Origin of the sequence: Hyphococcus luteus (genome assembly GCF_002943565.1) — a bacterium.
GTDB classification, from domain to species: domain Bacteria; phylum Pseudomonadota; class Alphaproteobacteria; order Caulobacterales; family Parvularculaceae; genus Hyphococcus; species Hyphococcus luteus.
The window spans coordinates 1-55,493 of record NZ_PJCH01000009.1 but is presented as its reverse complement, the minus strand read 5'-3'; the positions used below and the strand labels follow the sequence as shown (position 1 = coordinate 55,493).

Annotated in this window: 56 protein-coding genes (1 of these 56 running past the window's edge); 14 read left to right on the top strand and 42 right to left on the bottom strand. The window is 63.0% G+C overall.

The features are described 5' to 3' along the window. The 4 genes from CW354_RS12670 to CW354_RS12655 form a co-directional block, all read left to right on the top strand. Positions 1-180: the 3' portion of a hypothetical protein gene (locus CW354_RS12670; RefSeq protein WP_104830468.1), read on the top strand. Its footprint begins 102 nt before the window's first position; 180 of the gene's 282 nt are visible here — the last part of the coding sequence; its start codon lies off the left edge, out of view; its stop codon occupies positions 178-180. A 236-nt stretch (positions 181-416) separates the two neighbouring features. Beyond that, on the top strand, positions 417-1,778 hold the full coding sequence (locus CW354_RS12665) for a class II 3-deoxy-7-phosphoheptulonate synthase (RefSeq protein ID WP_104830467.1): 1,362 nt from the start codon (positions 417-419) through the stop codon (positions 1,776-1,778). 199 nt (positions 1,779-1,977) lie between these two features. Beyond that, entirely contained in the window at positions 1,978-2,925 is a 948-nt protein-coding gene (locus tag CW354_RS12660; RefSeq protein ID WP_165793690.1) for a Gfo/Idh/MocA family protein, read from the top strand. Continuing rightward, complete coding sequence (locus CW354_RS12655; RefSeq protein WP_104830465.1) at positions 2,922-4,094, top strand: DegT/DnrJ/EryC1/StrS family aminotransferase; 1,173 nt, start codon at positions 2,922-2,924, stop codon at positions 4,092-4,094. Before CW354_RS12660 ends, CW354_RS12655 begins: the two co-directional genes overlap by 4 nt. 59 nt (positions 4,095-4,153) lie before the next feature. On the opposite strand, the gene CW354_RS12650 is transcribed toward CW354_RS12655, so the two are convergent. The 7 genes from CW354_RS12650 to CW354_RS12620 all read right to left on the bottom strand — a co-directional run bounded on the left by CW354_RS12650 (position 4,154) and on the right by CW354_RS12620 (position 11,073). Continuing rightward, a complete protein-coding gene (locus CW354_RS12650; protein ID WP_104830464.1) occupies positions 4,154-5,908 on the bottom strand; it encodes a monovalent cation:proton antiporter-2 (CPA2) family protein in 1,755 nt (584 codons plus the stop codon). Between the two features lie 54 nt (positions 5,909-5,962). Further along, the gene (argC, locus tag CW354_RS12645) at positions 5,963-6,910 is read right to left on the bottom strand and encodes an N-acetyl-gamma-glutamyl-phosphate reductase (protein ID WP_104830463.1); all 948 of its coding nucleotides are present in this window, start codon (positions 6,908-6,910) and stop codon (positions 5,963-5,965) included. Continuing rightward, the gene (locus CW354_RS12640; RefSeq protein WP_104830462.1) at positions 6,907-8,235 is read right to left on the bottom strand and encodes an acetylglutamate kinase; all 1,329 of its coding nucleotides are present in this window, start codon (positions 8,233-8,235) and stop codon (positions 6,907-6,909) included. The genes argC and CW354_RS12640 overlap by 4 nt, the downstream gene beginning before the upstream one ends. Positions 8,236-8,341: 106 nt before the next feature. Further along, positions 8,342-8,821 carry a GNAT family N-acetyltransferase gene (locus CW354_RS12635; protein ID WP_104830461.1) on the bottom strand — a complete coding sequence of 160 codons (480 nt, stop codon included), beginning with the start codon at positions 8,819-8,821 and terminating at the stop codon, positions 8,342-8,344. Positions 8,822-9,080: 259 nt separating this feature from the next. Beyond that, positions 9,081-9,416 carry a GIY-YIG nuclease family protein gene (locus CW354_RS12630; RefSeq protein WP_104830460.1) on the bottom strand — a complete coding sequence of 112 codons (336 nt, stop codon included), beginning with the start codon at positions 9,414-9,416 and terminating at the stop codon, positions 9,081-9,083. 108 nt (positions 9,417-9,524) lie between these two features. Beyond that, entirely contained in the window at positions 9,525-10,037 is a 513-nt protein-coding gene (locus CW354_RS12625; protein WP_133162300.1) for an STM3941 family protein, read from the bottom strand. Between the two features lie 25 nt (positions 10,038-10,062). Then, positions 10,063-11,073, bottom strand: coding sequence for an N-acetylornithine carbamoyltransferase (locus CW354_RS12620; RefSeq protein WP_104830458.1), 1,011 nt, complete (start codon positions 11,071-11,073; stop codon positions 10,063-10,065). 264 nt (positions 11,074-11,337) lie between these two features. Between CW354_RS12620 and CW354_RS12615 the strand changes: the two genes are divergently transcribed. Next, positions 11,338-13,578, top strand: a complete 2,241-nt coding sequence (locus CW354_RS12615; protein ID WP_104830457.1) for a histidine kinase dimerization/phospho-acceptor domain-containing protein — start codon at positions 11,338-11,340, stop codon at positions 13,576-13,578. 3 nt (positions 13,579-13,581) lie between these two features. Here the strand turns inward: CW354_RS12615 and CW354_RS12610 are convergent, their stop codons facing one another. After that, positions 13,582-15,021, bottom strand: a complete 1,440-nt coding sequence (locus tag CW354_RS12610) for an amidohydrolase family protein (protein WP_104830456.1) — start codon at positions 15,019-15,021, stop codon at positions 13,582-13,584. 175 nt (positions 15,022-15,196) lie between these two features. Here CW354_RS12610 and CW354_RS12605 point away from each other — a divergent pair, with 175 nt between their 5' ends. Further along, the gene (locus CW354_RS12605; RefSeq protein WP_104830455.1) at positions 15,197-16,492 is read left to right on the top strand and encodes a gallate dioxygenase; all 1,296 of its coding nucleotides are present in this window, start codon (positions 15,197-15,199) and stop codon (positions 16,490-16,492) included. 9 nt (positions 16,493-16,501) lie between these two features. Here the strand turns inward: CW354_RS12605 and CW354_RS12600 are convergent, their stop codons facing one another. The 15 genes from CW354_RS12600 to CW354_RS12530 form a co-directional block, all read right to left on the bottom strand. Further along, positions 16,502-17,074: a periplasmic heavy metal sensor gene (locus tag CW354_RS12600; RefSeq protein ID WP_104830454.1), complete on the bottom strand. Its 573-nt coding sequence runs from the start codon at positions 17,072-17,074 to the stop codon at positions 16,502-16,504. Continuing rightward, a complete protein-coding gene (locus tag CW354_RS12595; protein ID WP_133162299.1) occupies positions 17,059-17,523 on the bottom strand; it encodes a hypothetical protein in 465 nt (154 codons plus the stop codon). Before CW354_RS12595 ends, CW354_RS12600 begins: the two co-directional genes overlap by 16 nt. Beyond that, a complete protein-coding gene (locus CW354_RS12590) occupies positions 17,507-18,103 on the bottom strand; it encodes an RNA polymerase sigma factor (RefSeq protein WP_104830550.1) in 597 nt (198 codons plus the stop codon). The genes CW354_RS12595 and CW354_RS12590 overlap by 17 nt, the downstream gene beginning before the upstream one ends. 82 nt (positions 18,104-18,185) lie before the next feature. Continuing rightward, positions 18,186-18,641, bottom strand: coding sequence for an EF-hand domain-containing protein (locus CW354_RS12585; RefSeq protein WP_104830452.1), 456 nt, complete (start codon positions 18,639-18,641; stop codon positions 18,186-18,188). 44 nt (positions 18,642-18,685) lie between these two features. Beyond that, positions 18,686-19,846, bottom strand: coding sequence for a glycine cleavage T C-terminal barrel domain-containing protein (locus tag CW354_RS12580; RefSeq protein WP_104830451.1), 1,161 nt, complete (start codon positions 19,844-19,846; stop codon positions 18,686-18,688). Next, complete coding sequence (locus CW354_RS12575; RefSeq protein WP_104830450.1) at positions 19,843-21,459, bottom strand: phytoene desaturase family protein; 1,617 nt, start codon at positions 21,457-21,459, stop codon at positions 19,843-19,845. The genes CW354_RS12580 and CW354_RS12575 overlap by 4 nt, the downstream gene beginning before the upstream one ends. After that, positions 21,452-22,783: a phytoene desaturase family protein gene (locus tag CW354_RS12570; protein ID WP_104830449.1), complete on the bottom strand. Its 1,332-nt coding sequence runs from the start codon at positions 22,781-22,783 to the stop codon at positions 21,452-21,454. The genes CW354_RS12575 and CW354_RS12570 overlap by 8 nt, the downstream gene beginning before the upstream one ends. Before the next feature lie 35 nt (positions 22,784-22,818). Further along, positions 22,819-25,683 carry a bifunctional [glutamine synthetase] adenylyltransferase/[glutamine synthetase]-adenylyl-L-tyrosine phosphorylase gene (locus CW354_RS12565; protein ID WP_104830448.1) on the bottom strand — a complete coding sequence of 955 codons (2,865 nt, stop codon included), beginning with the start codon at positions 25,681-25,683 and terminating at the stop codon, positions 22,819-22,821. A gap of 55 nt (positions 25,684-25,738) precedes the next feature. After that, entirely contained in the window at positions 25,739-26,023 is a 285-nt protein-coding gene (locus tag CW354_RS12560; RefSeq protein ID WP_104830447.1) for an HU family DNA-binding protein, read from the bottom strand. A 118-nt stretch (positions 26,024-26,141) separates the two neighbouring features. Continuing rightward, a complete protein-coding gene (locus CW354_RS12555) occupies positions 26,142-27,566 on the bottom strand; it encodes a sensor histidine kinase (RefSeq protein WP_104830446.1) in 1,425 nt (474 codons plus the stop codon). Positions 27,567-27,575: 9 nt separating this feature from the next. Then, complete coding sequence (locus CW354_RS12550; RefSeq protein ID WP_104830445.1) at positions 27,576-28,262, bottom strand: response regulator transcription factor; 687 nt, start codon at positions 28,260-28,262, stop codon at positions 27,576-27,578. Between the two features lie 96 nt (positions 28,263-28,358). Then, positions 28,359-29,870 (bottom strand): Do family serine endopeptidase, encoded by a 1,512-nt coding sequence (locus tag CW354_RS12545; protein WP_104830444.1) that lies wholly within the window; start codon positions 29,868-29,870, stop codon positions 28,359-28,361. Positions 29,871-29,974: 104 nt separating this feature from the next. Further along, a complete protein-coding gene (locus CW354_RS12540; protein WP_104830443.1) occupies positions 29,975-31,210 on the bottom strand; it encodes a bifunctional alpha/beta hydrolase/OsmC family protein in 1,236 nt (411 codons plus the stop codon). A gap of 152 nt (positions 31,211-31,362) precedes the next feature. Beyond that, positions 31,363-32,781, bottom strand: coding sequence for a hypothetical protein (locus tag CW354_RS12535; protein ID WP_104830442.1), 1,419 nt, complete (start codon positions 32,779-32,781; stop codon positions 31,363-31,365). Between the two features lie 80 nt (positions 32,782-32,861). Next, on the bottom strand, positions 32,862-33,806 hold the full coding sequence (locus CW354_RS12530) for a DnaJ C-terminal domain-containing protein (RefSeq protein ID WP_104830441.1): 945 nt from the start codon (positions 33,804-33,806) through the stop codon (positions 32,862-32,864). Between the two features lie 234 nt (positions 33,807-34,040). On the opposite strand from CW354_RS12530, the gene CW354_RS12525 reads away from it, so the two are divergent. Then, complete coding sequence (locus CW354_RS12525) at positions 34,041-34,400, top strand: hypothetical protein (RefSeq protein ID WP_104830440.1); 360 nt, start codon at positions 34,041-34,043, stop codon at positions 34,398-34,400. A gap of 310 nt (positions 34,401-34,710) precedes the next feature. Here the strand turns inward: CW354_RS12525 and CW354_RS23100 are convergent, their stop codons facing one another. The 3 genes from CW354_RS23100 to CW354_RS12505 all read right to left on the bottom strand — a co-directional run bounded on the left by CW354_RS23100 (position 34,711) and on the right by CW354_RS12505 (position 39,953). Continuing rightward, positions 34,711-35,250: a hypothetical protein gene (locus tag CW354_RS23100; protein ID WP_133162298.1), complete on the bottom strand. Its 540-nt coding sequence runs from the start codon at positions 35,248-35,250 to the stop codon at positions 34,711-34,713. A 201-nt stretch (positions 35,251-35,451) separates the two neighbouring features. Next, entirely contained in the window at positions 35,452-39,306 is a 3,855-nt protein-coding gene (locus CW354_RS12515) for a baseplate multidomain protein megatron (RefSeq protein ID WP_104830438.1), read from the bottom strand. 179 nt (positions 39,307-39,485) lie between these two features. Then, the gene (locus CW354_RS12505) at positions 39,486-39,953 is read right to left on the bottom strand and encodes an NlpC/P60 family protein (protein ID WP_104830436.1); all 468 of its coding nucleotides are present in this window, start codon (positions 39,951-39,953) and stop codon (positions 39,486-39,488) included. Positions 39,954-40,045: 92 nt separating this feature from the next. On the opposite strand from CW354_RS12505, the gene CW354_RS12500 reads away from it, so the two are divergent. After that, complete coding sequence (locus CW354_RS12500) at positions 40,046-40,363, top strand: hypothetical protein (RefSeq protein ID WP_104830435.1); 318 nt, start codon at positions 40,046-40,048, stop codon at positions 40,361-40,363. Positions 40,364-40,398: 35 nt separating this feature from the next. On the opposite strand, the gene CW354_RS12495 is transcribed toward CW354_RS12500, so the two are convergent. The 14 genes from CW354_RS12495 to CW354_RS12430 form a co-directional block, all read right to left on the bottom strand. After that, positions 40,399-41,277, bottom strand: a complete 879-nt coding sequence (locus tag CW354_RS12495; RefSeq protein ID WP_104830434.1) for a phage/gene transfer agent baseplate hub protein — start codon at positions 41,275-41,277, stop codon at positions 40,399-40,401. A 183-nt stretch (positions 41,278-41,460) separates the two neighbouring features. Next, the gene (locus CW354_RS12490) at positions 41,461-42,093 is read right to left on the bottom strand and encodes a DUF2460 domain-containing protein (RefSeq protein WP_104830433.1); all 633 of its coding nucleotides are present in this window, start codon (positions 42,091-42,093) and stop codon (positions 41,461-41,463) included. 203 nt (positions 42,094-42,296) lie between these two features. Next, positions 42,297-42,830, bottom strand: coding sequence for a phage tail tape measure protein (locus tag CW354_RS12485; RefSeq protein ID WP_165793689.1), 534 nt, complete (start codon positions 42,828-42,830; stop codon positions 42,297-42,299). Next, complete coding sequence (locus CW354_RS12480) at positions 42,823-42,987, bottom strand: phage tail assembly chaperone (RefSeq protein ID WP_104830431.1); 165 nt, start codon at positions 42,985-42,987, stop codon at positions 42,823-42,825. Before CW354_RS12480 ends, CW354_RS12485 begins: the two co-directional genes overlap by 8 nt. Then, positions 42,984-43,334: a gene transfer agent family protein gene (locus CW354_RS12475; RefSeq protein WP_104830430.1), complete on the bottom strand. Its 351-nt coding sequence runs from the start codon at positions 43,332-43,334 to the stop codon at positions 42,984-42,986. The genes CW354_RS12480 and CW354_RS12475 overlap by 4 nt, the downstream gene beginning before the upstream one ends. Before the next feature lie 233 nt (positions 43,335-43,567). After that, positions 43,568-43,987 carry a phage major tail protein, TP901-1 family gene (locus CW354_RS12470; protein ID WP_104830429.1) on the bottom strand — a complete coding sequence of 140 codons (420 nt, stop codon included), beginning with the start codon at positions 43,985-43,987 and terminating at the stop codon, positions 43,568-43,570. Positions 43,988-44,163: 176 nt separating this feature from the next. After that, entirely contained in the window at positions 44,164-44,571 is a 408-nt protein-coding gene (locus tag CW354_RS12465) for a DUF3168 domain-containing protein (protein ID WP_104830428.1), read from the bottom strand. Continuing rightward, the gene (locus CW354_RS12460) at positions 44,568-44,885 is read right to left on the bottom strand and encodes a head-tail adaptor protein (protein ID WP_104830427.1); all 318 of its coding nucleotides are present in this window, start codon (positions 44,883-44,885) and stop codon (positions 44,568-44,570) included. Before CW354_RS12460 ends, CW354_RS12465 begins: the two co-directional genes overlap by 4 nt. Next, positions 44,882-45,442: a head-tail connector protein gene (locus CW354_RS12455; RefSeq protein ID WP_104830426.1), complete on the bottom strand. Its 561-nt coding sequence runs from the start codon at positions 45,440-45,442 to the stop codon at positions 44,882-44,884. The genes CW354_RS12460 and CW354_RS12455 overlap by 4 nt, the downstream gene beginning before the upstream one ends. A gap of 133 nt (positions 45,443-45,575) precedes the next feature. After that, positions 45,576-46,811 (bottom strand): phage major capsid protein, encoded by a 1,236-nt coding sequence (locus CW354_RS12450; RefSeq protein WP_104830425.1) that lies wholly within the window; start codon positions 46,809-46,811, stop codon positions 45,576-45,578. A 32-nt stretch (positions 46,812-46,843) separates the two neighbouring features. Continuing rightward, the gene (locus CW354_RS12445; protein ID WP_104830424.1) at positions 46,844-47,446 is read right to left on the bottom strand and encodes an HK97 family phage prohead protease; all 603 of its coding nucleotides are present in this window, start codon (positions 47,444-47,446) and stop codon (positions 46,844-46,846) included. 121 nt (positions 47,447-47,567) lie between these two features. Next, positions 47,568-47,840: a hypothetical protein gene (locus CW354_RS12440; protein WP_207764788.1), complete on the bottom strand. Its 273-nt coding sequence runs from the start codon at positions 47,838-47,840 to the stop codon at positions 47,568-47,570. Next, complete coding sequence (locus CW354_RS12435; RefSeq protein WP_104830423.1) at positions 47,833-49,002, bottom strand: phage portal protein; 1,170 nt, start codon at positions 49,000-49,002, stop codon at positions 47,833-47,835. Before CW354_RS12435 ends, CW354_RS12440 begins: the two co-directional genes overlap by 8 nt. Positions 49,003-49,151: 149 nt before the next feature. After that, positions 49,152-50,564: a DNA-packaging protein gene (locus CW354_RS12430; protein WP_104830422.1), complete on the bottom strand. Its 1,413-nt coding sequence runs from the start codon at positions 50,562-50,564 to the stop codon at positions 49,152-49,154. Between CW354_RS12430 and CW354_RS12425 the strand changes: the two genes are divergently transcribed. Together CW354_RS12425 and CW354_RS12420 are read left to right on the top strand one after the other, a co-directional pair. Next, entirely contained in the window at positions 50,563-50,763 is a 201-nt protein-coding gene (locus CW354_RS12425) for a hypothetical protein (RefSeq protein ID WP_104830421.1), read from the top strand. The two genes, CW354_RS12430 and CW354_RS12425, sit on opposite strands and share 2 nt — an antisense overlap. A gap of 212 nt (positions 50,764-50,975) precedes the next feature. Beyond that, the gene (locus CW354_RS12420; RefSeq protein ID WP_104830420.1) at positions 50,976-51,398 is read left to right on the top strand and encodes a universal stress protein; all 423 of its coding nucleotides are present in this window, start codon (positions 50,976-50,978) and stop codon (positions 51,396-51,398) included. Here CW354_RS12420 and CW354_RS12415 read toward each other — a convergent pair. Further along, positions 51,395-51,844 carry a YcgN family cysteine cluster protein gene (locus CW354_RS12415; protein WP_104830419.1) on the bottom strand — a complete coding sequence of 150 codons (450 nt, stop codon included), beginning with the start codon at positions 51,842-51,844 and terminating at the stop codon, positions 51,395-51,397. The two genes, CW354_RS12420 and CW354_RS12415, sit on opposite strands and share 4 nt — an antisense overlap. Positions 51,845-51,953: 109 nt before the next feature. Between CW354_RS12415 and CW354_RS12410 the strand changes: the two genes are divergently transcribed. Together CW354_RS12410 and CW354_RS12405 are read left to right on the top strand one after the other, a co-directional pair. Beyond that, the gene (locus CW354_RS12410; protein ID WP_104830418.1) at positions 51,954-52,439 is read left to right on the top strand and encodes a DUF2165 family protein; all 486 of its coding nucleotides are present in this window, start codon (positions 51,954-51,956) and stop codon (positions 52,437-52,439) included. Beyond that, the gene (locus CW354_RS12405; protein ID WP_104830417.1) at positions 52,439-53,128 is read left to right on the top strand and encodes a hypothetical protein; all 690 of its coding nucleotides are present in this window, start codon (positions 52,439-52,441) and stop codon (positions 53,126-53,128) included. The genes CW354_RS12410 and CW354_RS12405 overlap by 1 nt, the downstream gene beginning before the upstream one ends. Here CW354_RS12405 and CW354_RS12400 read toward each other — a convergent pair. Then, positions 53,104-53,817, bottom strand: a complete 714-nt coding sequence (locus CW354_RS12400) for a helix-turn-helix transcriptional regulator (RefSeq protein ID WP_108723959.1) — start codon at positions 53,815-53,817, stop codon at positions 53,104-53,106. The genes CW354_RS12405 and CW354_RS12400 overlap by 25 nt on opposite strands. A gap of 81 nt (positions 53,818-53,898) precedes the next feature. Here CW354_RS12400 and CW354_RS12395 point away from each other — a divergent pair, with 81 nt between their 5' ends. Together CW354_RS12395 and CW354_RS12390 are read left to right on the top strand one after the other, a co-directional pair. Then, positions 53,899-54,381, top strand: a complete 483-nt coding sequence (locus CW354_RS12395) for a VOC family protein (protein ID WP_104830416.1) — start codon at positions 53,899-53,901, stop codon at positions 54,379-54,381. A gap of 99 nt (positions 54,382-54,480) precedes the next feature. Continuing rightward, the gene (locus tag CW354_RS12390) at positions 54,481-55,032 is read left to right on the top strand and encodes a flavodoxin family protein (RefSeq protein ID WP_104830415.1); all 552 of its coding nucleotides are present in this window, start codon (positions 54,481-54,483) and stop codon (positions 55,030-55,032) included. Positions 55,033-55,493 lie beyond the last annotated feature (461 nt).

Genomic DNA, 55,493 nt, shown 5'->3' with positions numbered 1-55,493 from the left:
GCCGCCGCGGAAGCGGAAGGCCTCGTGACCGCCGGCGCCTATCGCGCGAAATTCGTCAACGGCTCCGGCGCGGCGACCAAAACCGTCGCCATCGAGCTGATCCCCGACGCCGGCGAGGCCATCACCGCCGTGTGCAAGATCCGCCGCGGCGAAGTCACCGAATTCACGGTCAAGGCCTGAAACCAGGCTCTTAAAGACCGCGAAGACCCCGCGGCGGAAGGCGTTCCCTTGTATCCACCCGTCCGCCGCCGCGGATAACGACCCCTAAATTAACCCTGAAAACTGGCGCCCTTGTACACGGGCGCCGTTTTTTTATCCGGCGCTCTCCAACGCAGGCGCCGCCGGCGCGGCCGGTTGCGTGTTGCGGGGGCGGACCCTGCGGGCTAAAGGGTGGCGCGTACGGAGTTTTTTAGACGATGACAGACTGGACGCCTCAAAGCTGGCGCAAGAAAAACGCGCTTCACATCCCGACGGACTATCCCGATCCGGACGCCCTCGCCGCCGTGGAAGCGGAGCTCGCAAATTACCCGCCGCTGGTTTTCGCCGGCGAAGCGCGGACCTTGCGCGAGTCGCTGGCGAAGGTCTCGCGGGGCGAGGCGTTTCTTCTGCAGGGCGGCGATTGCGCCGAAAGCTTCAAGGAGTTCCACCCGAACAATATCCGCGACACGTTCCGCGTCCTGTTGCAGATGGCGGTGATCCTCACCTTCGGCGCGTCCATGCCGGTGATCAAGGTGGGGCGTATCGCCGGCCAGTTCGCCAAACCGCGCTCTTCGCCTGTCGAAACCATCGAGGGCGAGACCCTGCCGAGCTATCGCGGCGACAATATCAACTCCATGGAGTTCACGCCGGAAGGCCGCGCGCCGGACCCGCAGCGGCTCCTGCGCGCCTATGGCCAGGCGGCCGCGACGCTGAACCTCCTGCGCGCTTTCGCCTATGGCGGCTATGCGGATCTCAGAAACGTGCAGAAGTGGAATCTCGAATTCGTCACCGGCAACCCCCAGGAAGACCGCTACCGCGCCATCGCCGACAAGATCTCGGAAGCCATGGCTTTCATGGACGCCATCGGCATTGACGGCTCGAGCGTGCGCGCCATCCACGAAACCGATTTCTTCACCAGCCATGAAGCCCTGCTGCTCGGTTTCGAAAGCGCCATGACGCGCGTCGATTCCACCACCGACAAATGGTACGACACCTCGGCCCATATGGTCTGGATCGGCGACCGCACGCGCCAGCCCGACGGCGCCCATGTGGAGTTCTGCCGCGGCATTGAAAATCCGATCGGCATGAAATGCGGGCCCAGCCTGGAGCCGGACGAGCTTCTGGAACTGCTCGACATTCTAAATCCGAATAACGAGGCGGGGCGCATCGTGCTGATCGCCCGCTTCGGCGCGGACAAAGTCGAGGAAGGACTGCCGAGGCTCCTCCAGGCGGTGAAGCGGGAAGGCCGCAACGTCGTCTGGTCGAGCGATCCGATGCACGGCAACATCATGAAGACCGACAATGGCTACAAGACCCGGCGCGTCGACGCGATCCTGTCCGAAGTCGGCTCCTTCTTCGACGTCTGCAGGGCGGAGGGCGCCAATCCCGGCGGCGTGCATTTCGAGATGACCGGCCAGAATGTCACCGAGTGCCTCGGCGGGTCGCGGGAGATCTCCGAGGCGGACCTTCACTCGCGCTACCACACTCATTGCGACCCCCGGCTGAACGCCAGCCAGGCGCTGGATCTGGCCTTTATTCTGGCCGACCGTTTCAAGGCCAAACGCGCCGGCGGGGCCTGACGACCCGCCGCCGGTGATATTTTTGTAATAAAATTCAGATTTCCGCTTGGAGAAACAGGTGGAAATATAGTGTGATTGTCCTAATAGTTTGCAGAAGGTTTTTCTTTAGAGAACGCAGGCTAGAATAGGTTTTTTCGGGGGCGGCATCTCAGGGGGGCCGTTCCTGCCGGTGTGGGGCGCAACTGGCGGAGTGCATATTGTGACAAAGCCCATTCGAGTCGGCGTTGCTGGCGCCGGCGTTTTCGGCGGCCACCACAGCGCAAAAATCGCGGCGCACGATCAGGCGTCGCTTGCCGGCGTTTTTGACGTCGACCCGGCCCGCGCCGAGGCCATGGCCGACCGCTTCAAGGTTTCCTGCTTCACCGATTACGCCGCGCTCATCGAGGCTGTCGACGCGATCATCGTCGCCGCGCCCGCAAGCGTCCATTACGATCTCGCCTATGAAGCGCTGGCCGCCGGCCGGCACGTCTTCATCGAAAAACCGATTGCGCTCGAAACCGCCGACGCCGACGCCCTGATCCTCCTGGCGCGCGGCAATGGCGCCGTTTTGCAGATCGGCCATCAGGAACGCTATGTCGCCGAAGCGGCGGGCCTTCTTTCCATCGGCAAGTCGCCGGTCAAAATCGACTGCGTGCGCCGCACCGGCGCCTCCGGACGCTGCGAAGATGTTTCCGTCGTGCTCGATCTCATGGTGCACGACCTCGATCTCGTCCGTAAGCTGACGAATGCGGATATTGAAAGCGTGACGGCGAACGGCGACGCGCATGATGCGAAAGCCGAGCTGACGCTGACCAACGGCGCGCTCGTGAACCTTGAGGCGAGCCGCCGGGCCGATGCGCCCGAACGGCGCATGACGCTGGTCTATGACGACGGGATCATCGAGTTCGATTTCGTCAACCGCACGGCCGCCAACACGACCGGCGCGGCCCTTCACGCCGATTTCGACGCGGACGAAGCGCCGCCGGCCTTCCGCGATCCGCTCGGCTTCGGCGCAAGCGCCTTTATCGACGCCGTTATGCACCTGCGAGAGCCCATCGTCACCGGCGAAGACGGACGCGACGCCCTCGACTGGGCGCGGCGCATCGAGAACGCAGCGGGGATCGGACTTGCGGAAGAATTCGAAACAACGGAAAGATTGCGGGCATGAACAGCGTCGTGAACCTTTCCATCGCGGGCAAATCTCCTGTCGGGGAGATTTCCTTCATTGACCTCAAAGCCCAACAGCAGCGCATTCGCCCGGCGATTGAAAAGCGCCTCAACAAGGTTCTCGATCATGGCCGCTACATCGCCGGCCCGGAGATTGACGAGCTTGAAGAACAGCTCGCCGAACGCACCGGCGCCACGACGGTCATCGCCTGCGCCAGCGGCACGGCGGCGCTGATCATTCCGCTCCTCGCCCGCGGCGTCGGACCGGGCGACGCGGTGTTCGCGCCGGCTTTCACCTACAACGCCACGGCGAACGCCATCCTTCTCGCCGGCGCCACGCCGGTCTTCGTCGATATCGACCCCAACACATTCAATATCGATCCGGCGGATCTCGAACGGCGCATCGCCGCCGTGCGCGCCGAAGGCAAGCTTAAGCCGCGCGCGGTGATCCCTGTCGACCTGTTCGGCTCTCCGGCGGATTATCGCACGATCACCGCAATCGCCGCCCGTGAAGAGCTGTTTCTTCTGTCCGACGGCGCGCAGAGCTTCGGCGGCGAACTTGACGGGCAGGAAGTCGGCGCGCTCGCGCCGGCCACCGCCTCCAGCTTCTTTCCGGGCAAGGCGCTCGGCGCTTATGGCGACGCCGGCGCCATCTTCAGCCGGAACTCTCTCGATAAGGAGCGCTGGGCCTCGATCCGCTGGCACGGCACGGACGAAACCCGCAAGGAATCGGTGCGCGTCGGCTTCAACGGCCGCATGGACAGTTTTCAGGCGGCGGTGCTCCTGGAAAAACTCTCGATCTTCGATGAAGAGCGCGCCGCGCGCCGGCGCATCGCCGCCGAATATGACGCGCGTCTTTCGGAAGTCGCAAAACCCCAGGCGCATATCGCCGGCGCGCAGTCAGGCTGCGCTTATTACTCCTTGTGCGTCGACAATCGCGACCAGATGGTGGCGAGGCTGAAAAAACTCGGCATTCCGACGGCGATTTACTACACCACGCCGCTGCATCTGATGCCGGCTTTCGCGGATTATGCGCCGGTGAACGGGCTTCCGGTGACGGAGCAGACAGCCTCGGAGATCTTCTCCCTGCCCATGCACCCTTATCTCACGCCGGATCAGGTCGACTTCATCTGCGAGGCGGTCGTCGAATCCGCGGCGCCGGCCGACTAGAGCCTTGCTTCGTCGCGGCTTCGAGGCGCAGAACCGCACGCGCATCTGTTGAGAACGCGCTAGCGCGCTTTTTCCTTATCGCTGGTTATGTAGCGCTGGTGCAGGAGATGCTGGCCGGCTTCAGGCCCTGCATCGATTTGCGCCAACAGGCGTTCGCGGTCGAGCTTTCTGAATTGCTGAATGTAATCTTCTATGACGCCGCCATCGAAGCCCATGCGCGACAACGCCTCGCGCGCCATCAAGATGCTCGATTCCAGCGTTTCGCGAACGATCACGTCGGGCCCGAGCTTGCGCAACTCGATTTCATGCAGCCGGTCATGGGCGCAGGCGATGATCGTGGCGTTAGGCAGCTTTTCGCGCAGGATCGTCACCGCCCGGTTCACCGAAGCCGGGTCGTCCATGCACAAAACGATCGCGCGCGCATCGGCGGCGCCGGCGTTCATCAGCATGTCGAGCCGGGCGCCGTCGCCGTAATAGACCTTGAAGCCGAGCCGTTCGGCGTTGCGGATGTGGCCGGGATTGCGGTCGATGGCGACAATCTCGACGCCTGAATTCATCAGCACCTGGGAGACGATCTGGCCCATGCGCCCGAAACCGACAATCAGCGCATGATCGCGCCCGCCATCGGGTTCTTCGAGGCCGTCCGCGCTTTCGCCGGGCTCGCGCGCCATCCTCGCCGCCATCATCGCCATGGGCGGCGTCATCATCATCGACAGGGTGACGATGGCCGACATGACGCTCGCCTGACCGTTCGTGAACAGCGCCGCGCCGACCCCGAGCGTAAAGACGACGAAGGAGAATTCTCCGCCTTGCGACAGCGTCGCCGCGGTTTTGAGAGCTTTTGCATGGGGCGCGCGCATGAGCCGCGCCAGCCCGTAAAGAATAGCCGATTTCACCGCGACAAGCCCGACGGCGCCGCCGATCACCACCGGCCAGTATTTGACGATGAGCGTCAGGTCGAGGCGCATGCCGATGGAGATGAAGAAGAGGCCGAGCAGCAGTCCGCGAAACGGTTCGATGTCAGTCTCGATCTGATGCTTGAAGGAGGATTCGGCGAGCAAGACGCCGGCGAGAAACGCGCCCAGCGCCATGGAAAGTCCGGCCCAGCCGACCGCGAGCGAAACAAGCGCCACGATGAAAAGCGCCGTCGCCGCAAACGCCTCGCGCGAGCCGGCCGAGGCGACCATGAGAAACAGCCGGTCGAGGCCGAACTTGCCGATCAGGATGATGGCCCCAACCACGCTTGCGGCCCTGGCGAGGGCGGGCCAGTCGATCCCCTCCCCGCCGGCGCCGGCGATGATCGGCACCGCGGCGAGCAGCGGAATGACGGCGAGATCCTGGAACAGGAGCACCGAAAAGGACTGGCGGCCATGGCCTGTCGACAGCTCGCCGCGATCCTTCATCCATTGCAGGGCGAAGGCGGTCGAGGAAAAGGCCAGTGAAAAGCCGGCGATGGCGGCGGCGGGCGCAGGCATCACGCCCGCTGTCACGAAGATGAAAGCGATGGCGCCGCCGGTCACGGCCATCTGCGCGAGGCCGAGGCCGAAAATCTGCTTGCGCATGGACCACAGCCGCGACAGCGACAATTCGAGCCCGATGACGAAGAGGAAAAGAACGACGCCGAGCTCGGCGATGTGAAACACGCCTTCGGGCTGGTGCAGGAGATTGAGGCCGGAGGGGCCGACGGCGACGCCGGCGGCGAGATAACCAAGGATCGATCCGAGCTTTAAACGGTTGAAAACCGGAACAGCGACAGCCGCAGCGCCAAGATAAGTTGCAGCCTGTATGAGAAAGTCGCTTTCCGCCGCCGCCATAGACCCGTTTCACATCCTTTCGTTAGACATTGTTTCCGCTAGACGATGCTTTCGTTAGATGACGCCCTTCAGCTCATCGAGGCCGAGCGCGAGATTGACGTTCTGGATCGCCTGCACCGCCGCGCCCTTGAGGAGGTTGTCCTCGGCTGCGACGATGACCGCGTGCCCGCCGTCCGCGCTGACTGCAAAACCGCCGATGATCACGCCCTTGCGGCCTGTACCATCCTTAAGTTCAGGCGCGGCGTTGCGCAAGGCGATAAGCGGCTCATCGCGGTATTTTTCCTCGAAAAGCGCCATTAAATCGCCTTCGGAAATTTTCTCCGCAAGCGGAATATGTGCGGTGACGAGGATGCCGCGGAAGGCGGGGTGGACATGCGGAGTGAAGCGGATCTTGGTTCCGAGATGGCGCGTCGCCTCGCGTTCGTGATTATGGCCGGTCAACGCGTAAGACATGAGGTTGTCTTTAAGCCGTTCGGGATCGTTTTTCGGGGACGGCTTGGTCCCGGCGCCGGAATAGCCGGAGACGCCGAAGACCGACGGAACGCCGCCGAGCTTCGGCAGAAGCGGCGCGACAGCAAGCTGCAGCGCCGTCGCGTAACAACCGGGATTGGCGATGCGGGACTTGCCGGCGATGTTCGCCCGGTTGAGCTCCGGCAGGCCGTATGCCCAGGCGTCGTTAAACCGGTAATCCGCAGACAGATCGACAATGATGCGGCCCGGCGCATGGCGCTCGATCTCGGCCACATAGTCGCCCGCGGCGCCGTCGGGCGCGGCGAGGATGACCACGTCGGCCCGGCGCTTAGCGACTTCTTCGGGGTTTAGCGCCTCGAAGACGCATTCGTCCTTGTCTTCCGGCGCGATGTCGGCGACCGGCCGGCCGGCGAATTCCCGGCTCACCGCATAGGCGAGCATCAGTTCCGGATGGCCGGCGATCAGACGGATAAGCTCGCGGCCCGTATGCCCCCGAGCGCCCACGAGACCGACAAGAAAGGGCGTCGTCATGATGCGTCATCCCCCACAAAGGACGCCGGCATGGCGGCGACCCGCTCGGCGATGCGGGCGATCCGGGACCAGTCCTGTTCGCCTTTCCAGAAAACCGTCCACGGCCCCGCTTTCACCGAGCCGTCGGCATTGTCGTGATAAAAGGCGTTGAAGCCGTTATTCGTGCGCGAGCGCCAGAAGAACGCCGGGTTTTCCTTCACAAAGCCGCGCCAGACCGTGCGCGACAGACCTTCGCCGCGGGCGTCGTCCACCACCGCGAATTTATCGAGATAGATGAAGTCGTCGATTTTGCTGAGGATCGCCCCCGCGCGATAGCTCGCCGACATGTGGACCTCGTGGATGTCGAGGCCGTCCCACCATGAGTCTTTCAGCTTGCGGCCGAAAGCGTTTTCGACGAGCGCCTCGGTGCGTGCGCGGTCGAGTTCGGCCTTGTCCGTCACCGTCCTGATGGTCTCGCCCATCCTGACCAGCGTGCCCGAGCCGCCATGGGTGAAGAGCTCGCGGATCAGCCCTTGCGGCGTCGTAATCGAAACGGATGTCGAAAGCGGCGAGGCTTCGAGGAGGCGCTTGATCTCGTTCAGCTTCAGGCGCATGCCGCCTTCGACCCAGCTCGCATTCATCAGCTTGTCGAAATCGGACGCAAGGTTGATCGAATGCATGACTTGCCCATGCTTGTCCAAAAGCCCGCCGACGCCGGTCAAAAAGACGATCTTCATGGGCTGCAGCGCCTCGACGAGGGCGCGGGTCGCGCTATCGCCGTTGACATTGACGAACTGGCCGCCCGGCGCGATGCCGAGACAGGTGAGGATCGGCATGGCGCCGGAGCGCACCACGGAATTGATCAGCCCCTGACGGATCGTCGACGGCTCGCCGACGAAACCGAATTTCTCCCGGTCGATATAATCCGCCTCGATGACGCCGGCGATAAGGCCCTCGGCCTCGACGCCCTGACGGCGCACGGCCTCCACGAGCTTGATGTTCTCGCCGATGAAGACGTCCCGGGCGACGTCGAGCGTGTCGGCGTCGGTGACCCGAAGCCCGTCATGTTTTTTGGATTCAACGCCCCGCGCCGCGAGCGCCGCATCGAGCTGCGGCCCGCCGCCATGAAGCACGATGGGCGTCAGCCCCACCGTATGGAGGAAGGCGAGCGCCGAAGCGGTCTCCTCGAGCTGTTCGGAGAGGATCGCGCCGCCGATCTTGATGACCGCGAATCGCGACTGGTCGACCTCGGAGAAGCGCTGGAGATAAGCGCGAATCTCCTTGCCGTCGCTCATATTGGAGAGCAACTGGACGATGGTCTGGCGCGTGAAGGCGGTCTGGGTCATTGGCTTTGCACGGATTACGAATATTGGCGTTTTCCTGCGCAGATAAACGCCGCTTGTAAAGGGCCGGGCCCCGGCTGGGCCCGATTTTTCCTTGGATTACGGGGCGCTAGAGCGGTTTCGACAGAATCTGTCCATAAGGGAGAAACCCTGACTTCCCGTAAAAGCGCCGGGCGCGCCCGTTCCCCTCGAGGACATTGAGGCGCATCTCGGAGAGGCCGAGGGCCCGGAAGCGGGCCTCGCTCCGGGCGAGGAGCGCGCCGGCGAGGCCTCCCCCACGCGCTTGCGGCGCGACGAATATATCCGTGAGGAAACCGAAACGACGGTGCTCAGGCAGGACATAGGCGCCCTCTTCCGTCTCCACGAGGCCGATGGCGAAACCGAGCGCTTCGCCGTCACGCCGCCCGATCAGCGCGAAGCCGCCCTGCTCTTTCACGCAAGTCATCAGATAACGGACATGCTCGAGCGCCGCTGCGTCCGTGACATCGCGGTTCGGAACGAGTTCATTCTCCGCTTCATTGAGGCCGCGCATCATCGCCGCGAGCGCGGGCTCGTCTTCGGGGGATGCGTCGGCGATGGTGATGTTCATACAAAACCGGTTCTTGCGGCGCTCATTCCTTCACCCTTCGAGACGGCGCTTCGCGCCTCCTCAGGATGAAGGAATGGGAGCCTGCAGAATATCTGAAATCTTCCCGACTTGTTATCTTCTATTTCACGGCATCGGAAAAACCAGCGAAATCTCCTTCATCCCAAGCCCGGCCGAGAATATGCTTCGAGATGCAAAAAATCCTTCATCCTGAGGAGGGCCTTCAGGCCCGTCTCGAAGGACATGAAGGATTTTTTGCGCCTCAGGATGAAGGAAATTTCTTTTCCATCTTGGACGGACGCACGCCCCGCTTTGACAGCTTCTGAAGGCCACCCCAATCTCCCCGGATGAGCGCCTCTTTTTTGGCCCGGCTCCACCCCTTGATTTGCCGTTCGAAAGCGACGGCTGCGTCATAACGCGAAAACCATTCCGACCAGACAAGCGCCACCGGCAACCGTTTGGACGTGTAGCTGTTAGAATATTGCCTGTTGTTATGCTCAGAGATGCGCGTTTCGAGATCGTCCCCCTGATATTTGCCGACATAATATGAACCGTCGGCGCATCGCAGCATGTAAACCCAGACGGTGACCTGTTCCATGCCCGTCCATGCCTCTTAACTCGAAATCCCTTCGTCCTTCGAGACGCCCAGCCCCTTCATCCTGAGGAGGTGCGAAGCACCGTCTCGAAGGGTAAGGGGCTGGGCTCCTCAGGATGAAGGGATTTTCTGCGCTGCCGCATACGCCTGCAACGCTTCCCATAAATCTTTATGGCGAACATTCAGACCCACAGCAGTAATGCACAGCCCATCAATACCGAGAAGTTTGTTTGGCGCCCGCGACCACTTAGCCGCTTTCGTCATCGACAGGCTCTGTTCAAGTTCAGGCCTTACAGTAAACACGATGAACTTATTATTACGCATCCTGACCTCTGAAATGCGCTGAATATCGGACCATGCAATAAGCTCATGGGCAATTCTGAAATCACGCACGCCCGCCTCGCTTAGTGAAAGAACGGCCCCCTGCGAAGTCGCCAGTCTCCAGATGATCAACCCCAAACATGCGCCAAAAAACACCACTCCGATCACACCAATCAGAACAGGAGAGTCTTCCCAATTCAGACCAAACAATCTTGGCGCAGCCACCATCAGGCTTGCCACTGCCATAATGAAGCCGAGGACAGCCAGCCAAGTTAATTGAAATTTTGAATAGGAAAATTCCACTTATCCGCCTACCGGATTCGTTGTGTCACCCCGCCAGCGCCTTCATGATCGCCTTTTGAACGTGCAGGCGGTTTTCCGCTTCCTCATAGGCGATGCAATTGGCGCTGTCGAAAACGCCGTCGGTCATCTTCACATTGCGGCGCATCGGGAGGCAGTGGGAGACGAGCGCGTTGTCGGTCTTCGCCATCTTTTCTTCGTCGACGATGAAATGGCGATAGAGATCGCGGATCGGTTTTTCCTCTTGCCAGTTTCCGAAATAGGGAATGGCGCCCCAGCTTTTCGCATAGACGACTTCCGCGCCGTCATAGGCTTCGTTAATGTCATGGGTGACATGGATTTTGCGGCCGTTTGCTTTCGCGTCATGGGCCGCCTGATTCATGTAGCGAATGTCGAGGATATATTCCTCGGTCGGCGTCAGAAGCGTCACGTCCATGCCGAACTTGGCGGCGATCATCAGCGCGGAATTCGCGACCGCGGTGTTCAAGGGCTTTGGATGATAGGTCCAGGTGAGGACGAATTTCTTGCCGTCCAGCGCCCCGCGGCCGTCTTTTTCGAACCGCTCCTGCAGCGCCATGACATGCGCCATCTCCTGACAGGGATGGGTGATGGTCTCCATATTGATGACCGGCACGTCGGCGTATTTGGCGAAGGCGGTGAGGATCTTGTCCTTGCGGTCCTCCTGCCAGTCCTGGAATTTCGGAAAGGCGCGGATGCCGATCATGTCGCAATAGCGCGAGAGGACCTTGACGGCCTCCTTCACATGCTCTTCCGCCTCGCCGTCCATGACGACGCCGTCCTCGAATTCGAGCGGCCACATGCCCCCCGACGGCGAGAGAACCACCGCATGGCCGCCGAGCTGGTGCGCGCCCACATCGAAGGAGGTGCGCGTCCTCAGGGAATTATTGAGGAAGAGGAGCGCCACGGTCTTGCCTTTCAGCGCCTCGCCATAAGGAGAGGCCTTCATCGCCCGGGCGTCGTCGATCAGGGCTTGCAGGTCGGGGCGGGTCCAGTCCGCGGTGTTCAGGAAATGTTTCATCAGGGCTGTTTAACGGCCGGATCGGCCAATTCCAAGCCGCCTCCCGCCAAGCGCCCGCTTTCGCTGGGGAAAATCCTGCTATCGGAAGGGCGCGATTCAGAGGTGACAGTTTCGAGCGAAACAGAATAGTTTCCAAAACGTTAACTCGTAAACCGATTGGCGGCGCGGCCGCCGCAATGGTAGTTTTTTGCGTCCCCGAAAACCCGGCCCCCGCGGGCATGCCCCCGCCGGCGCCTGCCCTGGACTCTGGATGGCGGCTTCTTGATGGCGGAAGAACATCGGCAAATGGACGGCGAAAAGCTGGCGGCGCGCATTGACGCGCTCTCGCCCCGCCGTCTCGCCATTCTGACGGGGGCCTTTCTGATCGCGCTGTCGGCGCTGTTCATTTTCGAAATGAACGAGAAGGCCAAGCTCCGCCAGACCGAAACCGAGCTCAGGCTGGCGCAGGCGGCGAGCGACGGCGCGGCGGCCTTGAACATCGCCATCATGACCGGCTCGCCGGTGCGCGAGACCATGGAGAGCCTCCGGCCCGGCGGCTACACGGCGCAGTTCCATCTTTCTTCGTCCGGCGACATTCTGACGGCGGACGGGCGCACCGATCTCATCGACATTCCCGCCGGCGCCATTCGCGCGCTCGATATTGACGGCGAAACCCGCGCCCGGCTCGACCTGCCCGGCGGCGATGTCGCGCTGTCCTGGCGCCGTCTCGATAATGGCGACGCATTTCTTGTCGCCGCGCCGGCGCGCGACATGTTCGACCGCTCGCGGGTCTGGGTGCTTTACGCCGTCATCATGGGCGCGATCACCCTCGTCATCGCCTCGCTCATGGCCGCCTTCATCCGCCAATCGCGCGCGGCGCAAAGCGCGGCCCATGCGCTTTCGACGCTGACCGATTTCAACGCGGCGCTGTCGGGCGGGCGCTGCTCGCCCTGGTTCTACGACAAGAAGGACCGCACGGTGCATTTGACCAAGGCGTTCCTGCAGCCGCTGGGGCTTTCCTCGCGCGACCGCAAATTCACCATGCGCGAGATTTCCGCGCTGGTGCATCCGCAGGATCTGCGCACTGCGCTGGCCGTCATTTCCGGCGAGCCGTCGGGCGTCGCGGAAGGCGTCGTGCGCGTGCGCGAGCCCGGCGGCGGCTGGTCGCGCAGCTATTTCCGCACCGCGCCGGACGCGACGCGGTTTTCCCGCGCCGGCGTCGCCTTCGATCTCGTGGGCGCGCCGCATCTCGCCCCAGGCGCGGCGATCGCCGAGACGAGATTGCGCGACGCCATCGAGAGCATTCCCGAAGCCTTCGTGTTGTGGGACGCCCATGGCAAGCTCGCCATCTGGAACAAGCGCTTTGCGGCGATTTTCAAAATTTCCGCGAAAGTTTTAAAGCCCGGCCTTGAGATCGACGACGTCGTCACCTGCGCCGGCGTTGCGGGCGACGTGCTCGCCGCGCATTTCGGCCCGCTTGAAGACAAGCAGGAAGAAAATGTCGAGGTCGCCCTGCCCGGCACGCGCTGGGCGCATGTCTCGCGCCGCCGCACGGCCGAAGGCGGCTATGTGGTGGTCGCCACCAATGTCACGGACCTCAAACGCCGCGCCTGGGCGCAGAAGAAAAAAGAACGCGAGCTTCAGCACACGGTCGAGGATCTCGAAAAATCGCGCAAGGAGCTCTCCGAAGCCCTGCGCAAATACGAATACGAAAAATACCGCGCCGAGGAGGCAAGCCGCTCGAAGTCGGAATTCCTCGCCAATATGAGCCATGAACTGAGAACGCCCCTGAACGCCATCAACGGTTTTTCCGAACTCATGCAGTCGGAGCTTTACGGGCCGCTCGGCGACGACAAGTACAAGGAATATGTCACCGACATTCTCTCGAGCGGGCGCCACCTCCTCGAACTCATCGACGACATTCTCGACATGTCGAAGATCGAGGCCGGCCGGCTGAAGCTCGAACCCGGGCGCATCGAGCTTGAGAAAATCCTCAATGAATGCGTGCGCCTTGTGGCGAAACGCGCCGCCGACGCCGGCGTCAAACTCACCGCCTCCATCGGCCACGCCCCGGCGGTCTGGGCCGATCAGCGCGCGGTGAAACAGGTCGTTTTGAACGTCCTCTCAAACGCCTTGAAATTCACGCCCAAAGGCGGGGAAGTGACGCTCACCGCCGAGGCCGATCTCGACGGCGTCACGGTGATCGTCGCGGATTCGGGAACCGGCATCGAGCGCTCGAAACTCATAAAGCTCGGCGCGCCTTTCGAGCTTTCCGACAGCCAGTTCGCGCGCTCCGGCGGCGGATCGGGCATTGGCCTCGCGCTTTCGAAAGCGCTGATGGACATGCAAGGCGGCATCCTGGCGCTGGCCTCGCAGCCCGGCAAGGGCACCGTCGCCTGCGCCACCTTCCCGCGCCGCAAGGAGGCGAAAGTCCGCCTGCCGCAATTCGTGCGCAAGGAAGCCCACGTCCTCACCGGCCGCGACAAAGCCCCGGCCCAGATCGTCGCGACGCAAGCCGCGGAGTAAGCCTCAGAGCGCCATCAGGGTCGCAATCACCCGCCGGGCCGAGCGCGGGACGGATGTTTGCCGGGCGCCCTTGCGCAAGTCTCCGAGTTTGTCCGCATCGAGATAAATCCCGCGGACAATCACCGCATCCGGGTTTTCGACAAGGCTGACATTCTCTAAAGGATCGCCGCCCACAAGGATGAGGTTTGCGCGAAAGCCGGGCGCGATCTGGCCCGTCTTTTCAAAACCGAGTGCGCCCGCCGCATTGACGGTCGCGGTCTCAAGCGCCTCATAAGGCGTCAGTCCCGCCTCGACCAGCAGTTCAAGCTCGCGCGTCAGGGCCGAGCCCGGAATATTGGTGAAGATGCCGGCGTCCGTCCCGGCGACCAGCGTCACGCCCGCCTCATGCAGCATCTTTGTCGCTTTGAGGTGAAAGGCGCGATGCGGCAGGCCGTACTCCGTCACGTCGCGGCTCGACCAGAAATCGTAGGCCCCCGCATCGATCATGCGCAGGACCGGGTTGACGGTTTCCGCGTCCGGGCGGTTCAGATAGTCGCCCTTCGATTGCGCGACGCGCATCAGATTGTCATGGGCGATGAGGGTCGGCGTCACCGCGTCGCCTGACGCCGCGATCTTTTCAGCCAGCGCGCGCATTTTTTCTTCGTCGAGATCGTCGCGAAGCCCGTGCCAGACGATCGATTCCACATGTTCGATGGTCTGGAGCCCGCGTCCCAGCGACTCCTCGAACGCAATGCTGAATGGCTTTTCATAAGGCATGCCTTCTTCGCGCGCGCCCTCGGGCGTATGGCCGGTCACTTTCATGCCGCGCTTTTGCGCCTCGTCGAGCACGGCTTCGTATGGCGCGCGATAAAAGTTCGAATAGACCTTGATGAGGCGATAGCCGTCTTCATATTGTTCGGCGACGGCGGCGCGCGCCTCTTCCGCGGTTACGACAAGCAGGTGGTTCGCCTGTGCGTTGGCGCCGGGACTGTTGAGAATCGGCCCCGTCGTAATCATGTCAGGCCCGAGCATGCGTCCCGCCTCGATGCGCTCGATCAGCGGCAGGTGGAACGGCATGCCCGACATGTTCCGGACGCCGGTCACGCCGTGGGCGAGATAACCCGCAAGCTCCGCCTCGTCCCAGATATGGACATGCGCATCGATCAGCCCGGGCATGAGCGTTCGCCCCGCGCCGTCGATGCGCACCGCATCATCCGCCGCTTCGAGCGAGCCCGCCGGACCGACGGCTTCAATGAGGCCGCTCCTTACAAGGACGGAGCGGTTTTCTTCAGCCTGCGGCGCGCCCGGCGCCATGGAGACGAGTCGCACATTGTCGATGAGAATGGCGGGCGCAGCGCGCATCGGTTTCAGCGCGGACGGATAGCCCGTCATGGCGAAACCGAGCCAGACCGCCGCCGCCGCGACAATGAAACCAAGCCCCAGCCCGACGCGCCGCCAATTCATCGTTTTTTCCTTCTCTCAGGGGATTGCTCCGTCCCCGCCCGATAACCAATGATAAGATGTAGGATGGCGCATGCCGATTTGGAAGGTGGCGCCACGGCTAACAGCATAAAGGCTTTTCCCATGCGGGGCGGGCCGCATAACAAAAACCGCAAAACGACCCATAAGGAGGCAACCCATGGCCAAGATCGTCGGCGGCATCGCCACCTCGCACACGCCCACCATCTCCTTCGCGCTCGACGCGAAAAAGCATGACGACCCCGTCTGGGCGCCGATCTTCAAGGGATACGAGCCGGTGCAGGACTGGCTCGCCGAGAAAAAGCCGGACGTCCTGTTCTACATCTTCAACGACCACATGACGTCGTTTTTCATCGACCAGTATCCGCATTTCGCGCTCGGCGTCGGCGATGAATTTCCGCCTGCGGATGAAGGCGGCGGCCCGCGCGGCATCCCCGCCATCAAGGGCGACCCGAAACTCGCCGAACATATCGCCAACGGCCTCGTCGCCGATGAGTTCGACATTTCGACCTTCCAGAACAAGGGGCTCGACCATGGCTGTTTCTCGCCGCTGTCGCTGCTCCTGCCCGATCACAAGGACGGCTGGCCTTTAAAGCTCATCCCGTTCCAGATCGGCGTGTTGCAGTTCCCGGCGCCGACCATGCGCCGCTGCTACAAGATCGGCCGGGCGATCCGCCGCGCAATCCAGCACTATCCCGAAGACATCAAGGTGGCGATCGCCGGCACCGGCGGGCTTTCCCACCAGGTTCACGGCGAGCGCTGCGGCTTCAACAACACCGAATGGGACATGGAGTTCATGGAGCGCCTCGAGAAGGACCCGGAAGGCCTTCTCGACATGACACATGCAGAACTCGCCGAGCTCGGCGGGCTTGAAGGCGCGGAAATCGTCATGTGGATGATCATGCGCGGCGCGCTCTCGAAAGACGTGGAGACGACGCACAAGGCCTATTACCTGCCCTCCATGTGCGCCATCGCGAATATGGTGCTCGAAGAACGCTCCGAGGATAAACCGGAAGAATCCGACGAGGCCTATCTCGCCCGCATCCACCGCCAGACGGCGGGCGTCGAAAAACTCGACGGCACCTATCCCTTCACCATCGGGCGCGGGGTGCAGGCGTTCCGGCTCAACAATTTCCTGCACAGCCTCGTCGATCCCGAACACCGCAAGCTGTTCCTCGAAGACGAGGAAGCAAGCTTTGAAAAGGCCGGGCTTACGGAAGAAGAACGCCGCCTCGTGCGCGAGCGCGACTGGCAGGGCCTCATCCATTACGGCGTGATCTTCTTCATGCTGGAAAAGCTCGGCGCCGTCGTCGGCACGTCGAACCTGCATATCTATGCGGCGATGCGCGGCCAGACGCTCGAAGATTTTCAGAAAACCCGCAACGCGCAGATCATGTATTCGGTCGCGGGCACCGATGAAGGCAAGACCGACTGGGACAAGCCGGCGGCGGAGTAATCCGCCGGCTTAGTTTTCTTCAGGCGGCGGCGGCATGCCGCCGTCTTTTTCCGGCCCGAAATCTTCGCGGCGGTGTTTGACCCGCTCTTTCCAGCGCTTGCGCCGTTCCGCGCGCTTTTCATTAGCCGCGTCGATCAGCGCCTTGCGCTCTTCGGCCGGCAGCGCTTCGAAAACGCCGATAAAGGCGTCGATGAAAGCTTTCTGCTGACGGTCCTCGACGGCGCGGATTTCTTCAAGCTTGGCGTCAATTGCAGCGCCGTCCCATTCCTCTGCGCTCATCAAGCCGGAAAGATCACCGCGCAATTGATGCATCTTGCGGTACTCCTCGCGCATTTGCGGCAACTGCGCGCGGAAACTCTCGCGAAACTGCTGGCGCAGTTCGGGCGACAATTCCTCCGCATAGCGCATGATTTTCAGCGGATCCTCGAAACCGCCGCGCGGCCTGTGCCCTTCGGAATGCGGCGGCGGGCCGGCATGACGCCCCGCGATCATCCGCCCCGAGAGATGGCCGAGCGCAAAGACATTCAGCCCCAGGGAAATAAACAACAGCGCGCCGAGCGCGATCGCTACTCCGCGTCCCATTCAAGCTCTCCATCTTCATTAAGCGTCGCCACGGACAGATCGTTCACATAGGCGAGCGCTTCATATTCCGGCGTCAAGGGTTCCTGCGCCGAGGCGCTCATGATCCCTGTGGCGAGCCCGAGCGCGCCGAAGCCCGCAAGCGCGCCGGCGGGCAATAACCGCATGCCGGGCGCAAGCGTGCGCAAAAAGTCGAACACCCCCGCGGGCGTTTTCGGCGCTTCATAGCCGGCCATGATGCGGTTCGTGAGGTCTTCGCTCATGCGCGGCGCCGAGGCGGCGTTCAAAAAGCCGTCGAGGAACTCTTCCTCGGCAAGAATGCCAGCGGCCTCGTCCGTATCGAGAAGATCGCCCAGCTCTTCGCGCGAAGACGCAGGCCAGCGGGCGGGATCCGCGCCATAGGCTTCCGCTGCGCGCCGCAGCGTCTCGAGCCGGTCAGTTGATTTGCGCATAACCGCCATCGTCCATCTTCCCCAGCAAATGCTCGCGCATGGGCGCAAGACTTTCTTTCAAGGCGCGCCGCCCGCGCGCCAGCAGCGATTCCAGCGCATCGACGCTGATCTCCATGATCTCCGCGGCTTCGATATTGCTCAGTTCCTGATAATGGCAGAGCGTGATCGCCAGCCTCTGCCGCTCGGGCAGCTTTTCGAGCGCCGCATCAATCGCAAAACGCCGCTCCGCCGCAAAAACGGTCTGGTCCTGCCGGTCGGCGGGATCGGCTGTTTCCGGCGCCGCCTCTTCCGGCGCTTCGCGCTTCTTTTTGCGCAGCTGGTCGAGGCAGTAGTTCATCGCCACCCGGTAAAGCCAGGTTTGGAATTTCGCGCCCTGCGGCTTCCACTTCGCCGCGTTCCGCCACAGGCGCAAAAAAGTCTCCTGCGCCGCGTCTTCGGCGGCGGGTTTGGAGCCAAGCATCCTGTAACAGGCGGCGTAGATCATCTGCGTATGTCTTTCCACAAGCCGCGCGGCGGCGGTTCGATCACCCGCCCCTGCGCGCCTGACCAGCGCTTCATCGCTATCTTCATCCTGTTTCAACAAAGCGCCGGTCTATTCTCAGCGCCGGTCCCGCGAAGAAAACGCCGCGAGACCGGAAAGGGTCGGAACGATTAGTTCCAGCTTAGTCCTTGTCGCCGCCGCGGAAACGACGTCCGTGACCGCGATGATGGCGGCGGCGCATTTCATCTTCGCTCAAAACGCCGTCGCCGTCTTTATCCATGCGGTCGAAACGTTCCTGCGCGGCGTTCATATATTCCGTGCGGTCGACGACGCCGTCGCCATTCTCGTCCGGATTGCGCTTTTCACGCCATTCGGCGCGCCTAGCCTCGTGGAAGGCTTTCATCTCTTCCTTGGTGACCGCGCCGTCGCCGTCGGCGTCCGCCTGTTCAATAAAGGCGGCGTGCTTCTTCGACATTTCTTCGGCCGTGAGCTTGCCGTCGCCATTGACGTCCATGCGGTCAAAACCGCGACCATACCCTTGGCCGGGGCCCTTTCCGCCTTCCGCCGCCATCGCGCCCGCCGCCATCAGGGCGGCGCCCGCGGCGGCCATGGTTCCAAGCATCAATTTCGTCTTCATGAGGATTCCTCTCTCGCTAGCCGTCCCAGCAAGTCTTGAACGGCTCAGCGGCGGAAATCCGTCGAATTTCCCTGAACCCCGGCGAAGACCCGGGCGAGCGCGCTTTCCGCGGTTTCGAAAAGTTTCGCCGGAACCCGGCCTTCCGCCGGGCCGGCGACAGAAATTTCGTAGTTGTTTCCGTGGCTTGCCGCATCGATATCGGCGAAGGCGATGATCCTTTTGCGGGCCGGGGACCAGGCGCAGCTGGTGATCCGCCCGACAGGCTTGCCGTCCTGGAGAACCGCCGCGCCGGCCATGGACTGCTCGTCGTCGATGGAAAGCGAGATCAGCCGCCGGCGCGGCTTGCCGGCGAGCGCGCGCAGGGCCCGGCGGCCGTTGAACCAGCCCCGGTCGAGGGGGGCAAGATGCGCAAGACCAAGCTCTTCCGGCGTCCTCGGGCTCGCCCCCGGTTTCCCGGCGGGGGTGAAATCGAGGCCGGGACGAGGGCCCCCCGCTTCCAGCCTTAAGATTTCGAGTGCGTCGAGCCCGATGGGCGCGCCGGCGCCGCGGCGCATGATCCGCTCCCAGATGGTGAGCGCTTCTTCTTTCGGAAAAATGAGCTCCACCCCCGGCATGGCGCCGAACTGGATCGGCCGGGCCGCGGTTTCGACCCCGCGCAATATGCCCGACGCGGCCAGGGTTTCGCTCGCCGATTTCAGCCCGGCGGCGGCGAGAACGCCTGCGGTCTGCGGCCCGAACACGCCGAGCGCGGCCACCTGTCCGGAGATGTCTTCGGCGGCGACATCGAGCCCGCGTGCGCCGAGCGCAATATGGCGGGCGTGCGGCGTCGGCAAGGTGAGCAGGAAAAGATCTTCGGACAGCCGCGAGACTTCGGCGAGATCGATCACATGCCCCTGATCGTCGAGCATCAGGCCGCGGGCGCTTTCGCCCACCTGCAAACTCACCGCCGGCGCGGTCGTCAGGCGCCCGAGAAACGCCGCCGCTTCGCGCCCGCGCACGGCGTACCGCGCCAGGGCCCCAAGATCGGCGAGCGCCGCGGCGCTCTTGGCGGTTTCATATTCTCCGCTGACGGAGGAATAGATCCGCGCCGTGGTCCAGCCATTGACGGAGGTCCATAAATTCGCCTCGCTCGCCGAGGCGACGGCGGCGTAAAGCGGCGTCGGGCGCGGCGCGTCGGCGAAGAAATCTTCGGCGGGGAAAATCACGCCGCCCCCTTTCTATAGGCGCGCAAGGCGGCGCGCGCGGCGGCCCGGCCCGAAGCGCAGGACAGCCCGGCGCCGATCTGCGCTTCCGGCCCGCAGAAATAAAAGCCGCCGATCCCGCCGGAGCCCGTCACCGCCGAAGACAGCGCCCATTGCCGCAGCACGTCGGGCTTTGCGGCGTAGGCTGCGGGATTTGCTTTCGCCGCGGCGGCCTCGTCGGCGGCGAGCCTTAAATCATCCGCCTCGATGCGCCCGGAGAACCCGGCGGCGAACATTTCGATGGAATCGAGAATGGCGGTGCGGATCGCTTCGCGGCGCGCCGCATCCGGTTCGGCGTCGAAAGGCAGGGGATGAGCCATCACCGAGATTAGCTGGCGCTTGTCGAGCGCGGCGCCTTCGTCAAGCGCTGTCGGGAACACCGCCTCGACGATCAGGCGTTCGGGCACGCGGCCGGCGCGCGCCTCAATGAAAGCCTTCGTCAGCGCTTCGGGCGACGGCGCATAGACAAGCCGGCGCATCATGTTGCGGCGGGTGGCGTCGTCCTGGGCGACGCCTTTCAGGACGATCTGCATGCGCGCGCTGGAAATTTCGGGCTTGCGCGCCGTCAGCGCCCGCTGCAGGCCGATATCGAGCAACCCGGCGCCGATCATCTTGAGATAAGCCTGATCGGCGTCGATGGCGGCGACGACGATCGGCGCGCGCAGTTGCCCGCCGTCGGCGAGGGTGACGCCGCCCACCTTGTCGCCTTCGATCAGGATCGACTTCACCGGCGTCGCCGCGCGGACATCGACCTTTGCGGCTTGCGCAGCGCGGCGCAGCGCCGCAATCACCGAAACGGCGCCGCCCTTGGGATAGGCCGCAGCCCCTTGCAACCCCGCCGCCTCGCCGGCGTAACGGCGCAGCAATGAAAGGAAGCTGAACGGCTCGCCTGGCGCCGCGGCGGAGCGGAACGCCGTTTCCGCCAGCAACAGCGCCCGCAAGGGCCCGTCGCCGAAGCGATTGCGCAAAATCTCGTCAGCGCTCGAAAGAAGATACTGGCGCAGGCGCGCCGCCATTTCCGGCGCGGCGCCGGAGAGCGCCTTTTCGAGCTTGCGCTGCTGATCGCCGGCGGCAGGAAAAGCGAAGGGCCGGAAAGCCGGTCTTAAGAAGGCCGACATTTCAAGAACCTCGCCCATGAAGGCTTCGAGCGCTTCGCAATCGTCGTCATTGTCGAGCGACAGAAGCGCCGCCTGCGCAAGATCGCCGTCAAAACGCAACACATTGCCGCTTTCGAAAAAATACGTCGTGTCGAGACGGCGCGCGGCGAATTCGAGGCCATGGCGATAAAGATCGAGCTCGGCGATGACCTCCGGGTCGAGCACCGTGACGAGATGTTCCCCGTCGACGCCGTCGACGCCGGAGGCGATTTCGCGCGCGGCGATGCGCCCGCCGATTTCCGGTCCCGCGCCGACGAGCACCGTATGCAGGCCCGCCTTGCCGAGATAGGCGGCGGCGGCCAGTCCCTCCGCGCCGGCGCCGATGACAATGGCGTCGATGCCGCCTTCGATGAGGTGCGCGCTCGTCTTCGACTTTTCGCGCCCGTCTTTGTCGCCAATGGGATTTTTCTGATTACTCATCGCCCGTCATCACCCGATCAATGAGTTTCACAGCCGCGCCGATCGCATCGTGGCGGCGCGACTGCACGATGACGCGATCGCAACCGGCGAAGGGCGAGGGCCCGGCCGGCGGCGCGGCGACTTCGGCTTCGAAGCGGCGGATATGGCTGGCGAAACCCGGCATGCGGCTCGACAACCTTTCCCTGATGAGCGCCGCGGCGGCCTGGCGGTCCTGTCCGGTCCAGCCGCGCCATTCGCCGTCTTCGTAAAACGCCGCCGGCATATAGGACGAGCGCGCAATCAGCTCGCCATTGGGCGCGAATTCGAACTCAACCGGCAATTGCTCGTAAAGCCGTCCCTCGACCGCCGCGTCGCGGGCCTTCTGCAGATCTTCCGCGCTGTCGATGATCTCATAAAGCGCTTTCACGTCGCCGCCGGGCGGCTCGATGCCGTCGGCGAGACGGAAACGCATGGAAAAGAGCGCATGCCGCGCATAGCCTAAACCGTTCATGGCGCCGCCGCCGGTTCCCGCCGCCGCCGCGGCGTCGGGGGTGGCGAAGAAAACATGCTTCACCTTGATCCGGGCGTCATTGGCGAAGGTCACGGTCAGTTGTTTTCCGGAAGCCGGCTCGACACCGGTGATTTTCTCCGCCGTGAATTCAACGCCCGCATCCTGACACACCCGCTCAAGAACGGCGCGCAGGGAAGGTCCCTCCTTCGGCGTTCTCACGCGCCAGGCGTCGGCTTCGATATATTCCGCAAGCGCCGAAGCCGATCCGGCTTCGCGCGGCCCCGACCCGGCGAGGCTCAAAGCATGCGCCGCCACATGGGCCTTCAACCGGGGATCGGTGAAATAGTCGTCAAGCAGGTCCGCACACGGACCGAAAAGCCGCGCCGCCTTGTCGAGCAGTTGCGGATCGGCCAGGAGCGCGGCGAACTGCCGGCCGCCGGGCGCTTCGCCGCAGTAAAGCGCGTTGGTGAGGTATTCCTCTTCGCAAAGCGCGGCCATGTCCTCCAGGAAATCCCGCCAGACGAAATGATCCTCGCTTTCCGCCGCCTCGAGGGCGTCGGCGGTCTCGCGCGCGCTGGCGTAGCTCGTCACCGGCCCGCCTTCCTTCAGAAGCGTCACCCGGGCGCTGACGGGCTCCAGCGTCAGGTCGTAATCCTGAAGATCGAGCCGGCGCCAGACGAAATTGGGCACGGCGGAGGTCGCCGCCGGGGAGCGTTTTTTCCGCTCGGACGGGCGATGAACCGCAATGCGCGCGCCCGCCTTCGCCGCCGCGCCGGCGGCCGCAAGGCTCGCTTCGTCATCGCCGATGACCAGAAAGTCGAAAGATCCGTTCATAGCCCGCGCGGTTTATCCCGTATTCATCTGCCCGTTTACTTTTGACGGGCGCGCCGTTCGCCGACAATCTTGGTAAACAGCGCGGCGGTCTGCGCCTCATGGCGCAGCAAGTTTCGTTCCGCCGCGTCGATGGTTTGTTCTCCGCATACGGACGCCATTCTGACGCATAAGGCCTCCCCCGCCTTTTCCGGCGTAAACACGCCGCCGGTGGCCGCCCGGCTCACCTGCAAGACCGCCTCAAACAGGCGATGCGCGGATATTAACGTTTCCGCCTCTTCCTGCGCCAGTTCGCCCTCTTTCGCAAACCAGACGAGGGCCTTGGCGACGCTTCGGGGCGCGCGGCCTTTTGCACCGGCGCGCAGCGCGAGATACTGGCAAATGAAAGCGATGTCCGTCAGCCCGCCGACGATGTTTTTAACGTCCCAGGGACCGGCGCCCGGTTTCGCTTCGTCAAGGCGCGCGCGCATGGCGGCGACATCGCCGGGAAGCGTTTCAGGGTCGCGCGCACGCGCAACGATTGCGTCTATCTCCGCCGAAACCGCGTCGGCGAGCTTGCCCGCCGGGCCGATGACCCGCGCCTTGACCATCGCCATCGCCTCCCAGGTCCAGGCCTCTTCGGCGTAATAACGCCGGAAGGCGGCGAGGCTCACCGCCGCGGGGCCCGCCTTGCCCGAAGGCCTGAGCTGCATGTCGACCTCGTAAAGCGCCCCCTCCTCGGTGGCGGCGGACAGGGCCGTCACCGCCCGGCGCACGAGCCGGGTGAAATAGTCGACGGCGCCGAGCGGACGGGCGCCGTCCGACTGGGCGTCTTGAGGCGCGTCGTAAATGAACATGAGATCGATGTCGGAGGTCGCCGTCATCTCGCCCGCGCCGAGACGCCCGAGCCCCACCGTGACGAAGTCGCCGTCGACGGCGCCGTGCTGAGCCTCCATCTCCGCCAGCGCTGCGGCGAGAAGCGCGCGGATCGAGGCGTCGGCGATGGCGGTGAAATGGCGCGAGGCGTCCTCAGGAGAAAGAATCCCCACGGCAAGCTGCGCGGTGATCTGAAAGTTCTGTTCGCCGGCCCAGCGGCGCGCCGCATTGAGCGCCGCCTCGTAATCCGGCGCCGCCTCGACGACGGTCTTGCAGGCGTGTTCGTAACTTTCCGGAAGCGGCGGCGGCTCGGACCAGCGATTGTCGAGAAGGCGTTCGACAAGATTGAGATGTTTCGAAAACTGACGCCCGAGATAAGGCGAAATCGTCATGATGCGGATCAGCGTATCGAAAACGTCGAGATTGTTGAGAAGAAGCGAAAACACCTGCACGCCCGCAGGCAGGCGCGCCAGGAAATCCTCGAAGGCGAAAAAGGCCTCGTCCGGATCGCCGGCTTTCGACAGCGCTTCGAGCAGCGGCGGCACGAGTTTCGTCAACAGCGTGCGGGCGCGTTCGGTGCGCGTGGCGCGCAAGGTCCCCTTGTGCCAGCGCATGATCGCGGCGCTCACATCCGGCGCGCGTTTAAAGCCCAGCTTTTCAAGCGTTTCGAGCGTCGCCGGATGCAGCTCAACGCCGGTGAAAACCAGCGGCCCGAGGCGGCTCTCCGGCGTCTCGTCAGCTTCGAAGAGGCCGTCATAATGGGCGCTGACCCGTTCCAGCGTCGCCAGCAGTTTTTTGCGAAAAGCCTCGGCGTTCTCAGCGCCGGCGAAGAGCGCAACGCGTTTTATGTCTTCGGCCTCTCGCGGAATGCGATGGGTCTGTTCGTCATTCACCATCTGCAGACGATGCTCTACATGGCGAAGATAGCGATAAGCCTCGCTCAATTCGTCGCGCGCCGCCTCGGTAATCGCTTCCGCTTCGGCGAGCGCTTCCAATGCGTCGAGCGTGGCGCGCATGCGCAAGGCGGGGGTCTTGCCGCCAAGGATGAGCTGCTGTGTCTGGGCGTAAAATTCGATTTCGCGAATGCCGCCGCGCCCGAGTTTGACGTCATGACCTTCGAAGGCGATGTCGCCGCCGCCTTTCGCCGAATGCATCTGGCGCTTGACCGCATGCACGTCCTCGATGGCGGCGTAGTCGAAAAACTTGCGCCAGATGAACGGCCGCAGGGTTTTCAGAAAATTCTCGCCGAGCGCGATGTCGCCGGCGGCCGGACGCGCCTTGATGAAGGCCATGCGCTCCCAGTTCTGGCCGAAAGCCTCGTAATAGGATTCCGCCGAGGTCACCGAAATCGCCAGCGCCGTGACGCCGGGATCGGGACGCAAGCGCAGATCGGTGCGAAAGACATAGCCGTCCGCCGTCTGCATCTGCATCATGTTGACGACGTCGCGGGTGACCGCGACGGCGTGTTTTTGCGCCTCATGCCGGTCCTCATGCCCCATGCGGCTAGGGTCGAAGAGAACGACGAGGTCGATGTCGCTCGAATAGTTGAGCTCATAGGCGCCGTGCTTGCCCATGGCGAAAAAGACCAGGCCGAGGCTTGTCTCCAGCGGCGAACGCGCAATCGCACAAGCGAGCGCGCCTTTGAGCGCCGCGTCTGCGAAACGCGACAGCGCCTCGGTCGTCTCCATGACGCTCCAGGCGCCGCCGATATCGGCGAGCGCGATGAGAAGCGCCGCATCCTGTTTTGCTTCGCGCAGCGCCTTCATCTGCGCGTCCATGCCGTCGGCTTCCGCAACGCTTTCGGCCCGGGCGAGAATGTCTTTCAGCGTCTCGTGCGGGGGCGCGGCGAACATGGCCGCAAGCCCGTCCTTGCGCCCCAGGGCGAGGCGGCGGAGATAAGGCGAGGCGCCGGCGACGCCCTTCAGAAGCGCGCGCGCCGGTTCCGGCAGAGCGGCGAAGCCGCCATCGAGGCTTTCAATGAATTGCGCCGCCGCCTCCGCGTTATAGACGGCGGGAGCGGAAACGATGCTTTCGGCAAGGCTTTTCATTGCGTGTAAAATGGGCGGGCGCGGGAGTGAAATCCAGCAAAAATATGAGCCGGTTTCAGCAGCCGGCCGCTTCCTTCAGGGCCGAAGACGGGCGGAAGCGCAGGGACTTCGACGCCTTGATGGTCATTTCCTCGCCGGTCCGGGGATTGCGGCCCTTTCGCGCCGGGCGTTTGGAGATGGTGAACGTGCCGAAGGTGCCGATGGTGTATTTTCCCTCCTTGCGGGCGCGCCGCAGGCCGTTTTCGATTTCGCCGAAAACCAGCTCCACCATGCGTTTGGCTTCCGCATTGGTGAGGTCGCCGGCGTCGGCGACATGGGCGATGAAGTCCGCTTTGCTCATCTATCTCATCCTCTCTTGCGCATCCCGCGATCATCGCGAAAGGGCGCAACTTATGGTTCATCATCATCTGTGAATGCGGCGCGTTGTATGAAAATTCGGACAAGCTTCGCAAGGTCCGTCAATCCGAAGGCGGAAAGGTCATGACGACGCCGAGGCCGCAGCCCTGGTCGTTTTCATGTTTTATTCCGTCCGTCAGTTCGATTGTCGCGCCGTGCGCGCGCGCAATTGCGGAGACGAGCGAAAGGCCAAGCCCCGACCCCGGCGTCGACCGGCTCGCTTCAAGACGCACGAAGCGCTCGAAGATCCGTTCGCGGTCTTCCGGCGCGACGCCCGGGCCGTTGTCGGCGACGGAAAACACCGCGCCGCCGTTTTTGGCGCGCCCGACCTTCAAGACGATGCGCGTGCCGCCCTCGGCGTATTTCAGCGCATTGTCGAGGAAGTTCGCCACCGCCTGGGAGACAAGCTCGCGCGAGCCTTTCACCAGCGGCGTCGGCGCAGTGACAAGCTCAAGCTCGAAGCCGGCGTCCTGGGCCGCCGGTTCGTAAAGCTCGGCCATTTCCTCGGCGATGGCGACAATATCGATCGGCTTCAAGGCGCCGGCGCCCTCGCCCGACTGAATGCGCGCAATGGAAAGCAGCGCATTGAACGTCGCCAGCAGTTTTTCCGAATCATCGATGGTGGCGCGCAGGGCTGCGTCTTTCGCCGCGTCATCGCCTTCGAGCGCATTGGTGAGCCGGTTCCGGATGCGCGTTAAAGGCGAGCGCAGGTCATGGGCGATATTGTCGGAAACATCGCGCATGCCGGCCATCAGGCGCTCGATCTGATCGAGCATGGAATTGAGGTTGGCGCTGAGGTCGTCGAGTTCGTCGCCGGAGCCGGTGAGCGGAATGCGCTGGGAGAGATCGCCGCCGCGGATCGCGCGCGCCGTCTTGTTGACCACCTCGACCCGGCCGAGAAGCGTGCGCGAAAACACAAGGCCGATGACGACGCCGAGCGCCACAGTGACGAGCGCGGCGCGGGTGATCACCGCCTGGGTGCGGCTGCGCAGATATTCGCGGCTCGCAATGTCGCGGGCGACGACGACGAGGAAGGACTGTTCGGCCTCGGGCGAGGCGCGAAACCGCATCATCTTGCCGCGCGCTTCGCGCTGCTGCACGCCGACCTCGCGGCCCGCCGCGTCGACCAACGGTTTTTCGAATTTGAAATTGAAAAAATCGCCTTCCGCCTGCAACGCTTCGGGCGGAAGCGCGGTGAGATTGCCGGCGAGGACGGCGCCCGAGGGCGCGCCGATCAGCATGTAGATCGCATCATCGGACCAGGCGGTGCGCTGGCGGATGACGCGGGTCAGCATGCCCGATCCGCTGGTGGAGAACAGCTCGGCGAGAACGCCGATCTCGGTGTCGATGACCCGGTCCGTTTCTTTCGCCGCGTCGCCGAAAGTCGCAGTGTAAAGATAAGCGCCCAGAAGCGCCACCGCGCCGGCGAAAAGCACGACATAGATCAGCGTGAAGCGGAACGATGTCGTGCGTAAAAGGCGCAGCATGGAGCGCGCCTATTCGTTGTCGTCGGACAAGCGGTAGCCCGCGCCGCGGATGGTTTTCAAAAGCGGCTTGTCGAAGTCCTTGTCGATCTTGGCGCGCAAACGCGAGATGTGAACGTCGATCACATTGGTCTGCGGATCGAAATGATACTCCCAGACATTTTCGAGGAGCATGGTGCGCGTCACCACCTGGCCCGCATGGCGCATCAGATATTCAAGCAGGCGAAACTCGCGCGGCTGCAGATCGATCTTGCGCTCGGCGCGGCGCACGGCGCGCGTCAAGACGTCGAGTTCGAGATCGCCGACCGTGAAGCGCGTCGTTACTTCCGACGGGCTTGAGGCGCGCCGGCGGCCCATGGCCTCGATGCGCGCGAGGAGTTCGGGAAAGGCGTAAGGCTTGACCAGATAATCGTCGCCGCCGGCCTTGAGACCCGACACGCGGTCGTCGACCTCGCCGAGCGCGGAGAGAAACAGGGCCGGCGTCTCGTCGCCCTCGTCGCGGCGATTCGCGAGCAGCGCCAGCCCGTCCATTTTCGGCAGCATGCGGTCGATCACATAGGCGTCGTAACCGCCCGAGGACGCCATATTGAGCCCGGATTCGCCGTCCAGCGCGTGGTCCACCACATGCCCGGCCTCACGCAAGCCCTTGGCCGCATAGGCCGCCGCTTCCGCATCGTCTTCAACCAGAAGGATTCGCATATCGTCACCTTAGCCGAGTTTAGCGTTGTTCTGCAAAAAACTTCGCGCCCGCTCATCCGCCGGACCGGCCGGGGATCGCGGGCGCGCAGAAAGCAGCTATTGACTGTCGAGCGACAGCGCCCCGAACTGGCGGTTGGCGCCGAACTGCATGCGCAGGAGGACGGCGTCCTTGCCGGATTTCTTGGCGTTTTTGATCTTGCCGCGAAGATCGTCGCCATTGCGGATTTCCTCGCCGTCGACCTGCAGGATCACGACGCCGGGCTGGAGCCCGGCGCTTTCGGCCGGACTGCCGGGACGGACCGCTGTCACCACGACGCCGTCGACATCGTCGGGCACGCGGAACTGCTGGCGCAGCGCATCGTTCAGATTCGCAACGCGCACGCCCACATCGGCGGCGAGGCTGTCATTGTCATTGGACGGAACGTCGTTTTCCGCAACCTGCGCAGCTTCATCGCGCTGGCCGAGCTTGACCGTCATATTGCGGATCTTGCCGTCGCGCTGAACGCGCAGTTCAACCTTTTCGCCCGGCGAGAAGGACGCGACGCGGCGCGAAAGCTCGTTCGCCGTCTCCACATCTTCGCCGTCGAGACCGAGAATGACGTCGCCGTCCTCAAGACCGGCCTTTTGCGCCGGCGTGCCGTCGATGACGTCGGCGACGAGAACGCCGCCCGGTTCTTTGAGGCCGATGGCAGCGGCGATTTCGGTCGTGACTTCCTGAAGCTGAATGCCGAGCCAGCCGCGGGTGACCGCGCCGTTCCGGATAAGCTGCGCCACGGTTTCCTTGGCGACGCGGGCGGGGATCGCAAAGCCGATGCCGACGCTGCCGCCATTGGGGGAAAAAATCGCCGTATTAACGCCGACGACGCGGCCCTTGAGATCGAAGGTCGGCCCGCCGGAATTGCCGCGGTTGATGGGCGCGTCGATCTGCAGGAAGTCGACATATTGATTGGCGCGGTTCTGGCCGCCGATGGCGGAGACAATGCCGCTCGTCACCGTGCCGCCGAGACCGAACGGGTTGCCCACCGCGACGACCCAGTCGCCGACGCGCAAATTTACGTCGTCGGCGAATTCAACAAAAGCCTGCTCCTCGCGGGGCTTCACTTTAAGCACGGCGAGATCCGTCAGCGGATCGGTGCCGACCACTTCGGCGTCCACTTCATCGCCATTGGCGAGGCGGACTTTCACGATGTCGGCGTCTTCGACAACGTGGTTGTTGGTGACGATATGGCCTTCCTTGTCGATGAAAAAGCCGGAGCCCTGCGCCTCCATGCGGCGCACGCCGCCGTCGAAATCATCGGAGCCCTGATCGTCCGGAAACCCGAAACGAAACTGAAACAGGTCTTCGATTTGCGGCGGCACGCCGCGGCGCGTCTCCACCTCGCGCTCCACAAGAACGCTGACCACGGCGGGGCTTACGCGCTCGACGAGATCGGCGAAGGAGAGCGTGCCGTCGGCGGCGAGCGGCGGCGCCATGAGGCGCGGCGCCTGGGCCTGCGCTGCTGAAAATCCGAAACTGGCGGCGGTCAGCGCGCTCGCCGCGATCCCGGCGGCGACGATCGCGGCCAGACGGGTTTTTGATTTTGTCTTGTACTGTGTCGACAACTTCATGATCCTTCTTCAGCCTTCAATGAGAAAGCGCCCCATCGCTTGACCATAATGTAATTAAGTATGGCGAGAGCTAAGCAAAAGCGTCCCAGTCGCATTAAATATTGTTAAAACTTTGAAACAAGACGGGAATTCACCGTCACGCCGCGCGTGAGAAGACGGTGAACCGGACATTTGTCGGCGATTTCGAGGAGGCGCGCCTTTTGCTCGTCATCAAGATCGCCGCTGACAGCCAGCTCTTTTTCGAATTCGCCCGGCGTATGGGATTCCTGTTTTTCGCCCCGGCGAATGCGGATTTCCGCCGATTGCACGTCCCAGCCCTTGCGCCGCGCATACATCTTAATGGTCATGACGCCGCAGGCGGCGAGCGCGCCTTCCACGGTGCGGGTCGGATTGGGGCCGAGATCATGGCCGCCTTCTTCTTCGCTCGCATCGATCGTCATGGGATAGCCGTCAATGGACAGCGCCACCGCCAAAGGCTCGCCCGGGACGGTTTGCGCGAGCGCGCCGCCGGCAAAGGGCGGCGCGGCGTAGGATGACGCAGCGTCTTGCGTCTCCGCCGGTTCCGCATCCTCCATAGGCGCGCCGATATAGCGCCCGGCCCAGGCGGCGAGCACGCCAGCCGCGTAGCGCGCGTCTTCGGGTTTCGAAAGAAGATGATCGGCGTCGTCGAGACTGATGAAGCTTTTTGGGTGCTTCGCCGCCGCGAAAATCTTCGCAGCGTTTTCGATGCCGACGGTTTTATCGAGCGGCGCGTGCATGATAAGGAGCGGCTTTTTCAAATTCTCCGCCGCCGCGGTGACGTCCTGGTTTTCAAGGTCGACGAGAAACTGTTTCTTGATGGTGAAGGGCCGGCCGGCGAGATCGACCGTCGCGAAGCCCTTCTCTTCGATTTCGTCGCGATGTTCGGAAATCTGCTTCACTACATGACCGGCGTCGGCGGGGGCGCCGATGGTGGCGACGCCTTTGACTTCGGGAATGCGCGACGCCGCGACGATCGCCGCGGCGCCGCCCAGCGAATGGCCGATGAGGATCGACGGCGCCTCATAAGTTTCGCGCAGGAAATCCGCCGCCGCGACAAGGTCGTCCACATTAGAGGAGAAATTGGTGTTGGCGAATTCGCCTTCGGACGCGCCGAGCCCGGTGAAATCGAACCGCATCACCGCGAAGCCTTTAGCGCGCAGGGCCCTTGCGATTTCGCGGGCCGCCTTGATGTCCTTGGTGCAGGAAAAACAGTGCGCGAAAAGCGCATAAGCGTGCGGGCGCTCGGGCAGTTCAAGCGCCGCAGCGAGGGTTTCGCCCCCGGCGGATTTGAATTCGGTCTTTTTTGTTTCACCGGTCATAATTTTTCTCAAAGCTTTTCAGTCTTCCTCTTCCCCCGCTTGCGGGAGAAGCGCCCCCGAAGGGGGCGATGGGGGTCTTGTCTGCCCCTTCCGTCCGCTTCGCGGCTGCCTCCCCCATGAATGGGGGAGGCAGCGCTGCGGAGTCTTTATGCCTAAACCGTCACCGCCGCAGCGGCGGCGCGATCACGGATCAGGCCGATCTCGTCACTTTTCAGCAAGGGCGAAACCACCGACAGCGTCTGTTCGAGAAGATGTTTGGCGGCGGCGCGTTCGCCGCCCTCCGCGGCGCGGATTTCCGCCACGAGATCGTTGGCGTAGACCCGCGCCTTTTCGGTCGCTTCTTCGAGCACTTTCTGGGCGAGGCCCGGATCGGCGCCGAGACGGCGCGCCTCCGCCGGGGCGTCGGACAACAACCCCACCGCGGCGTGCGCGTCGTCGATCACGTCCGGCGCCAGCGCTTTCGAAATGTCGGGACGCGGCGAGACCAGCCGGCTCGACCCGCCCGCCTTGCGCACCGGCAGGGCGGCGCGAAGCGCCGTCAGAGCCTGCTCCACAAAGCGCGCATGGGCCTCGCCGGCGATGTCGCGGCAGGCCTCGATGCGGTTCAAAAAGACATTGTCCCCGGCTCTGGCGGCCTGGCGCGACAGGCCTTCGGCGTAATCGGTGAACCAGGAAAGCCGCGCCGCCGCTGTCTTGGCGTTAAGCTCTTGCGTTCCCGCCCGTTCGAGGGCGCGGGCCATGTTTTCAAGGTCTTCGAACAGGCTTTCGGGCAGCGCCATCACCGTGTCGCGCGCGCCCGCCAGCCGCTCGTCGGCGCTTTGCGCGAGATGGTAATAAACCCCGAGCGCGCGCCACGGCGCCTCGAGCCGGCCCTTCAGCGCCAGCAACAGATAAGCGCCCGTCGCCGGAGACTGTTCGTAAGCGGATAAAAAGAGCTGGCGCAGATCGTAATACTGCTCTTCGGTGAGCGAAGGCGAAGACGACGGCACGACGACGCGAAGCGTGCGCAGGGCTTCCGCGCCTTCCAGCAGCAATCGGATTTCCTCGAAATCGGCGTAAGCCGCTTCGCCGCCGAGGTCTTCCACAAGCTCCCGGCGCGCCGCATCGCTTTCCCTGACCCGCGCGGCGAGCCGGCCGAGCCCGGCTTCGGCGGCGAGAAACATCGCCCGTTCGAGGGGCTTCACATCGCCTTCCCCCGCATACGCATCGTCGAGCGCGGCGGCGGCCATGGCGGTTTCGGTGAGCGCCGGATCGGTCATCATCACCCGCCAGAGCGGGTCGAGCGTGGTGCGCGCGATCTGGGCCCGGCGTTTCTTGCCGGTGCGCAAAGTGACGAAGAAATCCTCAAACGGATCGAAGAAAGTGCGCTTGGCGCTGGGACGGCGGACAGGCGGCGAGCCGCGCTCGATCAGCTTGCGGCGCAAATCCCCAAGAATGGCGTCATGGGGAATGTCTTTTCCGCCTGCGGCCCGGTCCGCCTCGAGGGCGCTGAAAAGCTTCAGCGCGGCCGCGACGGGCAGCTCGCCCAGAAACGCAGACAGGCGCTCTCTTTTCCGCGGAGACAGGGTCATGGCGCTTAATCAGGTCCCAAGGCAGTGATCGTCTTTACTCGTACGGTTTCGGGCTTGGCCAGTCAAACAAACCCCGAAGCTTAAGCGCCGGCGAAATCCTTGCGGCTTTTCTCCGCGCCCTTCCAGCTTTTGACGAATTCCTCAAGATCGGCGTCGCCGCCTTCGGGCAGGATGATCTTAAGCTTCACATATTGATCGCCCGCGCCGCCGGACCGTTTCGGCGCGCCCCGGCCCTTGAGCCGCAAGACCGTGCCCGAGCTCGAATATTTCGGCACATTGACGGTGACGTCGCCGGCGATGGTCGGCGCGGTGATCTTGCCGCCGAGGACCGCTTCTTTCAGCGTGATCGGCGTTTCGATATAGATGTCGTCGCCCTTGCGCTCGAAGAGCGGATGGGGCTTGACCTTCACTTCCACATAAACGTCGCCGGCGCCGCCGGGACCGCGCTCGCCCTGGCCTTTAAGGCGCAGGGTCTGGCCGTCCTCGAACCCGGGGGGAATCGAAAGGTCGAGGGTCTTGCCGTCGGGCATGGTGACGCGCTTTTTCGCGCCGTTCACGGCGTCGAGGAAATCGACCTCGAGACGATATCTGACGTCGCGTCCGCGCATCTGGCTTGCGCCGCCGCCATGGGCGCGCCCGGCGCCGCGCGCGCCGAAAATATCGGAGAAGATGTCGGAGAGATCCTCGAACGAGGCGCCCGCGCCCGGCCCGCCGCCGGGACCGGCCCCGGCCTGGCTGTAGCCGCCGCGCCCGCCGGTCGCTTCGCGCTGGGTCCATTGGTGGAAGGGGTTGGGCCGCTCGCGGCCCTCATCGTCGATCTCGCCGCGGTCGTATTTCTTGCGCGTATCCGGGTCGCCGATGATGTCGAAGGCGGCGGAGACCTCCTTGAACTTGTCCTCGGCCTTCTTGTCGTCCGGATTGCGGTCAGGATGGTATTTCTTGGCGAGCTGGCGGAAGGCGGAGCGGATTTCCGCGTCCGTCGCCTTCGGGCTCAAGCCCAGCACAATGTAAGGATTGCGCGCCACGTCCCGTCTAATCCCTTGTTAAAACCCTACAAAAAAGGCGCCCGCCCGGTTCGGGCGGAAGGCCCATTCGCCATAGAGATAGGTGATTTTCCCCCGAAATGAAGAGTTTAGGGTTAATTTTCCCGGGGGAATTTGAGGGATGGGGAACTGGCTGCGCCCCCAGACAGCCCGCTTCCCTCATCGGGGTTTGACTGGAAGCGATAAATTGTTGTTTCCTTTTCATCTAATGAAGAAATGAAAGAGACGAATTTGCAAGACCAGCAGGATAAAGAGGAAGAAAAGCAGGGCGTTCTCAGTTACGCACTCGCGGCTTTTACTCTTTACACCATAGCCAAACCGCTCTTCGAGGTCGGCACGGACGCCTCACGCCCGGCGCCACTCCTGGATGTCGTGGTCTTTATCATCGTCGCCATCGCCGGCGTTGTTTTCATCGCAGTCCTAATCGGTCTCTTGGCCGGAAAGGAAATTGACGATGAAGAAGCCATAGAAAACCCGAGTTGGTCATTGCGCGCAAAATTTGCATTCGCTGTTCTTTTGGGGATGGCTGCAATGTTTGGGATTCTTTTCACCTACATGTTCTGGCTGACCGGATAGAGCAATTGAAACAATGAATAGAAAAATACTGACACTTGCCGCATGGGTCGGGCTGATCGGAATGCTCATGTGGACTGGCATGTCCAGTTCCGTTTTCGAAAGCCGGTTGCTCAACTTTTCCTATGAAATCGGCGCATCCATCCTAGCGATTGCTCTAGTACTATTTTTCTTTTTTGCAGCTACAAAGCTCTTCCCAAATTCCAGGGGCCTTTCGTCTATCGCCATTCTTGTACTTTGTATTTTGGTAGGCGTCTTTGCGAAATTTTTACTGGACAATCAGATGCACGCAAAAGCGCCTACCCTCAAACAATCAAGCCACACCGGGTCGCAGGTGGCAATTTGAGTTTTCGTAGCTTTTAGCCAAGTCTAACAATTCATCGCCCAGCCTTTCATGTTGAGCCTTCAAGCGCTCTATTTCCCGCTCTAAACGACGGGCCTCGCTAAAAGCGGACCTTGCGCTTAGAGCATTAGCTCCCGCTGAGAGAGCCCCTCCAACGAATGGCGCCAAATCCAGCAAATCTCTTCTGGTAAATTTTCCAAGCTGCAATCTTCGTAACTTAGTAAGGCCTCGCGCGGCGCTTCCTAACGCGCTGCCAAGCGCAATAAGAGCCGAAAGTAAAGCCGCATTTCGCACATCCCTAGCCTGATCTTCCAAGCGATTAACCTCACGTTGCATATCAACAATGCGATCGTGTATGTGGTCGAATCCGATTTTCTTACGATCGAATTCGGCTCGCAAATCACTGCAATAAGACTTTGCTTCTAGCACATTTTCTTCTCTGTAAGCCGCGGTCGCATTCATCACCGCCTCCGCGAGGCTGGCGCCGCTGAAATGGTTTTGTTTTGGCATGGTTTCAAACTCCTTTACTATTTTGGTCTTGCTGATTGCTTTTCAATTCGCGATTCCCCACGCTTTAAGCGTGGATCCAGATTCCCGTCCCGATGTTTCATGCAATACGAACTGGAAGCTGATCCGGCGAACGTCGGAGATAGACTCCACGGGCAAGCCGTGGAGAGTCGCCTGTGGCAGCGTATGCATCATACGATGCAATCACTGCGCGATCACCGGCGACCCAGACGCCTCCGCCCCCTCCCCGACGGCGTCGGAAAGCTGCGCGACGGCGAAGGTCAGGGTTTCGCCGGGATCGGGCGATCCGAAATCGGCCAGAATGTCGGCGGCGGCGTAAACGTATTCCGGCGAAGCGGTCTCCGCCGTGCGCACCGGGGTTTCGCCGTCATAGATCGCGACGCGATAGCTTTCAGTCAGTTCGCTTAAGGGAACCTCGCCCTCCCAGGCGTCGCCGCCGGCCCGCGTCCTTCTGATCCAGGAGAGGCGGATGTCGCCGCCTTCCCATCTCGCGCGCAGATGCACCGGCGACAAGGGAAGGAGGCCACGGGCGGTCAGTGTCAAATCCCGCGCGGTGAAATTCTCCGTATCGGGAAGATCGCTTTCGGGCCCCGCCTGCCATTCGAAGGAAAGTCCGCGCAGGCTCGCGCTGAACGAGGCTTGCGTCACCGCGGCATTGAGGAAGACGAACCGCGCCCCGGCGGATGCGCCCGAGAGCGCCTCGCGCTCCGTGCCCGCCTGTCCGCGCAGCAATCCCGTCAGGCGCCAGAGATTGGCGCCGATCAGCTCGGCGGTCTCGAACTGGCAGACCTCCCAGCTTCCCTCGTCGGATTTGACGGCGAAGGCGTTGGCGCCGGCGAAGAGGTCTTCTTCCTGCTTCGAGGATAGCGTTCCGTAGGAAAGCCGCACGTCGACACTGCGCCAGATGCGCCGTCCCGACCCGGCAGGCGGCAGCGCGGTTTCGAGCCGGCCCATGACGGCCCGCGCCGGCGCCAGTCCGGCCAGCGCCGGCGCGCCGCCCGAACTGCGATAGAGCGCCACGCCGCCGGGCCACGGGTCGGAAAACGCCGCCAGCCACGGCGCCGCCGGATCTTGCGTCTCGCGGATCAGCGGCAGGTCCATCAATTCCCAGACGGGCGCGGAATAGACGATCACCGCGCCGGGCGCCGCGAAGGACGCGGGCGTCGTCGGCGCGTCGTAAACAGCGGGAGCCACGCGCACCAGCGAACAGTCGCGCGACACCCCGTCCTCGATTTCGAGAATGCGGTAACGCCGCTCCGTTCCGAGATCGCTCACCACCACCGCGTCGCCGGGCTCCGCGGCCAGCGCGGACGGCGGCAGGGAAAATTCGAGGCTCTCGCGCATCACCCAGGCGTCCGCGAGGATGGATCGCGCCCGCGCCTCCGCTTCGGCCACGGGGATCACCGCGGCGACATCCGCCCCCGCTTCGCGTTTCGGCCCGGCGCCCGGATCGCGCGCCTCGGCGACGGCGGCGGCGAAGTCTTCGGCCTCGTCGAAAAAGCCGAGCCGGAAGGCGGCGGGCAGATCCGCCTCCTGCGCCAGCGCCAGGGAAAAGGCGCCCCCGTCCCGCGCCGCCAGCGAGGCGGCCTCGAGCGTCAAAACCGGCTCGCCATGGCGCGGCTGAAAGCGCAGCGCGCCGCCCGTCTCGACGATGTCGAACTGATAAACATCCGCCAGCGGATCGATCGTCTCGCGCGCGGACAGAGGCCGGTCGACCACATAGCCGGTGACGACGCCTTCGAGGCGGTCGGTCTCCACATTGGAAAAGCCCGCCTCGCCCGCCAGCGCCTTCACGAGAAGGCCCAGCGGCGCCCGGCCAAGCCGCCCGTTCAGCCAGTGGCCCTTCTCCCAGTTCGCCGTATCGCCCCAGACATCCGCGCGGGCGGGAAAATCCGGGAAAGGCCGCGCGTCAAAGGCGTAGACATAGCGCCGGTCGGCATCGACCATGGGGCCGCCATAAACGGAAGAGACCGGATTGTTGGCGGACTTGCCCCAGAACGCGGCCTGCGCCTCCAGAAACCGGCGCTGGGCCATGTCGTCGCGATAGCCGCTGGAAAAATGCGGCAAGGCGCTTTCCGTGCTTTTCGCGTCGACGAAGACATTGGGCTGATTGGCCCCCTTGTCGACGGCGGGACAACCCGTTTCCGTGAAATAAAACGGCTTCGACTCCGGAACCCAGGCGGTTGGAGACGCCTCGCGCACGCCGCCGGGGCGGTTATGATGCGCGTTCGACCACCAGCTCCAGAAATCCTTGGCGCGAAACACCCAGTCCTCGCCATAGGCGCCGTCGCTGATCGGCGTTCTGACCTGCGCCTCGCGGTCTTCATCGCTCGCATAATACCAGTCGTAACGCTCGCCGCCTTTGATGTTCGCTTGCAGATAATCGGGATCGTACTGGCTTTTGGCGCCGGCGAGCGCGTCCGCATGCGCAAAGCCGTCGCGCCAGTCAGCGACGGGGAGATAATTGTCAACGCCGATAAAGTCGATGTCATGATCCGCCCAGAGCGCGTCCAGGTGAAAGAAAACGTCGCCGGAGCCGTCGCCCGGCTGATGGCCGAAATATTCCGACCAGTCGGCGCCGTAGGAAATCTTTGTGGACGGGCCCAGAATGCTGCGCACTTCGCCGGCGAGCGCGATCATCTGCGCAACCGCCGGGTAAGTGTCGGCGTCATCGCGCGTCGTCGTGACCCCGACGAGTTCCGAGCCCAGCAAAAACGCATCGACCCCGCCGGCCAGCGCACAGAGTTTGGCGTAATGCAGGATAAAGCGCCGGAAGGACCATTCATTCGATCCCGAATAGACGACCTCGTCGCCCGAGATGGAAAAGTCCGAGGCGTCCGCATCGCCGAAAAAAGTCGAAATGACCGCAGTCGCGCCTGCGGTCTTGTCCGCCGCCCCCGCATCGATGCGGCCGCGCCAGGGATAGCCCGCCGCGTCCATCAAAATGAACGGATGGAACATCACCTTGAGGCCTTTGGCTTTCAGCGCCGCGATCGCTTCCACGACCGAGCGGTCCGCCGGCGTGCCGCCATAAGCGGCGGCGCCGTCGACGGTGGAGATGAGATGCGCATCATCGCGCGCGACGCCGCCCGCCTTCCACGCATAAGGCGCGGTTTCCTTGTCCGCCGTCTCGACGCCGGGCCGGATCGCGCAGGAAGCGGCGTTGACGGAGGTTCCGAACCAGGCGGCTCTCAGCGAGACGTGTTCCAGATTGGGCGCCGCGTCGGCAAGCGCCTCGAGCGACGCGGCGAAATCCGTGACGCCCTGATTGTTGTGGACGTTCTCCGAGGCCGTGACCCCTTCCTCGATAAGGCGCGCGACGGCGCTCGTTCCGTAAACGAACTCGCCGGAGGCCGGGATCATGGAGACAGCGGTCAGCTTGTTTTCCAGCGCGTTCTCATCGGCGCTTTTGAGGCTCTTTTCGATCTCGAAGGAAAGCTGCGGAATGCGGTTGCCGAAATCTTTGAGCGGCAGATCCTCGAAGACGATATAGGCGAGGCCGCGAAATGCCGGCGCCTCGCCCTCCACCGCGTCGATCAGCGCATCGGGCGTCTGCGTTTCCTCGCCGCGATAAAGGCGCACATTGTGTTTCGACAGATCGAACGGCTTGCCGTCGGCCCAGACGCGGCCTACCCGGTCGATGACGCCTTCGCACAGGCCCACCGCAAAAGAGATGGAATAGAGATACTCCGTGTAGGTTGTTTGCGCCGCGGGCCGTCCGCCCTTGCCGCCGGAGCTTTCGGTCGATTGCGAGGCCGTTTCCTTGAAATTCGCCGCCCAGATCAATTGCCCGGCGACGCGCGCGCGGCCATAGACGCGCAGGATCGGCGCGCCTTCCTGGCTCGCCTGCACCTGAAAACTTTCAAGGCGCGGACCTTCCACCTTGCGCTTGCGCGGTCCGAAGACCAGCCGGTCGGCATACCCCGCCGCGTAAGACGCGGCGGTCGTCGCCACAGTGCGCGCCAGAAAGGCGCCGACGCCGCTTTTGACGGCGGCGCCGGCGCCGGTCTGCGCGGCGGTGAGGAGGAGTTGGGCCATGATTTACGCTCCGTCGATGCAGGCTCCGAACCATTCCCTCTCCCCCTTGGGGAGAGGACCAGGGTGAGGGGGAAAGAGTCTTTCAATTTGCGCGCGCCCATCCCCCTCGCCCGAAATCGCCAGCGCGATTCCGACCTCTCCCCGACGGCGAGAGGTGAAGACAAAGGTCCGTGCACGCTTCATTCTTCAATTCCCGGAAATTCGAATACGCCGGCGATGCGCTGGCGCCACCAGCGGCCGAGCCAGCTTTCGACGACCGCGCGGCCCGCATAGGCGTGGATGAAAGCGTTGGGCGATGTCGCGATGCCGCAGTGTTTTGCAGGCCCGTTGGCCGCGACGCGAAAGATCACGACATCGCCCGCTGCGATGTCGCGCGTTTTTTTCTCCACGAGATTGCGGCGCGCGGCGGAGAGCAGCGGTTCGTTTTTACTGCGCTCGTTCCAATCGGGCGTATAAGGCGGCGGCGTTTCAGGCTCCTCCCCGTGTAGATCGCGCCACACCCCGCGCACAAGGCCGAGACAGTCGCAGCCCGCGCCCTTCGCGCTCGCCTGATGCACGTAAGGCGTGCCGATCCAGCCTGCGGCGGCGGCGAGGATGCGGGGGCGGGTCACGACAACGGAAGAAGAAACCGGAACGGAAGCGCTCATGCGGCGCCCCTCCCATTCCGCATGGCTTTGCGTCCAAACTCTATTTCGACTAGATTGCGGCAATCGACCGGGCTGGAGGGGACCGCAACGCCATGATCGAAAAACGCTTGCAAAGCCGCGCATTCAAAGCGTTCATCGTGGTCGGACTGATTGCGATCATCGCCGCTAAAATAGCCCTCGAATACATGGAAAACCCTGCGGACTTTTGGACCAGAAAAGCGGTTGAATGGGGTGACGCTTTTATCGTCACCGCCTATGGCCTCATCTGCGCGGCCCTGACCTACGGCGCCTGGATAGGCCTTTCCCGGCTTCTCGGCGGCAGGCCCTTGATCAAATCGCTCGCGGTGATTGCGCTGATATTCCTTTTCGTCTTCTTGTTCTTTCCGCTGTTCATGCCGCTGGAAGGATAAGCGCGTCCTGAAGCCGCCGGCGCATATAATAGCATTCATCTCAACTTGCCTCCGTCATTCTTCTCTCCCTTCAGCGGATAGGAAATCGCGAAGTCGTTGCCGGGCATGAAGGGCTGGCCGCGAAAATTGATCGCGTTGGAAAATTTTTCGCGGCAAGTTTGAAAGCGCTTGTCGCAGCCCGCCGTCGCGGTGAAGCTATCGCCGATTTCGATCGCCGCGCCCGCGGGCAGCCACAAGGCGACGGCGCCGTTTTGCGTCTGCGTTTTCACATGCGCCGATAGCCCGGCATTGGCGCCGGTTTCCCAAGTCAAAAGCCCGTGGGCGAACCAGCCGTCTTCAAAAGAAGAAAAGCCGTCGGCGATGAAACTTTGGGCGTCTTTCAGCGCCGTCACTTCGCCCGCCGTCTTAAACGCCGGGTCGTCAAGGTCGACGCCACATTTCGCGCTGCCGAGATTAACGTCGCAGGCCCGCTGATAGACGCGGCCCACGGGCTGATCGAGCGTGTGCGACAATCCTCTGAGTTCCGCGCGGAAGGCCGCGCCCTCGCGTTTCACTTCGCCGATGACGCCTTTCTTCAGCAAGACGCGCTGCGAAACCGCCGCCCAATTGACGCGAAAGATTTCGACTTGCGCCCCGTCATAGCGCCCGGCGGCGAGGTCTTCGCCCGACAGGGCCGAAGCCGCGAGCGCGCCCTCAATGTCAGCATTGTCGACGGCGAGATCGGCGGAGGACGACAGCGCCGAGCCGGTCGCGCCCGTCTCGGGCAGGAAGTCGGTTCCGTCAAAGGAGAGCGCGCGGTCGTGATCGGTGAAACCGAGAACGAGCCCGTCGCGACGCGTCACGCGCCAGCAAGTCGCGAGCGTCGTCGCGCCGGTTTCGAGATGCGTCTGGAGATCGGGATCAAGCGCGCGCATCAGAGCCCGACCGAAAATCTTTCAACGCACCCAGCCTTTAGACGGTCAGACGTGCGTTGGCTGAGCACCGATGCATATCGGGCTCTGCTTCTTAAGTGTGAGAGCCCGAGGGGTATCGTGTTTTGGTAAACTGACATCTGACTATCTCTCATCTGTGGGGGTGGCGAAATCGAATTCAGGCTCTCAGACCAGCACCTCAATCAGGGGAATGGAGGGAATGTCCCCCGCCTCGAAGGCCGCGAGATTGATGCGAAGCTCGTCCGTGTCGAAACGCACGGGACAATCGAACAGGAACCCGGCGGTGACCGAAAGCCCGGCGCCGGGCGGCGAGGCGAAGGCGACGACGCCGCTTGTTTCATCGATGGTGAAATCGGCGCCTTCGGTCAGCTCGGCGCCGTCCACCGCGACGCGCGCCGACCCTGCGACGGGTTTCTTGACGGACCGGACATAACTCGCGCCGCCGGAGACATAGCGTTTCACAAGTTGGAACCCGGTTTCGCTGCCGTCGCCGGCTCCGATCAGTTGATCGTCCGGCGCAGGCGCCGCCGCTAACGGACAGCTTTTGAAATCGAACGGGTCGCGGAAACGGAAGCCGTAAAGCCGCCCGCAACGCGCTTCGAAAAAGGCGATGATCTCTTCGATGTCGGCGATCGATTTGACGCCGTAACCGGCGTTGAACGACCGGCGCGAGCCGGCCCATGGGGAGTTGCGCTCCTCATGGCCGGAAACGAGCGCGACAATGTCGGTCTTGCGCGTCGGCCCGCCTTCGGAATTCAGCGCGATGTCGACGGGAAATAAAACTTCGTGGAAAGACATGGGTTGTTACTCAACTGTTGCGGCGCCTACCTCCCCCTTGAGGGGAGGTCGAAATCTTCGATTTCGGGAGGGGGGTGAAGAGGCGCAACGTTCCGTCCAACGCTCATTGCGTCGCAGGGCCTTCCCCCGCCCAAAACTGCTTTGCAGTTTTGACCTCCCCTCAAGGGGGAGGTGAGATATGGAATTTGCGCCGAGCACAACCATCACAGATTCCGCTGCCCCCGCCCGACCGCGCGCGCCAAAGCGGCGGCGAGTTGGGTTTCTGAGCGTTTGAAACTTTGAACATCCGCAACGCCTGGAAGCGAAATGTTCACGGTCATGCCGGACGCGCCCAAGGGCCGGACATTGCCGGCGCCGGACGGCGTGAAAAGCTCCGGTCCGCGCTCGCCGACAAGGTAAGACTGGCGCGGCGTGACAAACCCGCCATTGGCTCTTCCCCCGCCGAAGACATTGCCCAGCGCATTGGAGACGAGATTGTGCACCGGCTGTCGCACCAGGCTGTTGATGGCGAAGCGGCGCAAATCCTTCAGCAAAGCGCCGGTCAGTTTCTTGAAGGAAAGCTCGCCGCGCTCCGCCGCGCGGGCGAGATTGGACTGGATCGAATGCGCCGCCGTCGCAAAGGCTTCGTCGATGAGCGCGGCGGCGGGTGCGATGCGCTCGCGCGCGAGCTTTTCGATTTCCGCCGCGCCTTCTTCGATGTCCGCGGTGTTGACCGTGACGTTCACATGCTCAGGCATCGCCGCCTCCATGGGTTTTCATAAGCGCCGACAGCGCGTCGCGGGTCATCGCCTGCGGCGCCGCCGCGTCGAGAAGCGCGCGCCATTCCGCGGCCGACAGCGTCCAGAAATCCGCCGGCGATAAACCGAGCCGCAAAACCGCGAAGGCGAACATCATGCGCCATGCGTCCCGCCCTCCCCCGGCAATTCCCCCGCTTGGGACTTTCCCGGCGTTTCGTCTCCCGACAGCGCCTCAAAGGCCTGTGCAATGGCGCGCGAGGCTTCGGCCAGGTCGATGTCGCTCGCTTTCAAGGCTTCGAGGGTGAGCCCCGCCCCGCCGCCCGTTAAAAGCGCGTGGAGAACAAGCACGATGTCGGAAATGCGGGGGCTTTTCAGGCGCTCCTGCAGGGCGGAAAGGTCGCCGCCGAAGCGCTCCTCCATATCCGCGAGCGCGCCGAGGGTGAGGCGCAAGGTCTTTTCCTCGCCATTGATTTTTATGGATACGTCTCCGCGGGGGTGGGTCATGACGGCCTCCCCAACTGGCAGGATATTCCTCCTCCCCCGCTTGCGGGGGAGGTGTCCCGAAGGGGCGGAGGGGGTAAAGCCCCAAATATCCAAGTCGGCAAGCCGGCGAGAACACCCCCATCCCCGGCTTCGCCGGTACTTCCCCCGTGCGCGAATGCGCACAAATCATAGAGTCGCGCCGTTCGGCGCGGGGCGGGGGAAGAGAGAAATTGCAACAAGCGCTCACCCATGCCTCACCCCTCCGCCGTGAAGGAAAGCGCGCCGGCGCTCTCGAGCGCCAGCGACATGGAGGCCTCGCGGTCATGCTCTCCGGCGTAATCGAGATTAGCGATGAGGAAGGCGCCTTCGATGGTTCCGAAACCCGGCACGATCACCCGCCAGTTGCGCGCCTCATTAGAAAAGAAGACGCTGCGCGCTTCCGCCGCCGCTGCGTCGTTGAGGAAGACCCCGGCGCCGGAAACCGACGCCTGGCGGACACCGGCGCCCGCGAGCAGTTCGCGCCAGCCGCCTGAAGATTGCGAATGGGTGACGTCGACGGTTTGCGCGTTCAGGGACAGCGACTTGGTGCGCAGGCCGCCGATAACCGAGAAGCTTTCCGGCGTTTCGCCGTCGCCGAGTTTCAGAAGCAAGTCTTTGCCTTTTTGAGCGGGCATGTTTCAGTTTCCTTTTAGCAAGCCGAGCGCAAGCTCATCCCGGCTCTTCATCCTGAGGAGCTCAAAATCCTTCGTCCTTCGAGACACGCGCATTTCATGCGCGCCCTCAGGATGAAGGATTTTGAGCGTCTCGAAGAACGCCGGGATGAGCGGGATTAAAGGTCGGCGCGTCATTTTCACTGCGCCATCGTCACGGCGCGAAAGCGCGCGACGCCCTGATAAATCTCACCGTCAAGGCGCCTGAAGGCGTCGGCGAAAACGAAACGGATATTGACGAGGTCGTGGCCGGAAAGCGTCAGCGCCGCCTCGTGCAAAGCGTCGTAAACCGCGCAGAGAATGCGCTTCACCTCGCGCCGCCCGGCGTAGCGGGAAAAGGCGTAGAGTTTGAGGTCGTGCTCGAGCGCGCCGTCGACGCCCTTGTAATCGCTCGCCCGCGCCTCGCCGATGGTGAGATAGGGAAAGAGCGCCGCCGGCGGCGGGTCGTCGAAAATCCGCGCGGGATCGCCGATCTCGCTCTTCAAGGCGGCGTCGGCGCGGAGCGCCTGATAGACGGCCTTCTGCAATTCCCACTGGGCGTTTGTCATGACAGAATCTCCTCGCAAATCAGCGTCAGGCGTTTTTCGCGTCCGTCACCGCTCTCGATACTGACGGTTTCGTAGGTCTCGCCGGCGAAAACGAGCCGCGTTCCAAGCGCGATGTCGGCGCGGAAGCGGATGGTCGCGGCGATGCGTTTCAAACGGTTCTCGCGGTCGCCGGCGAAATCGCGGGTGGAGGAAAGCCGCTCCACATCCGCCCAGAGTTCGGGACCGGGCATGTAAGCGATGCTGGCGCCGCCCGCCTCGTCCTCGGTGCGTTCGGGCGTTAAAAGTTCGATCTTGTGACGAAGGGCCCCGATCACAGCCGCGCCTCCTTATAAGGCGCGATCAGCGCGTCGACGCTGCGCGGCACGGCATAGATGCGCGTCTCGCCCGCCGCCTCGCGGGTTTCGAAAAAGAAGGCGGCAAGCGTCAGCACCGCCTGTTTCAGGGGCGCCGGGACCGCGCCGGCGTCTTCATAGCCGGCGGTGAAATCGACATGCACGCCGCCGACCTTCGGAACCGGCAAGGGCCAGGGCCCGGCGGGGCGGATGCGCGCGCCCGCTCCGAGAACCGCATCGTAAAGCGATGGCGACACGGTCCGCGGATCGCCGTCGCCGTCGATCACCGAAACGGCGTCGATGGCGGAAACCGGGGAGAGCGGCAGGAACAGCGTCTCCTCCGGCGCCGCATCGAGCGTCAAACGCCATTGCTGCGGCATCAGCGCCAGGCCGCCGCGCGCTTCTATAGCGCGCACCGCCGCCACCAGCATGCCGGTTACCAGCGCATCTTCATCGTCGCTCGTGACGCGCAAATGCGCTTTCAGTTCGGCCAGGGTCACCGGCTCCGCCGCCGGCGGGGAAAGAAGAGTGAGGGACATTACGTGGGCTCGTCCGTTGTTGTTTCAGGTGCGTTTTTCGGGTGAGGGGGAAGGCGACTCTCAATGCGTCACCTTCGCTCCCCCTCACCCTGCCCTCTCCCCAAAGGGGAGAGGGTGGCGTCGCTCTTGGGTCTTACGACGCGAATTTCAGGAACTTGATGGCCTCGAAATCCTGGACGCCGCCGCCGACGCGCTTGGTCGTGTAGAAGAGGACGTAAGGCTTGGCGGAATAGGGATCGCGCAACACGCGCACGCCGACCCGGTCGACGATCAGATAAGCGCGGCGGAAATCGCCGAAGGCGATGGAGTGCGTGTCGGAGTCGATATCCGGCATGTCCTCGGCTTCGGTCACCGGATAACCCATAAGGCGCGCGGGCTCGCCCGGCTCCGCATTGGGCTGCCAGAGATAATTGCCTTCGGAGTCCTTGAACTTGCGAAGCGCGCCGACGACCGAGCGGTTCATGAGGAAGCGCCCGTTGGCGCGATAGGCCTGTTTGGGCAGATAGATGAGGTCCAAGAGTTTGTCCGACGGGTTCGACGCGGGGAAAGCGCCGTCGGCGCCGGTGGCGATAAAGCCGAGCTCGTCCGGGTCTTTCGATGCGTCCGCAGCGATGTCGTAGGTCAGAATGCCCTTCGGCGCCGTGGTTCCGTTGCCGGCAATGAAGGCGGCGGATTCCTGCACGGCGAATTCCGTCTGCACCTCGTCGGCGAGCCATTGCTCGATATCGACGATGGAATCGTCAAGCAGCGTCTGCGAGGCCGCCGGCATGGCGTAAAGCTCCATAGTCGGGAAATCGAGCGCGGTGAGCGTCGGCGCCGTCGTCGCACTATCGCGCGCGGTCGTTTCCGCAACCCAGCCCGCGACCGTGTCGCCGTTGGAAACGGGCTTCCTGAAGACATTGCCGCCGATTTCGCGCACGCTGGCGATCTGGCGGATGGGCGAGATGTCTTTCACCGCCGCATTGATCATGCGCTCGACTTCATTGGGCGCGAGATAGCCGCCCTCCTCGCCGGCGCCCGTGTTCACGGATTTCGCCTCCAGCGCCGCAGCGGCGGTCGCATCGCCGACGCGCATATAGCGCATGAAGGCGGCTTTTCGTTCATCGGGTTCGGCGCGCGCGGGCGCCGGTCCGATCTCAGGGCGCTGGGTTTTCAGCGCCAGGCGGTCGACGGCGGCTTTCTGTTCGGTGACCGCATCATTGATGCGCTCGACCTTTTCGGCGAGCACCACATCGTCGCGGCTTTTCTCCTCGAGCGCGCCGAGGCGTTCGTCATTGGCGTCCTTGAACGCTTCGAAGGCGGTGAGAAATTCACGCATGGCGCCGCGCAGTTCGGCGTTCGGCGCGTCGGCTTTGGTTTCGATACTCATTTACTCATACTCCTTAGGGGGACAGCTTCTTGTTAGTGAGAAAGCTTCTGGGCCGCGGCGGTCAGCGTTTGCGCAAAAAGACGGGCGCCCGCCCCTTGCATGGGGGACGATGGGGCGGGCGCCCGCCAGGTTCGCGTCTCTTGCGCGGCAAGGGAGGGGGAAACGCGAACCGGTTCTTTGAAAATTTTTGCGACAGCGGCGGGATCGAATTCGGGGCGCGCGGGACCGACGCGCGTCACCCGCGCCGCGCGCGCCATCGGGAACGTAACGACGGAGACTTCCCAGAGATCGGCCTCGAGAATGCGCCGCCCGGTTTTGGCGCGCGAGGCGCGCAAAGTCTGATAGCCGATGGAAAGCCCGTCGAGGGCGCCGCCTTCGAGCAGCGCATGCACTTCCAGCGCGCGCGGGCTCGACAGGATCAGCTCGCCCTTGACGAAAAGCCCGTAGGAATCTTCGCGCACAAACGTCCAGCGGCCGATGGGCGCTTCGGCGGCGTGACTGTAAAGCATGGCGGGCTTCGGCTTTTTCTTCAGCGAGTTTGCAAAGGCGCCGGGCGCCACGATGTCGCCATTCAAATCCGCGACATTGAAGATTGAGGCGTAGCCTTCGATTTCGGCGATCAGGGGTTCGGTCATAACTTATCTCCCCTAAGCCCGCTCATCCCGGCGCAGGCCGGGATCTCCCATAATGAAAGCACAGGGTCTGCCTTCACGAGACCCCGGCCTGCGCCGGGGTGAGCGGTAAAAATAACAACCATCACTCGCCCTCCCCTTTCGCATCGAGCTTGTCTTCAATCCTCACCAGCGCCGCGGATATGAACCGCGCCTGTTCTTCCAATCGCGCCGTGCGCTCGATGATTTCACGATTGTCGTCGGCGCGGCGTTCGAGCTGCGCCAGGCGTTCCGACGCGGCGCCGGCCCAGACGAGCCCGAGCCCCGACTGCACGATGACGGCGGCGCCGATGGCGACGGTGACGCGCAGCTCCATGGGTTTGTCGAGGGGGCTTTTGGGGAAGGAAACGCTATGCATCGCTTTCCTCCATCGGAGAAAGTCCGAGCGCCGCCCGCTTTTCATCATCGGTGAGAAACTCCGCGCGGGAGACGCGCGCCCAGAGCGCGTCGCGTTCGGCGGACAGCGCGTCGATTTCGCTTGTCTGGCAGACGACTTTCGCCTCGGGCCAGACCGGCGCGATCCAGTTGGTGAGCGCCGCAGCGGTCTTTTTCACCAGCGGCAGCACCGTCTGTTTCCAGAAGGCGAGATTGGCTTCCTTGTAATTAGAATAGGTGTTGTCGCCGGGAATGCCGAGCAGCATGGGCGGCACGCCGAAGGCCAGCGCGATCTCGCGCGCGGCAGCGTTTTTCGCCTCAATGAAATCCATATCGGCGGGCGTTAAAGACATGGAGCGCCATTCGAGCCCGCCATCGAGCACCAGGGGCCGGCCCGCATTGGCCGAGCCCTGATAGGCGTCTTCCAGCTCCGACTTCAGCCGGTCGAATTGTTCGCTGGTGAGATTTTCCGCGCCTTCCGGGCCCTTATAGACGAGCGCGCCGGAAGGCCGGGCGGCGTTGTCGAGGAGCGACTTGTTCCAGGCCGAGGCCGCATTGTGAAGATCGACGCAGGCGCTCGCAGCTTCGAGCGGCGAGAGCCCGTAATGATCATTAGACGGATGAAACAGCTTCAAATGCAGGATCGGCGAGAGCGAGCCGTCGTCGGGTTTCCTGAACGTCACAGAACGCCCGGCGACGGAATAATCGTAGGCGTCCGCCCATCCCGACTTGCCGGGCCGCGCCTTCATGCGGTCGGGGCGCAGCGCGTAAAGCTCGCGCGGGGAGCCGTCGAGGGCAACCGCCTCGAGATAGGCGTTGCCTGCGGTCTGGAGGAAGCCGTAGAAACTTTCGAAAAGTTCGGCGCCCGACTGTTCCGGGTTGGGTTTGGCGAGCAGCGAAAGCAAGGGATGCTCGGTCATCACGGCGCCCGCCTCCGTGACGCGCAACGGCGCGGAGGCCGCCGCTTCCGCCACGAGACGCACGCAGCGATAGGCGATGACATTGCGCTCGTACCCGGCGCGCGCCAGTGAGGCGTAATCGCGCGGCGTCCATTGCGGCGCGCCGAGACGATGCAGCGCGATCAACGCTTTCGCGGCGGAGGCTTTGGCTTCAGGCGGTTTGTTCGGGAAGAAGGGGAGTTTCATGACTGCCCCCCATCCCCGGCTTCGCCGGTACTTCCCCCGCAGGCGGGGGAAGAGGAAACAAGCATCAAGCTCAGAGCTTCTCCTCCCCCGTTTACGGGGGAGGTGTCTGCGCAGCAGACGGAGGGGGTGTTTTGCAACATCAACAACTCCTAACTCAACTTTTTCACGCCCGGCGCCGGGGCGCGGCGGGACAGCATCAGATCGGTGATCGCCCAGACGAGGGCGTCGAGGCGGTCGGGGCTTTTGCCTCCTTCGCCCGTATAGGTCGCCATCTGGTCTTCGAGTTTCGGGAAGGCGCCGGCGTGGCGCACGCGCCCCTGTTCATAGAGCGCGGCGACGGGTTCGGCGCGCAGGCGTTTCCCGCGCGTCGCATGAACGCCGCGCACGGGCGCGGTCGGATCGACCTGCGCGATCACGGCTTTCGCCATGTCGCCGCCCTGGTTCACCTCGACGACGATACGGTCGGCGGAAAATTCGCGATAGGCGGCGGCGGTTTTCTCCGCCCACTGACGGGGGGAGAGCCCCGCCGCCGACCAGTCCGCGATGACGAAAGCGGTCCCAACCTCGCCGCAAAAAGCGACGCCGGCGACGACGATGCCGCATTCGTCCGCGTTCTCGCCGGCCGTCGCGGGGGGATCGACGGCGACGACGATTCTGTCGAGATCGGGCGCGGCGGAAATCCGCGCCGCCTCGATGAGATTCCAGGTCCAGAGCGCGCCGGCGACATCGTCGACGATCTCGCCCATGAGCTCCTGGCGCCCGAGCGCCGTGCCCTCATAAAGCGCGGCGATCTCCGTAAAGAACGCATCCGACAAATGCGCACGGTTGTCGTAAGTCGAGGCGCGCGTCAGTTTCGTCGTCGGCGCGGCGACAAGGCGTTTCAGCAAGCCGGTCGGGCGCGGCGTCGTCGTCGCGATCTGGCGCGGACGGTCGCCCAGGCGCAGCGCAAGCTGCAGGTTCGACCAGGTTTCCTCCGCATAGCGCCATTTCGCCAGCTCATCGCTCCACGCCGCCGTAAACTGATAGCCGCGAATGCCGTCCGGGTCCTCGGCGGAAAAAGCGTAGGCGACGGCGCCGCCCGGCCAGACAAGGCGCCGGCGCGAAGCTTCGTAAACCGGCGCCGATCCCGGGGGCGAGACGGCGCGGATGCCGGAGGGACCTTCGATCATGACTTCCCTCGCATCGGCGTAACTTTCCGCGACGAGGGCGATGGCAGGGGGCGCGACGGCGCCCCGCCCGGCATTGTCGTTCGCCTTGCCGGAAACGAGGGCGCGCACCCATTCCGCGCCGGCGCGGGTTTTCCCCGCGCCGCGCCCGCCGAGAATGAGCCAGGTCGTCCAGTCGCCTGCAGGTTCGCGTTGATGCTCATGCGCGTTCTCCCGCCAGAGCTTTTCCGCCATCTGCGCCGCGAGCGCGCGCAGGACTTCCGCTTTGAGGCGCAGCGTCCGCGCTTCCCGCTCCAGCGTCTTCGCGCTCGATGCGGTCGACGGTTTCAGAGACCCGCCGGTATGCGGCTTCGATGTCTTCTTCCGTGAAGTCGGCTCCGCCGGCGTCTTTCTCATGCGCATCCCGTTCCTTTGCTTCTTCGCCTTTCATGCGGCCGGCGCTCTCGGCCGAGCTCATCAGCGTGCGCAAGGCGCGCGCGCCGCGATCGAACGCGTCTTCGTCGTCGCCGCCGCCCGCGAGCAGGCTCTCGGCGCGCCGGTGCGCGAGTTCGAGAATGTTTGCGCAGAGCGCGCCCATATCCCGCCGCGGTTTTGAATTTTCAGTTTCGTTCGACATGGGAGGCATTATGGGGCCGTCCCGGAACACGTGGATAACTACGCACCGAATGCGGGATTCATGGAAGAATTCATCAGATATGATGAATTTTTACGCCCGCGATTCGCCTTATTGGGGTGCGATTTTTGATCTTCGCGGCGCGATCGCCTAGGGTGCTTTCAAAGCGAGCTTGAAACGAAAAGGACTCCGTTTTGCCGAAGCCAAAAACGCCCGAAATCAAGACCATCATGCTTCCCGTGGACATGCGCCACAAGGAACAATCGGCCGATGCGATCGCCATGGCGGCGCAGCTGACGAAAAGTTTCGGCGCGGACTTTTACGTGATGACCGCCGCGCACCCGCTCGGCGACGAGATCACCGAATTTCCCGAGCATCACAAGCCGGAGTTCGAAAAATACATCCAGGAGATGGCCAGCGCGCACGGCGTCTCCATCACCGCGCTGTTCCGCCATCATCAATCGGCGGAGAAAATGATCCTCGAGGCGGCGGAAGAGATAAAAGCCGACCTTATCGTCATGCACACGCACGACCCCAAGATCACCGACCACCTGTTCGGCTCGCACGCCAGCCATATCGCATTGCATGCGAGCTGTTCGGTGATGGTGGTGCGTTAGCGCGACCTTGTAATCCGCTCTTCCAGCAAGTCGTCGGTGATTTCGAGTTCGTTTTCCGGAATGAGATCGGGCGAGACGGCGATACCCGCGCGCTCCACGGATTTTTTATCGCCGGTGCGCAAGGGATGCCATTTCGGCAGGCCCTTTCCCTCCGCGAGGCGGCGATAGGCGCAAGACGGCGGCATCCATTTCAGCGCCCCGACATTGTCCGGCGTTAATTGCACGCAGTCCTTCACCCGCTCCAGCCGGTTGGCGTAATCGGTGCAGCGGCGCTTGGCGATATCGAAGAGCTGGCAGGCGATGTCGGTTTCGAACACCTCGTCCGTCTCTTCATTGTGTAAGACATAGATGCAGCAGCGCCCGCAGCCGTCGCAGAGCGATTCCCACTCTTTGTCCGTCATCTCGGAGAGTTTCTTGGTCTTCCAGAAAGGCTTGTCGCGCGTCATGGCGCGCCTTTTAACGGATTGCGGGCCTCATGGCCATGACGGGACCATGATGGGCTTTGCCCGGGCGCGCAGGGCGGATTAAGCTCTCCTCAAAGGGAGGGAGCGCCTTATGATCCGGTATCTCAAAATCATTCTCGTCGTTTTCGTCGGCCTGCAGGGCCTCATCTATTTCATCGCGAATGCGGTGAATTTCGAATACGCGCTTGCAGCCGTGGGCGCGGTCCTGTCTCAACAAGACAGTCCCGCTTATCAGAACCTGATCGCGCCGCCGATCGTCAATCCGCTTCTGGTCAAACTGGCGCTCGTCACGATCATGACCGGAGAGCTTTTCGTGGGCGTGCTTTCGTTCATCGGCGCCTTCAACATGCTCGGCGCGGCGGGAAAACCGGCGCATGATTTCGAAGCCGCAAAAAAATTCGCGATCCTCGGCTGCGGCATGGCGCTGATCGTCTGGTTCGGCGGCTTCACGGTGATCGGCGCCGCGCTTTTCCAGATGTGGCAGGGACAGGTCGGCGTCTCATCCTTTGAAGGCGCGCACATGTATCTCATGCCCAGCGGCATTGTCATGCTGTTCGTCGCGATGAAGGACGATTGATGAAAAGCAATATTTTTCTTGTTTGGTTTTTTTTACTCGCAGCGCTGAACGCTTGCGCAACGCCCGTAAAAAACGGAACCGATACGGCTTACGATTCGTGGGCTGCACAACTCTATCCAAATGATTATGCAAGACTGCGTGACTTTTTTCACCTTCATAAGAAAGAAATCGGTTTCACCGAAGGCGTCACAATTCTTGCGCTGCCAACATTTCATTCTCTTATCGGCATTGAAATCGTGCACAAGGTCAGGGTGGCGGAGCATGAGCTTAACTCCATAGACCGCCCGAAATACTGGATGAATATATCCATTTACGACCCGAAGCTTCAGGCGGCGGAAAAAATTGGCGATGTCCAAAAATACATCACGCGTCTTGATAAATACGAAATGCCTTTGACGCCGGAGCAATACCGGACCCTTGTGAACAAGATAGAAGAAGAAAGCGGCATTCTGCTGCTGCCGGAAGACGCCCTTCCGGCTTTTGGCTGTACTGATGGGATAACTGTGTTCGCGGATATACGCACGGCCTCGATACAGCGTTTCGAAGGACGCCATGTTTGCGATGATGGTTTTGAAGCCCTGAAAACCGCCGCTGAGATCGTTTTTACATTCGCGGAAAAAGATATTCCTGAATTGGAATCGCGTCTGAACGAGATCAGAGAGTATTATTGGCCGGGCTTCACCCGATAAGCGCAGCGCCGCGCGCCGGCGAGGATATGTTCTTCGCGCTCCACCGAGACATTGTCGCCGAGGACGTCGGAAAACACCTGAAGCTCGCCCGCGCAGAGCCCGGTGCAGGCTTTAGCCGCCGAACAGATCGGGCAGTGGTTTTCCACCAATAGCCAGTCGCGCCCGTCGCGTTTCGCCTCGGCCATATAGCCTTCGTCCGAGCGCGCTTTGGCGAGGCGCTTCACGCGCTCGCCCAGCGTCTTCGCGCTATCGAGTTTGTCGCCATAGGCCGCGCGCTGCATGTCGCCATGGCGCTTGATGAATTTTTTCAGACCTTCGGCGCCGAACAGCTCTTCGACCGAATTGATCATCTCCACGGCGAGCGCCTGATGCGCGTCGGGAAAGATTTGCGCCGACGCATCCGTCAGCGACCAGTATTTCAAGGGACGCCCGCGCCCCTGCGGCTCTGAGCGCGCGGCGACGAGGCCCTCCTCTTCCAGCGCGTAAAGCTGCAGCCGCGCCGCCATGGGCGTGACGCCCAGCGCCGAGCCGATGGTCGAGGCGCACAACTCCCCTTCCCGCTTCAGCATGTCGAGAATGGCGCGCCGCGTCGCCCCCGCTCCGCCGCCGGCCTGGGCCGGCGCGGCTGCTTTGCGGTTTCTTGTCGGCGTATCGGTTTTCTTGATGGCGCGCTTCGATATTTTGCTCATGGCTTCTTTTTAAAAGTTCTTGCTTTCGAAAACAAGGGCTATTATCGAAAGGGTATTCTTTCATAAATAAGGGAGGCCGTTATGGCTGTAAGAGAGACGAAAGAAGACCCGAAAGCCCCGCCCCAGAACGCGCCAAGAATCGAGCATGTGAACCTTTTCGTCACCGAGCTCGATTTGACCGCGCGTTTCCTGATGAGCGCCTTTCCCCATTGGCGCGTGCGCGGGGAAGGCGGCGGGGACTGGTATGGCGCGCCGCGCCGCTGGGCCCATATCGGCGATGACGACAATTACCTGACCTTGAACGAGTTCAACCTTCCGAAGGCGATGCGCGGGCGCCATCGCGATCTGCAAAGCGCCGAACCGGGCCTTGCCCATATCGGCTTTGAAGTGACGAATCTCGACACGGTCGTGGAGCGCCTCGCCGACGCCGGTTACGAGCCCGCCAAGCTCGGCGAAGACCACCCGCACCGGCGCAATCTCTATTACATAAACGAGGAAGGGCTTGAATTCGAATTCGTCGAATATTCGAGCGCCGTTCCGTCCGAAAAAAATCTTTATCAATAGGAGGCGACGATGAAGACCGTGAAAGCCTGGAACGAAGGCGGCGAGTATGTGGAATATCTGCGCCGCGTGCTTGAACGCAAACGCTGAAAGAAAAGCGCCATGAACAGCCTTTTCATTCTCGGCTCCTCGCGCGGGGACGGGCAGACCGCCCGCCTCGCCCGGGAAGTCTTCCGCCATCTCGGATTCGAAGAGAGCGCAGACGCCGAGTTCGTCGATCTCGGCGCCCTTGACATCGGGCCGTACGATTACGAATACCGCAATCGCGGCGACGATTTCCTGCCCGTGGCGCAGAAGATGGTCCGTTCCCGGACCATTGTGTTCGCAAGCCCCCTCTACTGGTATTCCATGAGCGGTCAGATGAAGATTTTTTTCGACCGACTCACGGACCTCACCGACCCGCCTTTGAAGCCGCTTGGCAAGGCGCTCGCCGGCAAGACCATGTTCGCGCTCGGCACGGGTGGCAATCCCGAGCCCCCGGATTCGTTCGTCCATCCTTTCGAGGACACGGCGGGCTATTTCCACATGGACTGGGGCGGGTTTTTCTATGCGAAAGGCGCCGATGCGCTTGAGCCGCAAACGCAAGACGCGGCGAAAGACTTTGCGGCCCGCATCGCAGCCGTCGCGGCGCCGCTTCCCGCCTGCACCGCCTGACGGTTCGGGCGTGGAGCGCGAACATCGCCACTCCCGAACATTGCCAATCCCTAACATTGCAACCGGGCGGACCGAGGGCTATGGTTCCGAAACAAAGTATCCGTACGCGGTTGGGGAGAGCATGCGTCGGTTGTTTATGACATTTTTTCCAAAAAGGCCGGCCTTCTGAGCCGCGCCCTTTTTCATTAGGACGTGCGCTGAACATTAGCGCCGGTCTATCAAGCCTCTCCTTTTCCGCGCACCTCACGGGGGACGTCTCCTTTTGCGGCGTCCAAAGCAGAAAGCTTGAGCGCAAATCTGCGCCTCAAAAGAGGAGAGTGATGATGTCAGACCAGCCTCGCAATGCTTCCGGCGCCATGTCACGGCGGGAATTGCTGCAATATTACAGCGCGCTCACCGCGTGCCTGGCGCCCGCCGGCTTCGCCGGCGCCGCCCGCGCCGCGCCGCGCGATGCGCCCAGC

Bases quoted from the DNA above. Each gene is read 5' to 3' on its own strand.
- CW354_RS12665 (WP_104830467.1), top strand. From the start codon at position 417: ATGACAGACTGGACGCCTCAAAGCTGGCGCAAGAAAAACGCGCTTCAC.
- CW354_RS12655 (WP_104830465.1), top strand. From the start codon at position 2,922: ATGAACAGCGTCGTGAACCTTTCCATCGCGGGCAAATCTCCTGTCGGG.
- CW354_RS12650 (WP_104830464.1), bottom strand. From the start codon at position 5,908: ATGGCGGCGGCGGAAAGCGACTTTCTCATACAGGCTGCAACTTATCTT.
- argC (WP_104830463.1), bottom strand. From the start codon at position 6,910: ATGACGACGCCCTTTCTTGTCGGTCTCGTGGGCGCTCGGGGGCATACG.
- CW354_RS12640 (WP_104830462.1), bottom strand. From the start codon at position 8,235: ATGACCCAGACCGCCTTCACGCGCCAGACCATCGTCCAGTTGCTCTCC.
- CW354_RS12635 (WP_104830461.1), bottom strand. From the start codon at position 8,821: ATGAACATCACCATCGCCGACGCATCCCCCGAAGACGAGCCCGCGCTC.
- CW354_RS12630 (WP_104830460.1), bottom strand. From the start codon at position 9,416: ATGGAACAGGTCACCGTCTGGGTTTACATGCTGCGATGCGCCGACGGT.
- CW354_RS12620 (WP_104830458.1), bottom strand. From the start codon at position 11,073: ATGAAACATTTCCTGAACACCGCGGACTGGACCCGCCCCGACCTGCAA.
- CW354_RS12615 (WP_104830457.1), top strand. From the start codon at position 11,338: ATGGCGGAAGAACATCGGCAAATGGACGGCGAAAAGCTGGCGGCGCGC.
- CW354_RS12610 (WP_104830456.1), bottom strand. From the start codon at position 15,021: ATGAATTGGCGGCGCGTCGGGCTGGGGCTTGGTTTCATTGTCGCGGCG.
- CW354_RS12605 (WP_104830455.1), top strand. From the start codon at position 15,197: ATGGCCAAGATCGTCGGCGGCATCGCCACCTCGCACACGCCCACCATC.
- CW354_RS12600 (WP_104830454.1), bottom strand. From the start codon at position 17,074: ATGGGACGCGGAGTAGCGATCGCGCTCGGCGCGCTGTTGTTTATTTCC.
- CW354_RS12595 (WP_133162299.1), bottom strand. From the start codon at position 17,523: ATGCGCAAATCAACTGACCGGCTCGAGACGCTGCGGCGCGCAGCGGAA.
- CW354_RS12585 (WP_104830452.1), bottom strand. From the start codon at position 18,641: ATGAAGACGAAATTGATGCTTGGAACCATGGCCGCCGCGGGCGCCGCC.
- CW354_RS12575 (WP_104830450.1), bottom strand. From the start codon at position 21,459: ATGAGTAATCAGAAAAATCCCATTGGCGACAAAGACGGGCGCGAAAAG.
- CW354_RS12570 (WP_104830449.1), bottom strand. From the start codon at position 22,783: ATGAACGGATCTTTCGACTTTCTGGTCATCGGCGATGACGAAGCGAGC.
- CW354_RS12565 (WP_104830448.1), bottom strand. From the start codon at position 25,683: ATGAAAAGCCTTGCCGAAAGCATCGTTTCCGCTCCCGCCGTCTATAAC.
- CW354_RS12560 (WP_104830447.1), bottom strand. From the start codon at position 26,023: ATGAGCAAAGCGGACTTCATCGCCCATGTCGCCGACGCCGGCGACCTC.
- CW354_RS12555 (WP_104830446.1), bottom strand. From the start codon at position 27,566: ATGCTGCGCCTTTTACGCACGACATCGTTCCGCTTCACGCTGATCTAT.
- CW354_RS12550 (WP_104830445.1), bottom strand. From the start codon at position 28,262: ATGCGAATCCTTCTGGTTGAAGACGATGCGGAAGCGGCGGCCTATGCG.
- CW354_RS12545 (WP_104830444.1), bottom strand. From the start codon at position 29,870: ATGAAGTTGTCGACACAGTACAAGACAAAATCAAAAACCCGTCTGGCC.
- CW354_RS12540 (WP_104830443.1), bottom strand. From the start codon at position 31,210: ATGACCGGTGAAACAAAAAAGACCGAATTCAAATCCGCCGGGGGCGAA.
- CW354_RS12535 (WP_104830442.1), bottom strand. From the start codon at position 32,781: ATGACCCTGTCTCCGCGGAAAAGAGAGCGCCTGTCTGCGTTTCTGGGC.
- CW354_RS12525 (WP_104830440.1), top strand. From the start codon at position 34,041: ATGAAAGAGACGAATTTGCAAGACCAGCAGGATAAAGAGGAAGAAAAG.
- CW354_RS23100 (WP_133162298.1), bottom strand. From the start codon at position 35,250: ATGCCAAAACAAAACCATTTCAGCGGCGCCAGCCTCGCGGAGGCGGTG.
- CW354_RS12515 (WP_104830438.1), bottom strand. From the start codon at position 39,306: ATGGCCCAACTCCTCCTCACCGCCGCGCAGACCGGCGCCGGCGCCGCC.
- CW354_RS12505 (WP_104830436.1), bottom strand. From the start codon at position 39,953: ATGAGCGCTTCCGTTCCGGTTTCTTCTTCCGTTGTCGTGACCCGCCCC.
- CW354_RS12500 (WP_104830435.1), top strand. From the start codon at position 40,046: ATGATCGAAAAACGCTTGCAAAGCCGCGCATTCAAAGCGTTCATCGTG.
- CW354_RS12495 (WP_104830434.1), bottom strand. From the start codon at position 41,277: ATGCGCGCGCTTGATCCCGATCTCCAGACGCATCTCGAAACCGGCGCG.
- CW354_RS12490 (WP_104830433.1), bottom strand. From the start codon at position 42,093: ATGTCTTTCCACGAAGTTTTATTTCCCGTCGACATCGCGCTGAATTCC.
- CW354_RS12485 (WP_165793689.1), bottom strand. From the start codon at position 42,830: ATGCCTGAGCATGTGAACGTCACGGTCAACACCGCGGACATCGAAGAA.
- CW354_RS12480 (WP_104830431.1), bottom strand. From the start codon at position 42,987: ATGATGTTCGCCTTCGCGGTTTTGCGGCTCGGTTTATCGCCGGCGGAT.
- CW354_RS12475 (WP_104830430.1), bottom strand. From the start codon at position 43,334: ATGACCCACCCCCGCGGAGACGTATCCATAAAAATCAATGGCGAGGAA.
- CW354_RS12470 (WP_104830429.1), bottom strand. From the start codon at position 43,987: ATGCCCGCTCAAAAAGGCAAAGACTTGCTTCTGAAACTCGGCGACGGC.
- CW354_RS12465 (WP_104830428.1), bottom strand. From the start codon at position 44,571: ATGACAAACGCCCAGTGGGAATTGCAGAAGGCCGTCTATCAGGCGCTC.
- CW354_RS12455 (WP_104830426.1), bottom strand. From the start codon at position 45,442: ATGTCCCTCACTCTTCTTTCCCCGCCGGCGGCGGAGCCGGTGACCCTG.
- CW354_RS12450 (WP_104830425.1), bottom strand. From the start codon at position 46,811: ATGAGTATCGAAACCAAAGCCGACGCGCCGAACGCCGAACTGCGCGGC.
- CW354_RS12445 (WP_104830424.1), bottom strand. From the start codon at position 47,446: ATGACCGAACCCCTGATCGCCGAAATCGAAGGCTACGCCTCAATCTTC.
- CW354_RS12440 (WP_207764788.1), bottom strand. From the start codon at position 47,840: ATGCATAGCGTTTCCTTCCCCAAAAGCCCCCTCGACAAACCCATGGAG.
- CW354_RS12435 (WP_104830423.1), bottom strand. From the start codon at position 49,002: ATGAAACTCCCCTTCTTCCCGAACAAACCGCCTGAAGCCAAAGCCTCC.
- CW354_RS12425 (WP_104830421.1), top strand. From the start codon at position 50,563: ATGCGCATCCCGTTCCTTTGCTTCTTCGCCTTTCATGCGGCCGGCGCT.
- CW354_RS12430 (WP_104830422.1), bottom strand. From the start codon at position 50,564: ATGAGAAAGACGCCGGCGGAGCCGACTTCACGGAAGAAGACATCGAAG.
- CW354_RS12415 (WP_104830419.1), bottom strand. From the start codon at position 51,844: ATGACGCGCGACAAGCCTTTCTGGAAGACCAAGAAACTCTCCGAGATG.
- CW354_RS12410 (WP_104830418.1), top strand. From the start codon at position 51,954: ATGATCCGGTATCTCAAAATCATTCTCGTCGTTTTCGTCGGCCTGCAG.
- CW354_RS12405 (WP_104830417.1), top strand. From the start codon at position 52,439: ATGAAAAGCAATATTTTTCTTGTTTGGTTTTTTTTACTCGCAGCGCTG.
- CW354_RS12400 (WP_108723959.1), bottom strand. From the start codon at position 53,817: ATGAGCAAAATATCGAAGCGCGCCATCAAGAAAACCGATACGCCGACA.
- CW354_RS12395 (WP_104830416.1), top strand. From the start codon at position 53,899: ATGGCTGTAAGAGAGACGAAAGAAGACCCGAAAGCCCCGCCCCAGAAC.
- CW354_RS12390 (WP_104830415.1), top strand. From the start codon at position 54,481: ATGAACAGCCTTTTCATTCTCGGCTCCTCGCGCGGGGACGGGCAGACC.